Origin of the sequence: Flavobacterium sp. ZT3R18, assembly GCF_007097385.1 — a bacterium.
Classification (GTDB): Bacteria; Bacteroidota; Bacteroidia; order Flavobacteriales; family Flavobacteriaceae; genus Flavobacterium.
This window is the reverse complement of the sequence record NZ_VJZS01000017.1, coordinates 1-57,671: the sequence shown is the minus strand read 5'-3', so window position 1 is coordinate 57,671 and position 57,671 is coordinate 1. Positions and strand designations below refer to the sequence as shown.

Annotated in this window: 40 protein-coding genes, 1 tRNA gene and 2 pseudogenes (1 of these 43 running past the window's edge); 37 read left to right on the top strand and 6 right to left on the bottom strand. The window is 34.7% G+C overall.

The window, feature by feature from the left end; all coding sequences use genetic code 11:
- The 16 genes and pseudogenes from FNW52_RS15895 to FNW52_RS15820 all read left to right on the top strand — a co-directional run.
- Positions 1-2,116, top strand: the final stretch of a protein-coding gene (locus tag FNW52_RS15895) for a hypothetical protein (protein ID WP_143378431.1). The gene continues 2,573 nt to the left of window position 1, outside the view; 2,116 of the gene's 4,689 nt are visible here — the last part of the coding sequence; the start codon falls outside the window, past its left edge; its stop codon occupies positions 2,114-2,116.
- A gap of 1 nt (position 2,117) precedes the next feature.
- Positions 2,118-4,196: a fibronectin type III domain-containing protein gene (locus tag FNW52_RS15890; RefSeq protein WP_143378429.1), complete on the top strand. Its 2,079-nt coding sequence runs from the start codon at positions 2,118-2,120 to the stop codon at positions 4,194-4,196.
- 4 nt (positions 4,197-4,200) lie between these two features.
- Positions 4,201-10,065 (top strand): T9SS type A sorting domain-containing protein, encoded by a 5,865-nt coding sequence (locus tag FNW52_RS15885; protein ID WP_143378428.1) that lies wholly within the window; start codon positions 4,201-4,203, stop codon positions 10,063-10,065.
- 105 nt (positions 10,066-10,170) lie between these two features.
- The gene (locus FNW52_RS15880) at positions 10,171-12,618 is read left to right on the top strand and encodes a hypothetical protein (RefSeq protein WP_143378426.1); all 2,448 of its coding nucleotides are present in this window, start codon (positions 10,171-10,173) and stop codon (positions 12,616-12,618) included.
- Positions 12,619-12,714: 96 nt separating this feature from the next.
- A complete protein-coding gene (locus tag FNW52_RS15875) occupies positions 12,715-18,375 on the top strand; it encodes a fibronectin type III domain-containing protein (protein WP_143378424.1) in 5,661 nt (1,886 codons plus the stop codon).
- Complete coding sequence (locus tag FNW52_RS15870) at positions 18,350-19,291, top strand: hypothetical protein (protein WP_143378418.1); 942 nt, start codon at positions 18,350-18,352, stop codon at positions 19,289-19,291. Before FNW52_RS15875 ends, FNW52_RS15870 begins: the two co-directional genes overlap by 26 nt.
- Positions 19,288-20,280: a hypothetical protein gene (locus FNW52_RS15865; RefSeq protein WP_143378416.1), complete on the top strand. Its 993-nt coding sequence runs from the start codon at positions 19,288-19,290 to the stop codon at positions 20,278-20,280. Before FNW52_RS15870 ends, FNW52_RS15865 begins: the two co-directional genes overlap by 4 nt.
- 148 nt (positions 20,281-20,428) lie before the next feature.
- Positions 20,429-21,436, top strand: a complete 1,008-nt coding sequence (locus tag FNW52_RS15860) for a hypothetical protein (protein WP_143378414.1) — start codon at positions 20,429-20,431, stop codon at positions 21,434-21,436.
- Between the two features lie 108 nt (positions 21,437-21,544).
- Positions 21,545-22,045 (top strand): hypothetical protein, encoded by a 501-nt coding sequence (locus FNW52_RS15855; protein WP_143378413.1) that lies wholly within the window; start codon positions 21,545-21,547, stop codon positions 22,043-22,045.
- Positions 22,046-22,157: 112 nt separating this feature from the next.
- Positions 22,158-22,532 (top strand): hypothetical protein, encoded by a 375-nt coding sequence (locus FNW52_RS15850; RefSeq protein ID WP_185966008.1) that lies wholly within the window; start codon positions 22,158-22,160, stop codon positions 22,530-22,532.
- Positions 22,529-23,038, top strand: coding sequence for a hypothetical protein (locus FNW52_RS15845; protein ID WP_143378410.1), 510 nt, complete (start codon positions 22,529-22,531; stop codon positions 23,036-23,038). Before FNW52_RS15850 ends, FNW52_RS15845 begins: the two co-directional genes overlap by 4 nt.
- A 512-nt stretch (positions 23,039-23,550) precedes the next feature.
- Positions 23,551-26,415 carry a fibronectin type III domain-containing protein gene (locus FNW52_RS15840; protein WP_143378409.1) on the top strand — a complete coding sequence of 955 codons (2,865 nt, stop codon included), beginning with the start codon at positions 23,551-23,553 and terminating at the stop codon, positions 26,413-26,415.
- Between the two features lie 2 nt (positions 26,416-26,417).
- Positions 26,418-26,876, top strand: coding sequence for a hypothetical protein (locus FNW52_RS15835; protein ID WP_143378408.1), 459 nt, complete (start codon positions 26,418-26,420; stop codon positions 26,874-26,876).
- A gap of 1 nt (position 26,877) precedes the next feature.
- Positions 26,878-28,065 (top strand): hypothetical protein, encoded by a 1,188-nt coding sequence (locus FNW52_RS15830; RefSeq protein ID WP_143378406.1) that lies wholly within the window; start codon positions 26,878-26,880, stop codon positions 28,063-28,065.
- 175 nt (positions 28,066-28,240) lie between these two features.
- A pseudogene (locus FNW52_RS15825) lies at positions 28,241-28,844 on the top strand (transposase).
- A gap of 283 nt (positions 28,845-29,127) precedes the next feature.
- On the top strand, positions 29,128-30,039 hold the full coding sequence (locus FNW52_RS15820) for a hypothetical protein (RefSeq protein WP_143378405.1): 912 nt from the start codon (positions 29,128-29,130) through the stop codon (positions 30,037-30,039).
- Between the two features lie 213 nt (positions 30,040-30,252).
- On the opposite strand, the gene FNW52_RS15815 is transcribed toward FNW52_RS15820, so the two are convergent.
- Positions 30,253-31,401, bottom strand: a complete 1,149-nt coding sequence (locus tag FNW52_RS15815) for a lipase (protein ID WP_143378403.1) — start codon at positions 31,399-31,401, stop codon at positions 30,253-30,255.
- Between the two features lie 314 nt (positions 31,402-31,715).
- Between FNW52_RS15815 and FNW52_RS15810 the strand changes: the two genes are divergently transcribed.
- The 8 genes from FNW52_RS15810 to FNW52_RS15775 all read left to right on the top strand — a co-directional run bounded on the left by FNW52_RS15810 (position 31,716) and on the right by FNW52_RS15775 (position 40,498).
- Entirely contained in the window at positions 31,716-32,498 is a 783-nt protein-coding gene (locus FNW52_RS15810) for a carbohydrate-binding family 9-like protein (protein ID WP_221933402.1), read from the top strand.
- 249 nt (positions 32,499-32,747) lie between these two features.
- Positions 32,748-34,298 carry a glycoside hydrolase family 10 protein gene (locus FNW52_RS15805; protein ID WP_143378401.1) on the top strand — a complete coding sequence of 517 codons (1,551 nt, stop codon included), beginning with the start codon at positions 32,748-32,750 and terminating at the stop codon, positions 34,296-34,298.
- Between the two features lie 407 nt (positions 34,299-34,705).
- Positions 34,706-35,968, top strand: a complete 1,263-nt coding sequence (locus FNW52_RS15800) for an MFS transporter (RefSeq protein WP_143378400.1) — start codon at positions 34,706-34,708, stop codon at positions 35,966-35,968.
- Positions 35,969-36,075: 107 nt separating this feature from the next.
- A complete protein-coding gene (locus FNW52_RS15795) occupies positions 36,076-37,266 on the top strand; it encodes a YhcG family protein (RefSeq protein ID WP_143378399.1) in 1,191 nt (396 codons plus the stop codon).
- 4 nt (positions 37,267-37,270) lie between these two features.
- A complete protein-coding gene (locus tag FNW52_RS15790; RefSeq protein ID WP_143378397.1) occupies positions 37,271-38,950 on the top strand; it encodes a glycoside hydrolase family 3 protein in 1,680 nt (559 codons plus the stop codon).
- A gap of 123 nt (positions 38,951-39,073) precedes the next feature.
- Positions 39,074-39,712 (top strand): peroxiredoxin, encoded by a 639-nt coding sequence (locus FNW52_RS15785; protein ID WP_143378396.1) that lies wholly within the window; start codon positions 39,074-39,076, stop codon positions 39,710-39,712.
- Positions 39,713-39,810: 98 nt separating this feature from the next.
- On the top strand, positions 39,811-40,119 hold the full coding sequence (locus tag FNW52_RS15780) for a co-chaperone YbbN (RefSeq protein ID WP_143378395.1): 309 nt from the start codon (positions 39,811-39,813) through the stop codon (positions 40,117-40,119).
- 121 nt (positions 40,120-40,240) lie between these two features.
- Positions 40,241-40,498, top strand: a complete 258-nt coding sequence (locus FNW52_RS15775; protein ID WP_143378394.1) for a hypothetical protein — start codon at positions 40,241-40,243, stop codon at positions 40,496-40,498.
- Between the two features lie 193 nt (positions 40,499-40,691).
- Here the strand turns inward: FNW52_RS15775 and FNW52_RS15770 are convergent, their stop codons facing one another.
- Positions 40,692-41,345: a TetR/AcrR family transcriptional regulator gene (locus FNW52_RS15770; RefSeq protein ID WP_255515617.1), complete on the bottom strand. Its 654-nt coding sequence runs from the start codon at positions 41,343-41,345 to the stop codon at positions 40,692-40,694.
- A gap of 147 nt (positions 41,346-41,492) precedes the next feature.
- On the opposite strand from FNW52_RS15770, the gene FNW52_RS15765 reads away from it, so the two are divergent.
- The 13 genes from FNW52_RS15765 (at position 41,493) to FNW52_RS15705 (ending at position 56,178) form a co-directional block, all read left to right on the top strand.
- On the top strand, positions 41,493-43,028 hold the full coding sequence (locus FNW52_RS15765; protein WP_143378392.1) for a SulP family inorganic anion transporter: 1,536 nt from the start codon (positions 41,493-41,495) through the stop codon (positions 43,026-43,028).
- Between the two features lie 315 nt (positions 43,029-43,343).
- Positions 43,344-43,997, top strand: a complete 654-nt coding sequence (locus FNW52_RS15760; RefSeq protein WP_143378391.1) for a carbonic anhydrase family protein — start codon at positions 43,344-43,346, stop codon at positions 43,995-43,997.
- 66 nt (positions 43,998-44,063) lie between these two features.
- Positions 44,064-44,831 (top strand): DUF2490 domain-containing protein, encoded by a 768-nt coding sequence (locus FNW52_RS15755; protein ID WP_143378389.1) that lies wholly within the window; start codon positions 44,064-44,066, stop codon positions 44,829-44,831.
- 156 nt (positions 44,832-44,987) lie between these two features.
- Positions 44,988-45,899: a TerC family protein gene (locus FNW52_RS15750; protein WP_143378388.1), complete on the top strand. Its 912-nt coding sequence runs from the start codon at positions 44,988-44,990 to the stop codon at positions 45,897-45,899.
- Positions 45,900-45,961: 62 nt separating this feature from the next.
- Entirely contained in the window at positions 45,962-46,795 is an 834-nt protein-coding gene (locus FNW52_RS15745) for a universal stress protein (protein WP_143378387.1), read from the top strand.
- 425 nt (positions 46,796-47,220) lie between these two features.
- Complete coding sequence (gene tpx / locus FNW52_RS15740; protein WP_143378386.1) at positions 47,221-47,718, top strand: thiol peroxidase; 498 nt, start codon at positions 47,221-47,223, stop codon at positions 47,716-47,718.
- Between the two features lie 8 nt (positions 47,719-47,726).
- Positions 47,727-48,101: a diacylglycerol kinase family protein gene (locus tag FNW52_RS15735; RefSeq protein WP_143378385.1), complete on the top strand. Its 375-nt coding sequence runs from the start codon at positions 47,727-47,729 to the stop codon at positions 48,099-48,101.
- 18 nt (positions 48,102-48,119) lie between these two features.
- Positions 48,120-50,558, top strand: coding sequence for a DNA translocase FtsK (locus tag FNW52_RS15730; protein ID WP_143378384.1), 2,439 nt, complete (start codon positions 48,120-48,122; stop codon positions 50,556-50,558).
- A 405-nt stretch (positions 50,559-50,963) separates the two neighbouring features.
- Positions 50,964-51,557, top strand: coding sequence for an outer membrane lipoprotein carrier protein LolA (locus FNW52_RS15725; protein ID WP_370511573.1), 594 nt, complete (start codon positions 50,964-50,966; stop codon positions 51,555-51,557).
- A gap of 6 nt (positions 51,558-51,563) precedes the next feature.
- The gene (locus FNW52_RS15720) at positions 51,564-53,015 is read left to right on the top strand and encodes an LptF/LptG family permease (protein ID WP_143378382.1); all 1,452 of its coding nucleotides are present in this window, start codon (positions 51,564-51,566) and stop codon (positions 53,013-53,015) included.
- A gap of 1 nt (position 53,016) precedes the next feature.
- On the top strand, positions 53,017-54,150 hold the full coding sequence (ribB, locus tag FNW52_RS15715; RefSeq protein WP_143378381.1) for a 3,4-dihydroxy-2-butanone-4-phosphate synthase: 1,134 nt from the start codon (positions 53,017-53,019) through the stop codon (positions 54,148-54,150).
- Positions 54,151-54,608: 458 nt separating this feature from the next.
- A tRNA-Ser gene (locus FNW52_RS15710) sits at positions 54,609-54,696 on the top strand.
- A gap of 261 nt (positions 54,697-54,957) precedes the next feature.
- Positions 54,958-56,178, top strand: coding sequence for a site-specific integrase (locus FNW52_RS15705; RefSeq protein WP_143378380.1), 1,221 nt, complete (start codon positions 54,958-54,960; stop codon positions 56,176-56,178).
- Between the two features lie 156 nt (positions 56,179-56,334).
- On the opposite strand, the gene FNW52_RS15700 is transcribed toward FNW52_RS15705, so the two are convergent.
- From FNW52_RS15700 to FNW52_RS20845, 4 genes and pseudogenes are all read right to left on the bottom strand, one after another.
- Positions 56,335-56,625, bottom strand: a complete 291-nt coding sequence (locus FNW52_RS15700; protein WP_143378379.1) for a helix-turn-helix domain-containing protein — start codon at positions 56,623-56,625, stop codon at positions 56,335-56,337.
- 69 nt (positions 56,626-56,694) lie between these two features.
- Entirely contained in the window at positions 56,695-57,126 is a 432-nt protein-coding gene (locus tag FNW52_RS15695; protein WP_143378378.1) for a hypothetical protein, read from the bottom strand.
- 7 nt (positions 57,127-57,133) lie between these two features.
- A complete protein-coding gene (locus FNW52_RS15690) occupies positions 57,134-57,451 on the bottom strand; it encodes a hypothetical protein (protein WP_143378377.1) in 318 nt (105 codons plus the stop codon).
- A gap of 14 nt (positions 57,452-57,465) precedes the next feature.
- A pseudogene (locus FNW52_RS20845) lies at positions 57,466-57,671 on the bottom strand (hypothetical protein); the annotation flags it as partial.

Below are 57,671 nucleotides of genomic sequence, written 5' to 3'. Positions count from 1 at the left end.
TTCAAAAAACAGAGCGGGTTGGGCAGTACTTCATTTTGCTCCGAATAAATGGTATGTCCATATGGGAACTCCTACTGATAGACTAGGCTTAAAGATGGGTATAGGATCTATAGTAGTAGAAGCGGGCGGTTATTTTATGATGGGTGACGATATTCCTGCCAGTCCCCCTCCGCCAGCAATTGTTGCTCAAATACTAAAATTAGATGTAGGTTCATTAGATTATATGCGATCTGAAAATGCCAGTACTTTAGGATCAGGAAAAGGTTTTGCTTTTGGCTCGGACTTTAGCATAAAAACAGGAAACATGAACTTTTTAGTATTCTATGCCAATTTTGAAGCAGGATTAGGATTTGATGTCATGGTCAAAGATTATGGAGAAGCATTATGCAAAGGAACTGGACAAATTGGTATAAATGGCTGGTATGCCAATGGACAATCTTATGCTTATTTACAAGGCGAAATGGGAATAGATGTAAAACTCTTTATGATTCGCAAAAAAATTCCAATCATAAAAGGGGGTGGCGCGGTTATTTTGCAAGCCAAATTACCTAACCCTGTCTGGATTCGTGGGTATTTAGGAGGGTATTATGATTTACTAGGAGGAGCCGTAAAAGGTAGTTTTAGATTTAAACTTGAATTTGGATCGCAATGTGAATTCGTTAGCAGTAATCCATTAGAAGGTCTCAAAACCATTGCCGAAATCAATCCAAGCGAAGGAAGTAAAGACGTCAATGTATTTACCATACCACAAGTAGGTTTTAACATGCCTATAGAGAAAAATTTTGTCATTGATGGCGAAACAGGCACAAAAACCTATAGATTAAAACTCGAAGAATGCACCGTAAAGAATGAAGGAGTACCCGTTATTGGGACACTTAGTTGGAATAACACCAAAGATTTACTGAGCTTTAATGCAACCGAAGTATTACCACAAAACTCAAAACTAACCCTTACAGCCAAAGTGAGTTTTCAAGAAAACGTAAATGGAACCTGGGCAACCGTATATGATAAAGGTCAAATTGCTACCGAAACTGAAATTAGAAACTTTACTACAGGAACGGCACCAAACAATATCCCCGTGACAAATATTGCTTATTGTTATCCTGTTTTCGATCAAAAATACGTCTATCAAAAAGAGAGTAAACAAGCGTATGTCGTTTTAAAACAAGGACAAGCCTATTTATTTAATTTGAAACCTGGTCAATCCCAAAAAGCATTTTATAAAACAACCGATAATACTGCAAGCAGTACTATCAGTTATGACACTGCCAATAAAAGAGTAAATATTGAACTACCTGTTCTAAAAACGACAAAACCCTATTCGCTATCCTTGATGACGCTAGAGACAAAAACAGATGCTAACAACAACTTAACTCAAAACTATGAAAAACAAGAGCTTGCCGCTGATGTCAACGTAGAGATAAAAAGCAATAAACTCAATGAAACGGTTGTAGGTGGAGAAGGAACTGAAATGTTGAAATATAATTTTAGCACCAGTCAATACACCAGTTTTAAAGAAAAAATGGAAGCTAAGAAACCAAAACAAACCTTAGTGGAGATTATCTATATGGATGTACATGCTTTACAATCCTTGAATGAATCTACTGAACCATTTGATGAAATAGAAATAATTGGAAATTCAAAAACATTAGACAAACCTTTAGTAAGCGTTGAGGCAGTATTAGACGACAGCTACTATTTAAATGAAATCTATCCTCTTATTTACAAAGGGTATCCTTTAGAAAATGAAATAAAATTGGATAGAAACACAGATATATTAGGAGTACCACCAGTAAAAGGGGTTGAAGTTTTAGCTTGGTACCAAAGTTATATCATCAATAATCCTTCTAGCTTTATGCTCAAAGAGTATTTACCATTTAGATATAACCAGCCTTCTTATTACAAAAGTGATTTTAAAGACTTGCGATATAAAGTTTCCAGTAAATACGTAGACTCTCCAAATCAAGCCATGATGCAAAAATACGATTACCTTTTACATGGAGAATTCCCTTATATAAAACAAGGTACTTACAACATAAAATTAAACTATATACTTCCTGGAGGGCAAGCAGGCACGAGTTCGGGTTCAATTTTTACATTCAATAAATCAAATTAGCATGAAGTTTCAATATATAATAGCATTATTTTTTTTGGGATATAGCACTACTTATGCACAGAAGAACATCTCGACAGAAAAAGCAACACCAGAAAAAGAATCTAAAATTCAAGTCATTGTAAGGGTACAAAAAGACAAAATTCTACTGCGTTGGGCTCCCAGTGACGCCCTTGCTTGGAAAAAACTAAACAAGTATGGATACCAACTCGAACGCTATACCGTAACCCGAGACAATAAAACATTGGCTAATCCTGAAAAAGTAGTTTTAGCCAAAGTATTCCAACCAGAACCACTCGAAAATTGGGAGAAAACTATTGAAGAAAATGACAATGCCGCCATCATTGCGCAAGCGCTTTATGGCGAAAGTTTTGGAGTAACAGGTCTAAATCAATTGCAATCTATTGTCAATATATCGGAAGAAAATGAGCAACGTTTTACATTTGCCCTATTTGCTGCCGACAAGGATTTTGAAATGGCAAAAAAAGCAGGTTTGGGTTTTGAAGATAAAACGGTGCTAAAGAACGAAAAATATACTTACAGAGTATCTTCTAATGTACCCGCAGAAGAACTAACCATACAATACGGTGGCGTTTTTGTAGGGCCAAAAGAATACGAAGACTTACCCAAACCCATGGATTTTACCGCTCATTTTACAGACAAAAGCACGATGCTGAGTTGGAATTTTAAAATCCTCGCACATGCATATGGGAGTTATTATGTAGAGCGTTCCTTAGACAAGAAGCACTTCGAACGCATTACCAATAAACCCTACACGAGCATGAATCAAGAAAACGAAAATAACAATCGTATTTTTTATGTTGACTCTATTGCCAATAACCAACAATACAGTTATCGAATTCAAGGAATTTCTGCTTTTGGAGAATTAGGTCCTTACTCCGAAATGGTTTCGGGAAAAGGAAAATCAATCTTAAAATTTGTACCGCATTTGACCATCAAAGATTTTAAAGATGACAAAACCGTAACGCTAACTTGGGAATTTGATGAAGAAGGAAATTCTGAAATCACTGGATTCGAACTCAACCGTTCGGACACCGATGATGATAAATACCTCCCTGTTGTAAAAAATATTGCACCCAAAAGCAGATCCATACTATACAACAAACTAGCATCTACCAATTATTTTACCATAACTGCCGTAGGAAAACAAGGCGGTAACAGAACTTCCTTCCCAATGCTAGTACAACCCGTAGATTCTATCCCTCCATCTAAACCCCTTAATTTAAAAGGAGTAATTGATAGTCTAGGAGTGGTGAAAATATCTTGGGATCCTAATAAAGAAGAGGATCTTATGGGATACCGAATTTTTAAGGGAAACAACCCTAACGAAGAATTCAGTCAATTAACCATAAGTCCGAGCGAACCCAACAACTACCAAGACAATGTAGTCCTTAAAAGTCTGAATAGTAAAGTGTATTACAAAATAATGGCGGTAGATACCCATTATAACATGTCTTCTTTTTCGGAAGTATTGATACTTAAAAAACCAGATGTTGTCCCACCTACTTCACCTCTGTTTACCAATTATGAGATAAAAGACGGTAGGGTCACTTTAGAATGGATCAATAGCCAAAGCGAAGATGTAGCAACACACTACCTCTACCGAAGGGAAGACAACAACAATCATTTGATTGCTGTATTTGAAAAGAAAGATAACATAGAGCGTTATGAAGATAACAATAGTGCTGAGGGATCAACCTATCATTATTCTATTTTTGCTAAGGACGAAAGTAATTTAACCTCTGACCCCTCGCCCGAAATAGCCATTTTTGTTCCTAAATCCTCCGTAATGCCGGCCGTAAAAGGGTTTTATGCACAACCCAATACAACGACCAACAGTATTGATTTATCATGGGACTACACCGCAACTGGAGTTGAAAGTTTTGAAATTTACAAAGCTACCGCCGATGAACCCATGCAGCTCATGCAAATGGTTACGGCGCAAACCAAAAAACTATCCGATTCTAGTATCACAATAAACACTACCTATAAATATGCCATAAGAGCGCTCTTCGCAGACGGACGAATTTCTAAAATGGCATTTTTTACTATAAAATTTTAAGATTATGAAGAAGATATTTTTGTTAGTATTATTTCTTTTTGCCATAAAAAGTTATGGGCAAGACTATACGATTACTTTAAGTTATGAAGCATCAGCTTCAGACTGTCATGCTGCTCATTTTGATTGGGACTTTTCGGGAATCGATTCTTTTAATGCTGGAGGAAATTCTATGAATGTTTCTGGCATTCGTACTTATACAGCATCTGGTAACTCTTTTACATTATCAAGCAATAGTAGTTGTGCTGCTCTTGGAGCAAGTTCTAACGATTGTAACATTCCTGCTGAAAAAAACACACAAACTGAGACTGCTACAAATTTAATTAAAGGAATTTTTATGAATCTAGGTGGATGTAATGGAGGGGTCTCAATTGATAAATTCATTCCCAATGTATCTATTAAAAATAATAAAGCCTCCACTATTTGTTCTGGAGAGACATTAGATTTAGAAGGTTCCGCAGGATTCCCTGATGCAGCCTACCACTGGCAATATTCCAAAGACAACCAAGTAACTTGGGTAGATGTCCCATCTTCAATAGGTAGTAATCTGACAACGAATGACACTCCACAAACTGCATTTAGTATTAATGATCTATTAGGTTCTAGTAGCGAACAATTTTTTGGCGAAACAATTTATTTTAGATTGGGGTATGGTCAGGATAGGCCTTTTTCTAATGTGATACCGATAACATTTTCTCCTTGTGGTCCAGTTATTACAAGCATTTCATTTGTAGGTCCACAATGTAATGGAGATATTGTCAAATCATTAGCAATAACATTTCAAGACAAATTAAACTCCACTATAGGGGAAAAACTAGCCTCTATATCTGTTTGTGACATAAATAATAATTCAAAAATATTTATGCAAATTAGCGGCCCTATATCATATCCTGACGACACAAAAACTTATACATATACTACTACTGATTTACGACGATTAGAGACAGATCATAAATATAAAGTAAGATATCAAGCACAAATTACTGATCATAAAGACTCTTCTAAAACAATAATGAGAGGTGTCTTGGATTCTCCTTCAATATTAGACTTTCAATATAAAGAAGTAGCTCCAATAACATTTCAAACAACACAAATTAATATTTTATGCCAGGGTAATAATACAGGAAGTGTTACGGTAATAAACCCTCAAGGAGGCAATGGTGGTTACACATATAGCAAAGATGGGAAAAACTTCCAAGGCAGTCCGACTTTTTCAGGTCTTGCAGCTGGAACTTATTCAATTACTGTTAAAGATAGTAAGAATTGTACAGTACCAAAATCAATATCATTGACTTCTCCTTCTAAGCCCATATCGATAAAAGGAGAAACTTCCCCTTCATCAGGCCCTTCTGCTGCTGACGGATCTATAGTACTTAACAAAATATCTGGTGGTACACCTTCTTATAAAATATTTTTAGGTAGTACAGAAGCCCCAAACTTAAGCCAACTCATTGCAGGTTCTTATGCAATAAGAATAGCTGATGGGAATACATGCGTAAAAGACACTGTACTAGTTGTCAAACAAAAAATATCATGCATCCCAACTAAAACAGATGTAAAATGTTTTGGGGTAAAAGATGGCAGTATCTCATTAGCTATACAAGGAGGTTCTGGAAGCTATAATGTTCTTTGGAATAATGATGCCACAACCAAAGACATATCAGGTTTAGCAGGAGGAACATACAAATATACTATTACAGATACCACAAATGACCCGTCATTAACTTTTACAAATAGTGTAACAATTGCTACTCCTCCAAACTTATTATCCGTTGCATTTTATTCAAAGACTCAACCAACACCAAGTAAACCAAATGGTGGAGCTATATCAATATCTGTAACTAATGGTTATGGAAATTACACCTATAAATGGACAAAAAACACCGCACCTTACACCCCAAGCCCTAACGACAAAGATATTTATACTCTAGGAGATGGGACTTACGTTTTAACCGTGATTGACAACAGTGGATTAGGATGCGAAAAATCTAGTGATCCTGTCGTTCTCAAAACTTTAGCTGTAAAAGACATCGCAGAAAATAATATAAATTGCTATGGCGCTACAACTGGTAATATAACCGTACAAGCCGATGGAGGAACATTGGATCAAAATGAAACTATCAAAACCTACCAATACCAATGGTACGAATCAGATAATAAACAACCTGAAACTTTTACAGAACTTCCTAACGAAACAAACCCAACATTAGCTGGCCGCAAAGCAGGAAATTATAAAGTAGAAATTTTTGATAGCTATGATTCTGTGTTATCTCGTGTTTATACCCTAACCCAACCTAATGCTGCTTTAACAGCTACTGTAATTACTACAAACGAATCCTGTTTTAGCAGTAATGATGGAACGGCAATTATTACTGCTACTGGTGGTACACCTATAAATGGTAATTACACTTATTCTTGGAAAAGAAACAGTGCTCCTTTACCAACCCTTACAGCAGCAGCTTCAAACACACTTACAGCTGGAAATTATGAGGTAATCATTAAAGACCAACATCAATGTATTACAGTTACACCTACTGTTTTTACAATCACTTCTCCCACAGAAATAATCATCCCAGATCCAATAATCAAAAAAGTTTCCATTTTTGGAAAAAACTTAAAAGATGGAGCAATTACAATTGCTCCTATAACTCGTGGCCTTGTAGGAAATGAAGCGAGTACAGATTATAGCTATTCCTGGACAAAAGATAATGATGCAACTGTAATAAGTACTGATCGTAGTCCTACAGGTTTAGGCAAAGGAACGTACCATTTAACCGTAAAAGTTGCAAATACAGGTTGCACCAAAACCATTGATTGTGTCCTTCCAGAAAATAACAAACTGACTGTAGCCATTCAAGAAACAGAATCTATATTTTGCTACGGAACCCCTAGCGGAAAACTTCATGCAGAAATAATCGGAGGAATTACCCCATATAAAATTGCTTGGTACAAAAAGAATGAACAAACCTCAACTTTAGAATTTATTTCAAATCTTCAAGATATTGATAAGCTAACTGCTGGTGAATATTCTTTAAAAGTAACAGACTCTGCCAATCCAGAACCTACAGGCCCTTTTGCGGAAGCAGAACAATTGAATTATAAACTTATTAATCAAAAAACATTATTAACCGTTGCCTCAACATCCCAAACCAATGTTTTATGTCATGGTGCACAAACTGGAGCAATTAGCATCCAAATAGAAGGTGGAACCGCTCCTTATACAGCAGTTTGGTCCAATGGGAACGCGCCATTACCAGCAAGGACAAATCTAGGAAAATTGGATACTGTTCCTGATTTATTTTCGGGTACCTATAGCGTCATCATAACTGATGCCTATGGCTGTACAGCTTCACTAGCAAACCCTCTAATCATTAGTCAACCTAAAGCTCCTTTGTTAATAACAGACACAGAAGTAAAAAACCTAACTGGTTTTGAAACCCTAAACGGAAGGATCTCTGTAGCAATAACAGGAGGAACAAGTCCTTATACATACAGCTTTGGGAACCAGTCAAATGTTTCAATAGTTGGAAGTGCCTTAACATTAGACAAACTCTCGATAGGGAATTATACCCTAACGATTACAGATGCTAATAGTTGTACAACTTCTAACAACTACAACATAATACAACCGGACAAATTATTAATTACAGCTATTTCTCAAACTCCAACCTCAACCATCAAATGTAATGGTGATAAATTTGGAATACTAGAAGCGACTGTAACTGGTGGAGCTCCAATTGGTATGTTAGATGCCAATAAAAATTACACCTATAAATGGTACAATATACTAACACCAAACGTTACTGCCTCTACGACCAACCCCTCCGAAACCTTGGTAGCAGGAACGTATGCCCTTACGGTAACCGATATCGAAAATAATACATTCACTTTGCAAAGTGCGCCAATTATCGAGCCTCCACTCTTAAAAATCAGTTATACCCAAACCAATGTTTCGTGTTACAATGGTAATAATGGTACCATTGCCATTACTGTTACTGGCGGAACAGGAAATCACACCATTAGCTGGAGTAACGGAAAAGACACTGACGCTATAAATAGTCTTCGTGCAGGGATTTATACCGTTACGGTTACTGATGATAATCAATGCCAAGCTATAGAAAACATAACCATTACAGAACCCGAATTATTATATGTAAGTAAAGTAACTAAAAATCCACCCTCCGCTTTAGGGTTGCAAGATGGTAGTATCAAAATTGAAGTAACAGGCGGAACTCCAAATTATAATTATTTGTGGTACAACGACAAAAAAGATTTGATTTATTCGGATCTAAATCAGTCTTCCAATACGAGCATCAACAACATTTTTGCCGGGCAATATTTCATTACGGTAACAGATGCCAAAGGCTGTGCCGTTATCGAAAAAGATTTGGATAAAATCGATCCATTGGTGCTTTCGACAAACCAAATTAACATTATAAAATGCAATGGTGATGCTACCGCGAGTATCAAAGCTGCTGCTTCAGGAGGAACTCCTATTTATTATTACAAATGGTACAAAACGACAGATCCGCTCCATGTTGTAGGACAAGCCGCAACTTTAGTAAATGCAACTGCTGGAACTTACTATGTAGTACTTTCGGATTCTTTTGGATTGACGAAACAAAGTGCGAATAGTACCATTACCCAACCTGATATTTTAAACAATACCCTTGCATCCGAATACACTCGTTGTGGCGATGCCAATGATTGGAGCATCACTACCACACCAGTAGGAGGAACAGCACCTTACACCTATTTATGGAATACAGCTGCTCGAACTGCAAATTTACAAGACGTACCGCCTGCCAATTATTCGGTATTAGTAACGGACAACAACGGTTGTAGTATTTCAAAAAACATCACAATCACGGCTCCTACTCATTTGGCTACAGCCGAAAAAATCACAAAACCAACCTGTTTTGGAGGATCGGATGCCACTATAGTTTTAACTTCCTCTGGAGGACAAGGCCCTTACACCTATTTATGGAACACTGGGGAAAAATCGAATGTATTGAGTAACGCTTCCGCAAAAGTATATTCGGTGGGGGTAACAGATTTCAAGGGCTGCGTGATTAACAAAACCTACAGTATCCAAAATCCGCCAAAAGACGTCATCAATCTGGGTGAAGATGTAACGCTTTGTTTCGACCAATCGCTTACCATCAACGCGACTAATGCCGATGACAAAGCCAAATATTCTTGGACATCGACCAAAGGATTTACAAGCAACAAACCTATTATTACGGTTTCAGAACCCGCAGAATATACGCTCGTAGTAACCAATCGTTTGGGCTGTAACGCTACCGATATGCTCAAAATATCCAAGCAAGATACCGCAATTAGTGCCGAGTTCGCCTCCTCTACTCAGGTGTTTATGAACGAGAAATTCATTATTGTGGACATTAGTAATCCTATTGCCGACAATATCGAATGGGTTTTACCCGCAGCAGCTACTGTAGTTTCAAAAGACAAAGATTTTGCCGAGTTGAGTTTTAGCAAAGCGGGCGAATATGAACTGACATTAAATACAAAAAAAGGAAATTGTACCGCTACTCAAACCAAAAAAATTGTAGTGGTTGAAGGCGAATACACGGATCCAGACAGTACCGATTTGAAGAAGAAATTTGATCTCAGAATCTATCCCAATCCATCCAATGGTATTTTTACCGTAGATGTAACACTAGATAAAGTAATGCCAGCTCACATCAAGGTGTATAACTTGACCAACAATAAAATTATCGACTCTAAATATGAAGAAGGAAAAGACCAATACTCGTTCAACTTTAGCCTAAGCGGATTAACTGCCGGTGTGTATTTCGTTCTGGTTGAATCGCAACAAGGGAATCAGTTGAGGAAAATAATTATTAAATAGACTTCTTAGATTGTTAGCCCTTTTAGAGTACTAGATTTCACAAATAAACAACATATAAAATGGGAGAAAGACACCCTTTCTCCCCTATTTTATCGCAACATCAAAATGATTTTAAACAGCATACGATTTTTTATTTTACTGTTTTTTGCAACTACCCTTGGCTATTCACAAAGCTTCAATGTAGAGCAATTAGCAAAGACCAAACTGATTAAGGTTTCGGGTGGTGCATCGGCAAATGCAATTATGTATTCGGGGAATGCGGCTAGAGAGCCTTTTTCGTATTTTCTTAACGGAAACATCAATATCAACGTGGCAGGATTGTACAACTTACCGTTTTCCTTCTCCTACTCCACTCAAAAATTTGGGTACACCAAGCCTATTGCCATGAAAACGTTAAGTATACACCCATCCTACAAATGGATCACAACCCACATTGGAGATGTAAGCATGACTTTTTCTCCCTATACCTTAAACGGGCATTTGTTTACTGGTTTTGGTGTAGATCTTACCCCTCCGGGAAAATTCAAAGTCAGTGCTATGTATGGTCGCCTCTTGAAAAGTAGTGAGTATGACGCAACCATTCCAGCTGCAATTCCTACTTTCAAACGCTATGGCTATGGTTTTAAAACAGCATACACTTTCGAAAAAGTAAATCTAGGCATCATCTTTTTTAAAGCCTCTGATGTAGTGAGTTCATTGTCTAATCCCGTACCATTTGAGTTAGGGCTTACGCCAAAAGAAAACGTAGCAGTGAGTTTTGAAACCAGTTTCAAATTATTCCAAAGACTGCAAGTCATGACCGAATATGCCAACAGTAGCATAACCGAAGATATTAGTATTGACGGCTCGACCAAAGGAAAAGGCATTGCTTCCCTATTTCTAAAATCAAACGAAACAACTACTTCACAAAATGCCATCAAAGCACAATTGGTTTATCCTGCGGGAAAAGGAACTTTGGGATTGGGCTACGAACGCATCGATCCCAATTACAGAACTTTGGGGAGTTACTATTTTAATAATGATTTAGAGAATATCACTGTAAATGCAACCCAACAGATTTTTAAAGACAAAGTATCGCTGGCCTTAAGTTTAGGGATGCAAAAAGACAATATAGAGAAACAAAAAGTCAGTCAGTCCAAAAGATTGGTATCTTCTATTACAGCAGATTACAAAGCCAGCCAAAAATTAAATCTGAATTTTAATTACTCCAATTTTCAATCTTTTACCAACAGCCGCAACCAGTTTGATTACATCAATCAAGATCCAAATTTGGTCTATGTAGATACGTTAAACTTTAGACAAGTCAATAAAAATTTGGGATTAACGGCAAACTATCTCATCAAAAACGACAAACAGCTCAAGAAATCCATAAGTGCCAATTTCTCGATGCAGGAGTCATCCAATGAGCAACAAGGGCAAACGGTAGCTGGTGGTGCAACGACTTTTTACAACTCTGCCATTTCTTATATTCAGGGGTATCCCACAAAAGATTTAAACTTTATGGGGTCGCTCAATAATACGTACAGCCAAATAGAAACCGGCAACAACCTAATCATTGGTCCAACCCTTGGCGTGACCAAATTATTGATGGATCGAAAATTAAACACTTCGTTTTCTACCAGCTACAACAGCAGTTTTAGCAACGGCAACAAGCAAAACGACATTTTCAACTTACGCCTCACAGGTTCGTACTTGTATTTAGAAAAACACAGCTTCAATATGAGTGTTATTTCTTTATTTGGCAAAACCACAACCTCCAAAAACAATGACGTCACTGCTACTCTGACGTATGCCTATTCATTCGATAAAATAAAATGGAGAGCAACTCCAAAAGCGCCCAAAAAAGAAGAAAAACAACTGGGAGGCAACATCCTGAAAATAAACTTCAAAGATTATAAATTGGAGGGGACGCGAGAGCAAATCACCCTACAATTACAGGATTTGCAATTACACCCCTTACCCATTGCCGAAACTACGCAACTGGAACACTTACTAACACTAGTCCCTTTGACCCTAGATGATTCCAGCTTCAAGGACAAAGTGATCGATTATCTAGAACAATACCAAGCTGCGGCCGAAGTGGTTAAAAAATACAATGAATTGATCGTTCAAGCTGTTCAAAAAGTAACCCAAGAAATCAGCGGTAATGACGAAAGCTGCGAAAAAGCATACACCACAGCCATTAGCCGAGTGAATTCTCATCAACTACACGGCAAAAATGCTAATGAAATAACGGATAAAATCAGTTATAACTCCTATCTAAAATTGGTTGAAAAAAGCGATAAAGCCAAACAAAAACTACAGGTGCACCGCTTTATGCAAACCGAATTTTCGAAACTTTCAAAAGCAGATCGTAAAGGATTAGAACAAAATGAGTACTTCCTTCGCTATAACAAAAAAGAAATTGAAGATGTTTATAAAATGATAACCGACAAAAAACCAGATGCCGAAATAATCGCCCAACTGGAACAAAATATAATTCCGTTTTACCATGAAATAGCGGTTACAAACAGCATGAATGAAGAAGTTGAGTTGAAATACATTCAGAAGTGAGAATAAAGAAGTTAGAGCATAAAGTCTAGAGCGTAGAGCTTAAAAAAAATATCTATGTGTTTAAAAATAAAATTTAAGAAGTAAAATAATTACCAAATGCAAAAAAAACTATACATCCTTGTAACCCTCTTACTCCTGCAATGCTCCCCCTTTGGGGGCTGGGGGGCTTTTGCCCAAACCTACCCCGTAACTATAAGCACGCAACTCACGCAGCCCTCGCCTATTTACCTGAGTAATTATGCCAATACTGCGAGCATCAACAGTCCCATAAAGGTGCAATTGATACTCAATGACTTGTCTATTATGAACAGGCAAGTGCGATTGAAGTGCTACTTTCAGGGAGCGGTGTCTTTTGTAACCAATGATTTTGTGGTGGGGGCAGCACCTATCTATCTCGAAGGTGGATTCCCAACGCAGTTGACCAATGTAGAGCTAGGATCGTATTTTGAATTTCAAAACATAAAAGGGATTAATCCCAACCAATATGGGCAACCCTTACCCGAGGGAATTTACACTATCTCATTTGAAGTGTATGATTTTGCCTCCAACAAAAAACTGTCTAAGAAATCAAGTGTTACCACTGTTATTTTCCAGAACGAACCACCGTTCTTAAACCTACCTGCAAACCAAGCAGAGATCATGGAGCAAAACATCCAGAACATCGTCTTTAGCTGGACACCGAGAAGCATTAACGTAAGTAATGTAGAATATGAATTCTCCCTAGTCGAGATTTGGAACAGCAATACGCCTATCCAAAATGCCTTTGCCTACTCGCCTCCGCTTTATACCACCACTACCCGAAATACCACGGTACAATACAGCATTGCCGAACCCCAACTTATTCCCGGCAAGACGTACGCATGGCGCGTAAAAGCCAAAGCCCTAGTAGGTGCCGAAGAAATTGGTGTTTTTAAGAACAACGGTTATAGCGAAACCTACTCTTTTAAATACCTCACGTTCTGTAAACCACCCATGGCGATTACCGCCACCGACGTAAGCCAAGAACAAGCCAAAGTGACTTGGAGTGGCGCTGTGGATAATTTTGATTACCAAGTTAATTATAGAGAAAAAAATGCCGACTCCAAGTGGTACAAACTCGTAACCCCAAGGGAATACGCACTCATAAGCAACCTAAAACCAAAAACCACCTACGAGTACACTGTAGGCGCTGCCTGCGACCCAGGCGAATATACCCACAGCAACATTCAGGATTTTACGACTCTAGCTCAAGACGAAATTGCCTTTACAGGTTGTGGCATCAAGCCCGATCCTACAGCCCTGTCCAACAAAACGCCACTACCCGCTTTATTCCCTAATGATGTGGTAACGGCAGGCGATTTCCCTATAGTAGTATTAAAATCTACAGGAAGCAACGGTACTTTCTCAGGCGAAGGCTATGTGACTTTACCGTTTTTAGAGAAGTTTAGAAAACTTATTGATGCCGCTGCTGCTTTGGCAGGCAGTGATGAAAATGGAGACTCTAAAGCTAATATTGGCAAATACACTCGCATTCGGATTACTTTTAAAAATATAGGGGTAAATACCGATTTTAAATTGATTTCGGGGGAAATTGTGGCGAGTTATGATCCGAAGTGGGGAAGTATGATTGATGGGGATAAACTCGTTAATGATGTATTGGGAGATACGGGAACTGTCATTCCTATTGACGTACAATTTGAAATCAAAAGTGTTGTAAAAAATGCAGATGGAACACTTACCATAACAGGTACCAATGGCGTTGTCGTTACGCAGCCAAAAACGGCAAATGATGTAATAATCTCCGATAGAAATGGTAAACAATATGCTGTTTCTCCCAATGCACCTGTTGGTAATATCGAATCAACTGGAAAAATAGCACCCGGTGGTGTTCCTACCCCTCAAAACACTAATGGAATGGGATCTGGTGGCAATATCAAGCAAATCTCATCTCCAGATGTTAGTATAACCTTTGCCGCTGGAACGGGTTTCTATAGCTTAGACGAAAACCCAAACCAAGACCCTAAACTAAAAGGCAATACCAAACTCAACAATACATACGATGTCATTCCTAAAAAAGACGGAACGAACTATTATGTACATTATAAAGCCGTCTCGGATGCACCAAAAGCCGAAGATTATATTACGGCAAAAGCGACATTCAGCAACGGAAAAACAGCAGCTGACATCGTTTTTAAAACCGAAAACGGTACCGAAATTCCATCTACTTGGTCAGGCAATGTGGCAACGCTTACGCTAAAACGCACCTTAGATTTTGCCAAAGAATCAATACTAGCCACCGTAAAACCGCCTGTACAAAAAGACAGCGTAAAAGTAACCGCCAAATACGACATTGCAGGTACACTGAATATGTGGCATGTAACCAGCAAAAAAGTAAATGTAACTTTGGTGGGATTGAATGGAGGACAAACACCAACACAAAGCCAAGCCCAAGAATACCTTAATAGCATATACGGCAAAGCGGGAATACAATTTGAGGTTAGCACTATAAAAGTTGATATAGCAAAAAGTTGGGACACTAGCATTGAAACAGGTGATAGTGATTTGCTTAATACTTATACCGATGGACAACAAACCATTATTACAGATTTTCAAACCCAATTGGGATCCAGCTATAAAAATAACACTTATTATGTGTTGTTTACTGGAGTTCCTGCAAGTAAGTCTGGTGTGTTAGGCTTTATGCCTCTAAAAAGGCAGTTTGGTTTCATCTTTGCTCCCCCTTCGGGGGCTGAGCCTGTCGAAGTCCGTACACTAGCACACGAGCTTGGACATGGTGTTTTTGGGTTGCAACATCCGTTCACAGATTACAGCACCACCGTTACTACTGATTTATTAATGGATTATGGAACTGGAACTGCATTAAGCCACAATGATTGGGAAATAATTCATGCTCCGGGGTTGCAATTGTATCAGTTTACTCAGGGGAGTAGTGCGGGGGCACTTCAAGACGGAAGTGTAATTGTAGGAATTGATGTTAATGGAGATCCCATAAAATTTGACATATCTAAAAGTTGTAATCAGTTTTTTGTTGGCAAAAAACTAGCAAAATTCGACGATAATGAAATAAAGAAAATCAATAAACTTTATATCACAGCATCAGGTGAATTAATTAAAGTTACTGATGAAAAAAATAATATATATAATTTGTCTCGTCGAATTATAAAGGACAAAAACAATCCGACTTTAATAACTGGGACTTATGAAGCAAGTCAATTGATTTGTTCTACATGCATTGAATCGGACATAACAAAAGGTAATGTAGAAAAAGGCGTTAAAAGAGAAGAGAAAACGGATGCTTTAGGAAAAGTCGTGGTCACTTATTCGGGTATTTCAGTAAGTTCAAGATATGTGATTGCAAATTTCGCAACTTTAAAAGATTGCAAGGTTGGCGAAGAGATTGTTGTACTTAAAGGAAATACTTTTGAATGTAGAAAAATCACTCAAAACGAATGCAATGGTCAAAACAATTCACAGGACGATAACCAAGGGAATATCGTAATTGTTAGAGATTGTGGTACTAATACTTTTGAACAAGTACACAATTTAAATACCGCTGGAGCAGATGGCACCAAAACTTGGGGGGATAAAATGGTCAAGTATTTAGATTTAGATATTAAAAATAATTCTAAAAACAAATACGGTGATAACCTTTCAAATATCAATACGGATGATTTAAAATATATCAATCCCGGGAGTGATTACTTCAATAATGATATGTTCAAATCGGATTATATCAAAGAATTAAATCAAAAACTAGCCTATTTAGAAGTAAGTTCTGGTGTCCAAACTTATATTCGGTTTGTAGAAACCACTTGCACTTTTACAGAGCAAGAGGGAACAGAATTTGCTGAAGACATTTTTAAATACAGTAAATCTATTTCCAAGGAAAATGGCATTTATGTTTTAGTGGTCAGAAATTATAATGCCAGTCACCAATTGGAATGGAAAACTTATTTTGCCTTTGGAAATAAAATTTCAGCTTCGATAAAATTAGATGCAAGAAGTTTATTAAAAATAAATGAAACGAAACAATTTACCTCTTTTGGTCAGTCATTAATACAATTTTACCAACAAGTCCCTAAAAACCAATTACAATATATCTATGTAATTGAAAAAGTTACAACCGAAGAAATTAAAAACGCCCCAACGAAATCTTTTTTAACAAAGAATATTTTAAGAAAAATTGTTACCGTTAAAGAGCAAAAAGGGAATGCCATTCAAGCCATTTATTTGTTTAAAGACACTCAAACCAACAACATTGTTGCTTTGAATGAAAAAGAAAATATAAACAGATTAAAAGAACAATACGTTGCTGATGAAAGTTTGAATTTGGCTCAACTTTATGCAGATAAATATGCAGATTGGAGACTTTCCTATTTTGATTTTAATAAACCTGAATATGAAGATGGAATAGTTTCAATAGTACCACATATCTCTGAGTGTAAATTTACATTAAACAAGACTTGTATAGAACAATATATAGATGATGCATTTCTAGTCGCTGGTATTGCTTCAATTCCTTTTGGCAATGTAGCGGTAGTTATAGTAGATGGGCTGGCCATTGTTTATTACGCAACTAAAGGCGACTTGAACACTGCAATGATGTACTTGGGGGCTTACGGAGTTGGTCCTGTTGTAGGGGAAGTGATCTGTAAAATTGCAGAAGTTTATCCTACGATTGTTAAGTTTAAACAAAACTTAATTATTTCCATTCAATTAGAAAAAGGACTTGATGAAGTAGCTGTAAAAACTTTATTAAACAAGGAACTTAGTAAAGAAGCAAATAAGGTAGTTGTAGAATATTTAATTCCGCACGGAACTTATAAAAACGCTTTTGTAAAAGCTACAGAAAACGAGATTGTTACTGGTTACATTAAAGTTGAAAACGGCACTGAAAATCTGGTAGTCCTTGCAGAACAAAAAGGAACAAATTTATTATCTAAGAAGTTAACAAACGCTACTGATGTTGAGGTTAGGGAGGCGTTTGAGAGTTTGATTAAGACAGAACGGTTTATTGCAAAATCAGGCAGTGAACTAAAAACCTATTTATCAAAATTAACAAATAAACCAGTTGGAAAAACTTACACAGGTGATGTATTTCGTTCTTTGGGTATCAATTCTGAAAAGAATTTTGGTGCCGTACCAAATAAAATGACTTCTCATGAAGTATGGAGTTCATGGGGAAGATATGATTTAGCTGGAGAAGAGAATGCAATGTACTTGAGTAAAACAGAGGCAGGAAATAAAAGAGAACTAGTACCCCATTATGGTGGATGGTCAGAATTTAGTACCTATAAATATTCTAATGTAAAAGCTGCTAATTTATTAGATTTAACAGATGATGTTGTAAGGCGACAACTAGCTACCCAATTTGATGATTTAACCAAGGTTTTGGACGACAAGGCTGAAATGTATGAATTTACAAATGAATTGGCTTCTTGGGCAAGAAAAAAAGGATATAATGGAATGATTGTACCTGGTGCTAGAGGCACAAAAGATTATGAAAATATTATTTTATTTGAGCAAAAATATATTGATGATGTATTAGAGAATATTAAACCAGAAAGAATAATAAAAGAAACACAGCTTAGCAAACTTGCTAATGAATTACCAACTAATTTAAGAGCTAAATTTTTAGAAGATTTCACCAATGCAAGTGATGACGTATCAAAAGCTTTATTAAAAGAAAACTCAGAATTATTATCAGGTTGGAAAAATTTTAGAAAAAATCATGGCAATGAATTTATATGTAACTAACAAAGAAAAAACAATGAATAAAGTAATAAAACATATCCTATTTGCATTTCTACTGCTTATATCACAATTAGGATTTTCACAATCAGGATGTTGGTTTAGTGACTTAGCAAAAGAATTAAATAGTGGTACGGATGAGTTTAAGACAATTATAAGAAATGACCCGGACGGATCTTTTGCTTACCAACAATTACATTTGGCTGGAAAAAGCAGTTTGAGAAAAAATCCTTTGGCATTGCAGGCATATACAAAAACTATAGGTAATATTAAACTCAAAGAACTTGGTTTTACTGATGAACTGCTTGCAAAAGTAAATGGTTATAGTGATGCTAGTTTTGCTCAATTAATGCAAGATTTAGACAAGTTAGGTAATCATTTAGCAACCAATAATATCAAAATAGATAATTTTTCTTCTGTAATTGATATATTAAAAGGAGGAAATGCCAATTATCGACAAGGAGTACATTGGATTGTAGAAGATTTGGGTAAAGAACTAGCCTTTAAAGGCAAAAACCTACAGTTAGAATTACGGGTAGGTAACTCTAGAGAAACATTTTCATTTATAGACTTAGCATGCAAAAACTGTTCTTCGAAGGGCACCGATATTATGATAGAATACAAATCAGGTCCCGGAAGTATAACTAAAGAAACCATACAAAAACAGTTTATAGAGCGTGACCTTTTTAATGCCAACTCTTTAGACGAAATACAATGGAGAATGAAAAATACAAACTTAACTAAAGATCAATTAGTAAATTGGTTGACTGAGCATAAAAGTTCTATCGAAAGTATTGGTAAAGAAAAGATATCTAAATTATTAAATGATAAAGATCTTATAGAAATGACAGATAGTCAAGTTGCAAATAAGTTAATCTCCTATTTAGGAATTGAATCTAATTACATAAAAATATTCAAATGAAAACAGAGATAATAAAAAAATGTCATCGTTTTGCGGTTTGCAATAATACAATATATACAATTAATTCAGAAAAATATTTTTTGATAAATAATAAATTAATAAATAAGGGTTGTTTTTCAATTAGCGGATTTTTTGATAACAATATAGTTCTTTTTGAAGAAAATAAATTTGAATCATCTATTTATAGCAAAAAAGGAGAACTGATAAAGCATATTGAAGACTTTGCAATAATTGTTCGTGAAAGAATTTCTCCAACTGTCTTTTTTGTAGGCATTAATGATGGAAACACTATTTATTATGCAAAGTTTTGTGTTGTTGAATTTAAAGTTTTAGAAAAATTTAGTTCTATTAGAAGAGTAGGAACTGTTTTTAAAAATGATACATTTATCTCAAACGATACAGAAAAAATAGGTTGTTTAGATTTTGAAAACAAAGAAGTTTGGTATCATACATTTTCTTCTCTTTTGGGCGAGGAAGTAGCAGGAATTAGTAACGAAATAATAGAAATTTCAGGAATTATATACTTCATCTTATTTGGTAAAGAAACCAAAAAATGCTTCGGTTTAGATGCTAATACTGGTAAAGTAGTAAAAAACTATCCAGATTTAGTTGGGCAATTGGTTGTAGAGGATGAATATATTTATTTTTTGCATACCGAGATTATTTCGGTACTCAACACCAAAACCGATGAAATTACGACTTGGTTTATAGATGATTTGATGAAAGAAAAAGGTATCGACAGTTTACTTTTTCCTCGTTGGGCAGTTCGTGATGGATTAATTTATTTTTCGCAATCCAAAGGAGCCGATAGGTATTCGGACAATGTAGGGGCAAGATTTGGAGTGTTAGACCCTATAAAAAAAGAGATGCTTTGGCACCATCAACTTCCGCTAGAAAACGGTATTATTGGAGAAATAAAAGTCAATCAAAATAGAATTTATTTACATACACAAGATCAAACATTATTTGTTTTTGAAAAGGAAGAATGAAATATAAAGTTGCTATTGAGAAATTAGAATACACTAAAATAAAAAAGTTTTTACCTGACGATAGGTTTTTAACAACAGAAAATTTTGTAGATAGGTTTATTTCAAAATTTAACGACTCATCATTTTTTAATTCAATATTTAAATAATTATGAAATTAATTTCTAAAATTAATACTGCAAGAATGGTCAAACACATCTCTAATGATGAATTTTATTATGTAAATAAGGATAAACAATTAGTAAAATATCTTAATTCAAAAACTGAAAATATAATAAGTAATATAAAATGTGAAGTTATTGAAGAATGGAATTCTGGCTTATTAATAAATGAGTGCATATTTTATAATTATTCAACTTTTGAGCCTTTATTTGAGGAAAATAATATTTACAAGTGTTTAGTAATTAGTAATGATAAGTTGATAATTAAAAAAAATGATTTTATTAATGAGAAGATAAAATTCGGAGTTTATAATCATAAAAACAATTTGATCTTATGGATAGAATTAAATAAAAATATTAATCCATATTTTTTTAATTCTAATAATACCTTTATCTCGTACACAAAATTAGGTCTTGAAAATTATGACCTCAATCTTAATTTACTCTGGCGACACACCTTTTCATCATTATTAAATGAAGATGAAGTAGTCACTAGCGATGAGATAGTTGAAGTTTCGGATGTCATCTATTTTGTATTACATGGCGGAGGCAAACATGATTGTTTTGCTTTGGATGCCAACACAGGAAAAGTAGTAAAAACCTATCCCGATTTAGTTGGGCAATTGATTGTTGAGGATGAAACCATTTATTTTTTGCATACCGAGATTATTTCGATACTCAACACCAAAACCGATGAAATTACGACTTGGTTTATAGATGATTTGATGAAAGAAAAAGGTGTCGACAGTTTACTTTTTCCTCGTTGGGCAGTTTATGATGGATTAATTTATTTTTCGCAATCCAAAGGAGCAGATAGGTATTCCGACAATATAGGGGCAAGATTTGGAGTGTTAGATCCTATAAAAAAAGAGATGCTTTGGCAACATCAACTTCCGTTAGAAAACGGTATTATTGGAGAAATAAAAGTCAATCAAAATAGAATTTATTTACATACACAAGATCAAACATTATTTATTTTTAAAAGGAAGGATGAATAAATTAAAAAAAATAAAGTTATAATTGATTTACAAAAACCAGTTAGATGAACATCTGGCAATCAACTAACTATCGACTTTAATCAATTTAAATGTTTTAAATTAAAAGAAATGACACTTCAAAATATAATAAATCATTTCAAATCTTTCTTGGTTAAAAGAGTATTGAAGCCTAATATAATGGCAAAATTATCAGTAGAAGATAAACTAATTATTACGGAAATTGGTCTGCCAAATAAAATTTTAGATTTTCAATTTACTAATGATCTACAATTTAAGTCAAAATCAGAACTTATAATCGGGAAGACCTATAACAAACAAGATATTCTTCTAATTATAGAATCTGGAAATATTGTAAAAGATGAGGATAATTGCTTTCTCGCTAAATCTCTTAAAAATCTTATTCTACAGCTATATACATACGATTATTTATGGAAAGTAATTATTCCAGAAGCTAAATTTGGAAATTATCGTGAAAATTATAACCATAAAAAATATGCCCAATTTTTAGAAAATGAATTATTGAAAATAGATCCTTATTTATTAGAAAATGATAATAAATATTTTTGGGGCTCAATGATTGAGGATATAGAATTTGGAATAGTTGGTTAAATTATTAATCATTACATAAAAGGAACAAAAGGTTATATTACTATTTTTGAAGATAGAAGTTACAAAATTTCAAATAGTGGTAACTGGCAAATATCTAATCCTGGAAAGTAATATGAAAACAATTGGTTTTATTTACGAGCATAATCCTATTTTATATTCATTGAGATTTGATGAGTTTAAAAAAAAATGCACTTATGACAATGAAATGGTATTAAAACATCTAAAGAAAGGTTCAGTAATTGCAACTACAATGCATGTTATTAGTTCATTAATAAAAAATGACAACCAAATTATTGGAGGTATATTGTATTTAACAGATGGTGATTGGATTTGGACCAATTATCTATCTTATTATGTAGAAAAGGAATCAATTGAATTACCCGAGGATTTTTTAAACCACATAAAAAATGCATCAAAAGAAAAGCAAAAATTAGATGCTCTCAAAATTGAGAATGCAGTTAACTTCTTAAAAAAAAATATTATATGACCACAGAAGAATTAAAAAATATAGAAAAGTATAAAAACTATCCTGACGGTAGTTTAAGTAGAAAAACTTACGATAGATATTTTCTACATTTTGAGGAGTACCTAAAAAAATATTATCATAATCCTAACTTTAAAGAGTGGGAAAGATGGTATCAAAAATATATAGAACCAGCTTTTGATTTAAAAAGGCATCATGAAATGATTAAAAATTTCGGATATGTCTCTATTGACAAACATGATTTCATAACACAGTATGAAGTTTATAGTCAATTAAAAAGTGATGAGAGATTAGATGAAGAAACTAAAAAATACGTAGGATTTCTAGCCGGAGCAGGTTTTTTTAACCAATTTAATTTATCTGTTGAACGATGGTTCAAAATAAATAATTGGCAAAACCCAAATATTAAGAATGAAGAAAGCAAAACTTTGAATGAAATATTAAATTATCCCTATGGCATTAATTATTTTAAAACCTTATTAACTCAAATGCCTTTTTGGAGGAGGTAGATTAGTCATTACCCCGCTCCACGAAGTGTTCGTCTCTACATGCTCCGCAAATGTCTCATGCCTTTGCGTTTTTTTTAAAATTCTTGAAAAACCGTAAAATATGATAAAAGTCTCCCGACTTTTTCCGAGAATGTCATTAGAATTGTATGCGTTTCAAACCCAGCTGCGCAAAGTGTAGCTGCGCGCTCCGCAAAGTCTCATGACTTTTGCGTTTTTTTAAAAGTTCTTCAAAACCGTAAATAGGATAAAAGTCTCCCGACTTTTACCGTGAATGTCTTTAGAATTGCATATGTTTCAAATCATTATAAAAGCTCCATCAATGCACCGAATCCCCGCCCCAGATAGCAGCGACAGCCCCGATAATTAGAACACTATTTTTTACAGCCGGTACAGAGCGACCAACGGAAGCTCCTGTAACGGCTAGTAAAAAAAGGGTTCTAATGGAGGGCTATAGCGGATAGCTGGATAAGGCGCATTATTATGATATCTTTGCAAAGAACGTGACCCAAAAAATGTTAAAAAAACTCCACATTTGCCTATTGCTTATTGCCTATTGTCTTACAGGTCAAGCCCAAACCTACCCCGTAACCATAAGCACGCAACTCACGCAGCCCTCCCCTATTTACCTGAGTAATTATGCCAATACTGCGAGCATCAATAGTCCTATAAAAGTGCAATTGATACTCAATGACTTGTCTATTATGAACAGACAAGTGCGACTGAAATGCTATTTTCAGGGAGCGGTGTCTTTTGTAACCAATGATTTTGTGGTGGGTGCGGCACCTATCTATCTCGAAGGTGGATTCCCAACGCAGTTGACCAATGTAGAGCTAGGATCGTATTTTGAATTTCAAAACATAAAAGGGATTAATCCCAACCAATATGGGCAACCCTTACCCGAGGGAATTTATACTATCTCATTTGAAGTGTATGATTTTGCCACCAACAAAAAACTGTCTAAGAAATCAAGTGTTACCACAGTTATTTTCCAGAACGAACCACCGTTCCTAAACCTCCCTGCAAACCAAGCAGAGATTGTAGAGCAAAACATCCAGAACATCGTCTTTAGCTGGACACCGCGAAGCATTAATGTAAGTAATGTAGAATATGAATTCTCTCTAGTCGAGATTTGGAACAGCAATACGCCCATTCAAAATGCCTTTGCCTACTCGCCTCCGCTTTATACCACCACTACCCGAAATACCACGGTGCAGTACAGCATTGCCGAACCTCAACTTATTCCCGGCAAGACGTACGCATGGCGCGTAAAAGCCAAAGCCCTAGTAGGTGCCGAAGAAATTGGTGTTTTTAAAAACAACGGTTACAGCGAAACCTACTCTTTTAAATACCTCACGTTCTGTAAACCACCATTGGCGATTACTGCCACCGACGTAAGCCAAGAACAAGCCAAAGTGACTTGGAGTGGCGCCGTGGACAATTACGATTACCAAGTTAATTATAGAGAAAAAAATGCCGACTCCAAGTGGTACAAACTCGTAACCCCAAGGGAATACGCACTCATAAGCAACCTAAAACCAAAAACCACCTACGAGTACACTGTAGGCGCTGCCTGCGACCCAGGCGAATATACCCACAGCAACATTCAGGAGTTTACGACTCTAGCTCAAGACGAAATTGCCTTTACAGGTTGTGGCATCAAGCCCGATCCTACGGCCCTGTCCAACAAAATGCCACTACCCGCTTTATTCCCTAATGATGTGGTAACGGCAGGCGATTTCCCTATTGTAGTGCTAAAATCTACAGGAAGCAACGGTACTTTCTCGGGCGAAGGTTATGTGACTTTGCCGTTTTTGGAGAAGTTTAGAAAGCTCATTGATGCCGCAGCCGCTTTGGCAGGCAGTGATGAAAATGGTGACTCTAAAGCTAATATTGGCAAATACACTCGCATTCGGATTACTTTTAAAAATATAGGGGTAAATACCGATTTTAAATTGATTTCGGGGGAAATTGTGGCTAGTTATGACCCGAAGTGGGGAAGTATGATTGATGGGGATAAGTTGGTGGAGAATATTTCAAATATTATAGATGATTTTGTAGAACTTAACATTTTTAGTCCAAACAATGACATTCCTGAAACGAGTACTTCTAATGACACAAATACAGTAACTAATCCTATTGCAGTTAACGTTACTAATCCAACTGTAATAAATCCAACTACTACTAATAATCAAAATGGTACAGTAAACAATACTTCTACAACATCTAACCCAAGTAATACTAATTCTACTGTTTCTAATACAAATACTAATAATACACCTAACATTTCGCCCCCTATTCCTGAAAAAGTAATTTTTAATTCTATTACTTTAACAGCAAATGAACATGATACAAAAAGAATTGCAAAAGAAGGGCAAACCTTGTATTATGTTAATGGCTCTTCTAAAAAAACTCCTATAACAGATTTAGTACTCACTATAACCCCTCCAAATCTAGCTAAAGTTAAAATAGAAAATAATGTACATTGGTTTAATAATAATACTACCATAGATAAATCTGAAGGAAGACTAAAAATAAAACCAAAAGATTTAAATAAAGATGCAACCATTAAATCGGTAGCAGGGTTTCCAAATGAAACCGAAAGAATAGTTGATGTTAAATTTGTGGATAGAGAATTTTCTAAGCAATCTTTAAGTCTGTCAGCTGGTACATTTAAAAAGCTGGAAAAATTACTAGAATGGAAAAATGCAATGGATAAAACTTCAAATTTTTTAGAAAAAATACCTTGGATAAAAAAAGTAAAGAAAAATGAAAGAAGTTCAGGAGCTATATCTTTTTATGTTGACTTTACACTTGGAGAAGCTGAATTAGAGAACAAAGAAGACAGGTTCTCGAGATTTTACTACAGAGAAACAAGTATAAAATCTGGGGTAGATATTGGATTACAAGGAACGGCTACAATTTGGAAATGGAATCCTAATCCATTATCGTATTTCCCTAGTGCTCCAAAATGGGCAACAGATTTGGTTAAATGCGAAATAAGATTTGAAGCTAGTGCAAGTGCTGGTGGAGAAATTAAGTATAGCGGGGTTTCTAAAAAATATGTTGAAACCAATAAAATTGTAAAATCTGAGGCTATTGATCCTGCAATAATTAAGCTTAATGCTAATATAACAGTAGGCGGAGAATTGAAATTAGGCGAAAAAGACACACTTTTATCCGGAGGAATAGAATTATTAGGGGAAGCCAACGCAGAAATTTACAGAATTGGATATTATGATGAGGGTTTTAAAGATGTTTTTTTCAAAGAAGGAGTCACTGTGGAATTTTCTGCTAATCCTTTTCTTTATGTATCAGGATTCAAATTTGATAAAACATTTACATATAAAATAGTAGTTGTTGAACCTAACATCGATTAATTATGAAGTATTTTAATTATTTTATTATAGCATTTGTATGTATTAATATACCTTTAGCAGTTTATTCAGATTTTGAGGTCTTTAAAAATACATATTCAATTATGTATTGTGATAATTGTTTCAAAAAGGACACATTGGTTGTATACGAAACTAAAGCTTCATCTATTTCTACAGGGAAAAAATTGTCTAGTGATATAAATTCTGTCGATTATGGGGTTTTAAAATCAAATAAAAAGAAAAAGAATGTTTCGTATAGGAATGATTTTCACCCTGAATATTTTGTTAAAGAAGACACAATTAAAGAAGCTATTGTATATTATTCTAAGCTTAATGATTATAAGCTTTTTGCTCATAAACCTACTAGCATTTGGGATGTAAATTTAAAATACATAATTATCCCTTTGCTATATATATATTCAATAATTGTAATTATCTATTATATCATCAAAAAAATAAAATGAAATGAAAAAAATATTAGCATTATTAATATTAATCCCTACTATCAGTTTTGCACAAGAAACTGATGGTAATGGAATTGTTCTTGAATATAATCAAAAACAGAATAGTATTTATGAATCTTTTTCGCCAATTAAAATTAAAATAGTAAACAGCCAAACAGAAATTGATTATTCAAAAATTGAAGGCATAGTACAATCTTTTTTGTCAGCGAATAATCGTCAATGGGTTAAAAGTGATTTTTACAATAAGAATAAAACAAGTGTTAAAGATGATGAACATTTTAATAAAATCAAAAGTTGCAATAAAGATTCAACATATGTAGAATTAGAAAGTGTTTATAGATATTCATATAACGGTAATTCAATGGCACTCGTTAAATTTTCAATTACATTTGAAGGAGTACCTTTTCAAATAATCTATTCGTTATCTATAATTTTTAGAGACAATAGATGGTATATCTATGACTTAATCAATCAGACTAATACTACATATATTTTTTCTAGTTTAAATAACAACATTATTCTTGAATTACTTTCTAAAGAAAAATCAAAAAATAATATTGTGGAAAAATTAAAGAATAATTCAATGATACAAAGTACACTTAATATAGATTTATTGTTTCGAAATATTGAAAATTTAAAAGAAAATGAGAAGAATCAATTATTAGACGAAAGGATTTGGAATTTTAATGCTGGAAAAAATATAAATAAAAAATATCAAAATAAAAAAATTGAAAGTATTATTTTACAATCATTTACATTAGACAAAGCTGTTTTTACAACTTACAATAAAAAAGATATTTTATATCAAGGAGTAAAAGTTCAAGATACTGAAAATAAAAAATTTTTATCAAGCATTATTCCTCAAACAAAAGACACTTTATATTTAATACATTCATTATCAATTAAATTAAATTCAAATAATTATATAGTTGTAAAATACAAATTCAAAAATAGTATTGAATCAACAATAATAGGAGAGAATCCAAATAAAGAAATTATTGAAATTTCTAATTTTGTTAAAACTATTAAAAGCAAGGTGTTTTTCGATATTATAGCAAATAAAGAAATTTCTGAACTAAAGGATATAATTAAAGATTCAAAAGGCCAAGTAAACGGATTAAACATAAGTAATCTAGCATATTTTTTTTTAAAAAACAAAGCATTATTATCTAAATATATAGATGATTAAAACCAGCACCAGCTGCGCAAAGTGTGGCTGCCCCCGCTAGTCCGAGCATTAGGTAACGCTGGGCTAGTGCGAGCTTCAAGCTCGTACCCACAAACGAGAGCAGACAAAACAAACTACAATCCTAAAAAAGTTGTAGTTTTTGTTTTAGGAATATCTATATTTACGAAAAAGACATATGAGCAGAAAATATAAATTTCACGAAAAAGAAGGAGCTTATTTTGTAAGTTTCGCAACAGTCAATTGGATAGATGTATCTACTAGAGAGCTGCATTTTGCAATAATGACCGAATCGCTAGACCATTGCAGAAAAAACAAGGGTATGGAGATTTATGGTTACTGCATTATGCCAAGTTAAGCCTGCCCTGAGCGTAGTCGATGGGTGCATTTGATTTTTAGGTCTGCATTAGGAGACCCGTCAGGATTAATGAGGGATTTAAAAGGGTTTACTTCTAGAAAGATAATGAAAACAATTCAAGACAATCCGCAAGACCCGAGCCTGAAAGTGCGAACAGGCGAAGCAAAGCAGACGCGAATGGATGCTATGGATGTTTGAAAGAGCCGGAAAGAAAAACAGCAATGTTAAGGAAAAACAGTTTTGGCAGCAAAACAACCAACCAATAGAAATTTGGAGTTTGAAAGTATTTGAACAAAAACTAAACTATATTCATAACAACCCAGTAGAATCAGGTTTTGTAACCGACCCCATAGACTGGAAATACAGCAGCGCAAGGAATTATGGCAATAACGATCAAACCATTTTAGAGATAGACTTGAATTGATTTAGATTGTGGGCACGAGCGGGACGCTCGCGCTAGCCATACGCTCAAGCCAGCGGAGGTTTTATATATGAATTTGCAAAACTATTATTATTAAATTCCTTGCAAACAAAAATTATTAACATTCAGGTATATTTACTTACTAATACTCTATTTTTAAAAGTTAGTTTTATGGTTTTAAATTCATGTTTATTTTAAAACAAGCTTTGCATTTTACTTCCAATACCTTTAGCTTCAGTTTATATATAGGTTTGAATTTCTATTTATCAATCTAAAAAACTATAAAATGAAAAAATTACAATTAAGTTCGTTAGTCTTTGTTAGTATGTTACTGTTACTGAATTCTTGTCAGAAACCAGATCAAGAAATTGTACCAACAAAGGAATCCGAAGTCGGGGTAAGTAATAAGACTGCAAAGCAAAGTCTTTTGCCTTGCCCCCAACAAGTATTTGCATTGGTTTTGGGCGGCAATGGAGGATCTCCAATACCTGCAGGATATCTATCGTATATCTGTAAGGTAGATTTATGTACAAATCCAGTTGGTTTTAGCTTTATTTCTCAATTAAAGATAAATAATGTAGCGGTAACCGATGTAACAGGCATTTGCGATAACCCTGGAATTGTAGATTTTGGTTATGCTGTAACAGGAATTAACTCCAATTTTCCAAAAAAATTATTGCGTTTCCAGATATCAACAGGAATAAGCAATATTGTAAATGCGACAACAGACGCCCTACAAGATATAGAGTATTATCCACCCACAAATTTATATGTTGCTATTAAGGAAGGAACATCACAATTAATGAAAGTAGCTGTTCCATCGGGTATTTGTACAGCGTTTTCGCCAGTGGGACCTACTAGCCAGTATAACGGGCTTACCGTTGTTGGAAATAAGTTACAAGCAATTTCTGGAAACACAACATTAATTTGCAATCCAACATCTGGTGATATATTTGAGTATCCTGCCACAGGAGGAAATTACACCGGAAAGTATTCGTATAAAAATCTAGCGGCAAATAGTCCTTGGACAATGAAAGAATTGGGATTTTATTTTGACGATTGTTGCCAAAAGCGTTGGGTAGTAGGTAGTAGTAATGGGTTTTTATCTCATAATCTAAATATAACGCCTTGCATATTGCCAAATCCTAATTTTTTAATAAACACAAAACCTATTTACGACTTTATGTCGAAGAAATAAGAACTTCTGCGAATCATGGGTTGGATATGCAACTTTCGATTTTCTATGAAGACCTAACAAGTTTACAAAAAACTGTTACTTCCATTCGGAAAAAATAACATTTTATTTCAACCCGCTCCACGAAGGGATCTCTCTACGCGCTCCTCATTCTACAATGCTCTGCGCTAAGCGATCCTTAGCGCGAACATTCGATTTTCATTGAATTTTATCCAGCTATTCCTTTATGTATAGCTGTATTTGATTGCTAACCGTTTCGGGTAAATTGAACGCATTAGCCTTATTGTAAACTGTGGTGTGTTGGTATGCGGCCTGACAGAAAAAAAGTTTATTTTCCTTTGATATCCCCTTAACGGGCATATCTACCGGTGGCTCGTTTGGTCCTTTGGGTTTGCCATCAAAAGCATATTCGTTTGCAGTTCCTCCAAAAATTCTTGTATAATTGGCTTCAATTAATTTTATAATTTCTTTTTTATAATTTAATAAACCTAACGGAACCCCTATCAAAGTTAATCTTCCGTACGCGGTACTGCTATAAAGTTTAGGTATTTGCTCTAACATTATTGTTTCCCATCCATGAGGAACAATGTCGTAATTATTGATAACCGAATGGTAATTATTGGCTAATTTTTCTTCGGCATAGCTAGCTAATTCCGCATTTCCAGGGGTAGGACCCGCACTGGGATAACAGGAAACGGTGCCATTTGAAAACCCATTGCTTTCTTTCATCTCTACCAGCTTCAAAGCCACTAGCGGAGACAATGCGCCTCCCAAACTATGCCCGCAAGTGGCTATTTCGATATTTTCATTCGAAGAAATGGTATTAAAAAAATCGAGCACGTTTTTCTTATTGTCTTTCATTTTCAATAATAGATTCAAACCATCAGAACTACCTTGCGAAATTCTAGCATTTAGAACGCCCTTCCAATTTACCATTCTTCCTACTTTGGCATCTTCATCTCGCCATCCAAAATTTGAAACACTATTGGTACCTGCCACTGCTACTACGTAAACCGTTTTTGAGGGATTTTCTGGATCTTGTCCCTTAGCAACATACATGGTATTGTCCGAAAGCCATTTATTAAAATGATCCGATTTTTTGTTTTTGACAAGAGAATTTTGCAAACAAGGTCCCCAAACCAGTTCCCAATTGCCAATGAAAGAAGTTAAGATCGGATCTTGCAATGCGGTTTGAATTCGATTAACAGCGTTTTGCTGCAAGTCTTGTTCGGTATCTGCATAAATCATTTGGTTACAATTAGACAGTGCCGATAATACTGCAATGACTTGTTGTTTTTTTGTGATAGCCGCAACTTGTGGAACATCCATTTCTATTACATTCTCCAGTTCTATTGTATTCTCCATTTTTTTGGGGGTTAAATTTGATAAATTTTTAGTAAATCCTATTCTTCACCATATAGTAAAGCAATTCTTGAGCAATAGTATAACAACGGATTTAAAACCATTAAAAAGATGGCATAAGGCAGAACTCCGTTGTCATGAATCAGTTAAAATGTTTAATGAGATTTGAAGCAAGAAAACCCAGCAACACAAAGTTTTCTAATGAGTAGATAAAAGCTAACCCTAAAGCTTCCCCAACCCTATCCCTCTTATTTTATACTAGCTTGAACGATAAAAAGTAGTTTTGAATTTTTACAATTATTATTGTAGATTTGAATATGAAGCAGTTAATAATCGTATTAATCCTTTTAATTGCAATTCGTGGACTTTCCCAAGAAGCGAGCAACGATTTAAAATCGAGATCAATAGACATTATATACAAACAAGAACAACTGAAATCAGAAAACGAAATGAAGACTGTTACTATACAAAAACTAGAAAAAAACACTATTTCGGCTGATCAAGTTGCTGCATTACTTGACAATAATAAGGTGTCTTTTCAAACTATAGCTTCACTCAACTGGAATGAATATCCGTACCATCCAGAAGTATCATTTAGAATGGCGCATGATGGGACTTCTATTTTTTTAAATTATCATATAAAAGAAAAAAGCATTCGAGCTCGTTACAGCAAAGACAATAGTATGGTTTGGACTGATTCGTGCGTAGAATTTTTCATCCTTCCTTTGGGTGAAAATGAATATTACAATATAGAATCGAATTGTATTGGTACTTTGTTTTTCGGGATTGGGAAAGACGGCAGTTATAGAGAACCTGCTCTAACTGAATTTTCGAATCAAATTCAACGTTGGTCGAGTCTAGGCAATCAACCTTTTGAGGAACGCATTGGAGATGTCGAATGGGAACTTTCTCTTATTATTCCCACCAGTGCATTTTTTAAGGGAGACATCAAAGAACTATCTGGACAGGTTATGAAAGGCAACTTTTTTAAATGTGGAGATGATCTCGTTACTCCACATTTTCTATCTTGGAATCCGATAAACACAAAAAATCCTAACTTTCATTTACCAGAATTTTTTGGAACACTTATATTCGAGTAAAAGCCGGTTAGTTATTTAATTAACAGCTAAAAAAAAATCAAACCATATAAGTAATGTAAGTTCATTTAAGGCTAAGTCTCGAAAATCAACTTGTTTTTACGCAGATAACTTAGATTGCCAAAAATAAAATATTTCCTTTTTTTTTTACTAAAATCTTTATTAAGTATTCTAGGCCTAATTTTATTGGCAATTAATTTAATAAACTTAGCTAAAAAAACTACTTTTGATTTCTTTATAAAAAGATTGAAAATGAATTCAAAGAAGTCCTTTGCACTCCATCTTATATTTTTTCTCTTCGTTACTGCCATTGGGCTTGCCCAAAAAAGAGAACTACACCCCAAAAACGAATTTCGTGCAGTTTGGATTGCCACTGTGGTTAATATTGACTGGCCAAAAAACAACATGGATTCGGTTGAAAAACAAAAAGCCGACTTTATAGAAACTTTAGACACCTACAAAAAATTAAATTACAACGCCGTAATTGTTCAAATACGCTCTGTGGGTGATGCTCTTTACCCTTCGCCATTAGCACCTTGGTCTCGATATTTGACCAGTGTAGAGGGACAATCTCCTAGACCGTATTATGACACATTACAATGGATGATTGCCGAAACTCATGCTCGTGGTTTTGAATTTCATGCTTGGCTGAATCCCTATCGTGCCACTTTCGATTTGAAAACGGAGCTTTTGAGTCGCAGTCACGATTTTTATAAACATCCCGAATGGATGATCGAATATGGTGGGAAATATTATTACAATCCCGCTTTGCCTGAAGTGCAACAACACTTAACGGCTGTTGTAGAAGAGGTAGTCAAAAACTACGATATTGATGCCATACACTTTGATGATTATTTTTATCCCTACAAAATAAAAGGTATCGAATTTAACGATAGTGTATCCTATAAAAAACTAGGTAACGGACTTTCCTTGGGAGATTGGAGGCGCTTAAATGTGGCTAATTTTGTAAAAAATATTTCGTTTACCATCAAAAATCTAAAACCTTGGGTACAATTTGGCATCAGTCCGTTTGGGGTTTGGCGCAACAAATCAGTAGATCCAAAAGGGTCTGACACTCAATCTGGACAAACCAATTATGATGATTTATATGCAGATCCTATGGACTGGATGAACAACAACTGGATCGATTATATCGTACCCCAACTGTATTGGAGTATTGATCACAAAACTAATTCATATTCTATGTTAATGAAATGGTGGTCCGAAAACACACCAAACAACACAGCGCTTTACATGGGTAACAGTTCCTATAAAATTAGAGCAGATGCAGATAAAAAATGGAATAACATTTATGAAATTCCCAATCAAATTGACCTTACTCGCCAATTTGAAAATGTACAGGGAAATGGCTTTTTTAGTGCCAAGTGTTTTATGAATAAAAACCAAGATGTGGTTAAACTACTCAAAGAATATGAATATAAATACCCAGCACTTCCTTTGCCAGTTCCCCATTTCAAAAAAGAAATTTCGGATAGTCTACTAATCAATTCTATCACAAAAGATACCGTAAACTATTATATTACTTTCCAGAAACCAATAAATATGAAAGTGCGTTATATTGTGGTGTATGGTGCAAAAGATGTATCGAAAATAAACATCAATGATGCCAGCCAAATCCTAGAAAAAATAGCGGTTCAGGAAGACTGTACCGATTTTAATATTCAAGTACCCTGCTATAAATTGATAGGAAACACAGCCTTTGCCTTTACTTTCGTCGATTATTATGCCAATGAAAGCCCTGAAACCATAATCGATTTAAAAGTAGAAACGCAAACGAAATAAAGGTTTAGAAGGTTTAGAAGGTTTAGAAGGTTTAGAAGGTTTAGAAGGTTTAGAAGGTTTAGGATGATTAAGAGTTAAACAATATTGAGACCGCTCCGATAACCCTATTTTGTATAAAAATGAATTTCAATAGTTAAAAACTTTATGATTATAAAGGTTTATTTTTATTGAAATTATTATAAACTCAATGTTTTTAGGTTATCGGAACAGACTAAATAGCTAAACAAAAAACTTTAAAAATCAAATAAATATTACTTAAATCGTCATCACGATTAAAACAAAACAACCCTTAAACAATATAAACTCTTAAATAATACAAATTAATAAACCATTGGCTTATAAACATTTAAACTTTCTAACCCTTCTAAACCTTCTAACCCTTCTAAACTTTTAAACATTTCAAAAAAATGAAAGAAAATAAACCTTGGTATTGGATTCCTTTTTTAAATTTTGCTTCGGGTTTTCCGTATGCTATTATTATTTCGGTTTCGGTAATTATGTATAAAAATTTGGGTATTGCCAATGAAGATATTGGAGTCTACACCAGTTTATTATATCTACCTTGGGTCATCAAACCGCTTTGGAGTCCGTTTATCGATATGTATGCCACCAAAAGAAAATGGTTTCTAGCCATGCAATTGGTCATTGCGATTGCGTTTTTGATTGTGGGCTTAACCATCCCGATGAATCATTTTTTCATGTTGAGTTTGGGGCTCTTTTGGGTAGCGGCATTTGCATCAGCGTCTAATGATGTGGCGAGCGATGGCTTTTATATGTTGGCTTTGGCCAAAGAACAACAGTCTTTTTTCCTGGGAATTCGAAGTACTTTCTATAGGCTTTCGATGCTTACTGCCAATGGATTAATCGTGATTCTGGGAGGATTCCTCGAACAAAAATATGGAGACAAAACCAAAGCTTGGTCGTACACGATGATTGTTGTGGCATTGATTATGGCTTTTCTAACGATTTACAACTTTTTTACCGCTCCAAAAGTCGAAGAAATCACTACTACCAAAACAGAACCTAAAGTAAGTTTTGGAGAAGTGTTTGCTACTTTTTTCCAAAAGAAGCAAATCGGAATCATACTGGCATTTATTTTACTTTTCAGACTCGGTGAATCACAATTATTAAAAATGCTAACCCCTTTTTTAATCGATGATAAAACAAAAGGCGGTCTGGGATTAACCACCGAAGATGTAGGAATCATATATGGAACGTTTGGAGTTGCAGCACTTGTTGTTGGTGGAATTCTAGGCGGAATAGCCATTTCAAAAGGGGGATTAAAGAAATGGATGTTGCCCATGTTTCTGGCGATGCACTTGCCTATTTTGGGATTTGTAATGTTAGCGCATTTTCATCCTACTTCAGTTTATTATATTTATGCCACTGTTATTGCAGAGCAGTTTGGATACGGTTTTGGTTTTGCAGCCTTTATGATGTACTTGATTTATGTTGCCGATGGCGAATCAAAAACTGCCCATTACTCCATTGCCACTGGCTTTATGGCTCTGGGTATGATGCTTCCCGGTATGGCGAGCGGTTTTATACAGGAATATTTAGGCTACGGCAATTTCTTTATTTGGGTATTTTGCGCCACTATTCCAGGATTGATTTTATCTCAATTATTAAAATATCCAGCTGATTTTGGTAAGAAAGTGGAGGATAAATAAAACATTTTTTTTAAACATATAAGAAATATAAGTTCATTTAAGCAGTTTTTTTATTCCTTAAATTCAACTATACCTATAAGAAGAAAGCAGTTAATCGATTTTGAATTATGACAAAATTAAGTAATCAAATAAACGAAAATCCACTTTTTAGTAAAGTAGCCGAATTACTGGAACTTGCCCGCAAACAAGTTGTCTCAACTGTAAATCTGACTATGGTTCATACCTATTTTGAAATAGGAAAAATGATTATTGAGGAAGAACAGCAAGGAGAAATTAGGGCAACTTATGGAAAAGGTATTTTAAAAGACTTATCCATTCGACTTAAAGAGCATTTTGGGAAAGGATTTTCAGAGCAAAATTTAAGACAAATGCGTAAATTTTATGCCATTTATTCCATTTCTAACAAGTCATATTCTCCTTTATTAGAATCGAATAAACAGAAGGTTACAAAACGACAGAAGCCTTCTGTCGTTTTACAAAACACTGATAATCAATTCAACTCAATTCAACAGAAGCCTTTTATCGAATTACAAAATACTGATAACCAATCAGATTCAATTTGGCAGAAGCCTTCTACTAAATTCAAATTAAGCTGGTCACACTATCTTGTTTTAATGCGAATAGAAAACAGCAATGAACGAAGCTTCTATGAAATCGAAGCCTTCGAACAAAACTGGTCTGAGCCTCAACTCAAACGACAATATCATTCTAGTTTATACGAGCGTTTGGCTTTAAGTCGGGACAAAAATGAAGTAATGAAACTTGCTACTGAAGGTCATAAAATAGATAAACCCCAAGATTTATTAAAAAACCCATTAACATTGGATTTTTTAGGATTACAAGAAAAACATTCTTACACTGAATCCGACTTAGAACACGGCATCATTTCAAAATTACAAGATTTTCTACTAGAATTAGGAAAAGGTTTCTTGTTCGAAGCAAGGCAAAAAAGATTTACATTTGACAATGACCATTATTTTGTTGACTTGGTTTTTTACAATCGATTACTGCAATGCTATGTAATAATCGATTTAAAAACAGACAAATTAGTACACCAAGATATAGGACAAATGCAAATGTATGTCAATTATTACGACCGATTTGAAAAACTAGAACACGAAAAACCCACCATAGGAATTCTTTTGTGTAAAAAGAAAAATGATGCGCTGGTAGAACTTACTTTACCAAAAGACTCAAACATTTACGCTTCTGAATATAGTTTGTATCTCCCCGAAAAAGAGCTTTTGCAACAAAAACTAATCGAATGGGTACATGAATTTGAAGAAGAAAATTTATAAATCAATGACACTACAACAAAAAATAGGACAATTCTTTTTTCCAGCCGTTTTCATTAACGACACCGAGGAAAACATCCAAGAAACAGAACGATTAATCAAGGAATACAATATAGGAGGATTGACCTTTTTTCATAGTAGAGCCAGTGCGGCAACCAACTATGAAAAGCCAATAAAAAAGGTGTCATCCAATTTAAAAAAAGGCTTTCCTGACGACCCAAGGCAAAAAATAAATCTTCCGGAAGAATCCAAGAAAAAAGTGGAGATAAACGAAGATAGCTACCAACGCTTGAAAGACCTTATTGTTCGCTATCAAAAATGCAGTACCACTCCGCTATTAATGAGCATTGATGCCGAATGGGGTTTAGCCATGCGTGTCGAGAAAACACCGCAATATCCCTATGCCATTACACTTGGTGCTTTGCCAGACAGCGAAATTGGTTTGGTTTACGAAGTAGGAAAACAAATCGCATTGGACTTAAAATCGGCGGGAATTCATTATAATCTGGCACCATTGGCCGATATAAATAACAACCCCAACAATCCCGTGATTGGCTACCGTTCTTTTGGTTCCAATAAAGAAAAAGTGGCTCGTTTTGCATTAGAATACCTTCGTGGGATGTCGGATGTCGGGATTCTGGGTTGTCTAAAACACTTTCCCGGACACGGAAACACCAATGTCGATTCGCATTTGGGATTGCCTGTTTTAACCGAGAATTTAGAACAGTTACTAGAAAACGAATTGGTTCCATTCATCAAAGGAATCGAAAATCAAGTCGATTCCATTATGATCGGGCATCTAGCCGTTCCCGCTTTGAACGACGGAAAAGACACCTCGGCGACTTTGTCAAAAAACATAATCGAATCCCTTTTGCGCGAGCGATTGGGCTATGATGGCTTGGTCATTTCGGATGCTTTGAATATGCATAGCGTTTCCAAATTATACGATATTAAAGGTCAACTGGAATGGGAAGCCTTCAATGCCGGAAACGATGTATTGTGTTTTGCCGAAAACGTACCCGAAGGTATCCAAGAAATCCTAAAAAACGCGACTCCGGAACGCATCGAAGCGAGTTACAATCGCGTTATAAAATGCAAACAAAAAGCGGGACTTTTTGATTCGAACCCAACCATTGCAGGAGATTTTGATTTTAAAATCACTTCCGAATTAAATCGAAAAATTGCCGATTATTGCATTACTGACATCAAGGACAACAACAGTTCTATAATTGTTTTTGATGCTAAAAATAGAGAACGTCTAGCTAAATTAAGCGTTTACAAAACGATTGAGAATCCGTTTTTTAAAACATTAGCTCCAATCTTACCTTCTCCTGAATATGCTATTGAAAACGCAAATGATTTAATAGATACTACACTAAAAGAAGACCTTGCTCCATTTGATACCGTACTCATTTCTTTATTTGTGCCCAAAGCAAAGCCGCTGAATAAATTTGATTTGGAAGATTCGGTCTTGGACTTTTTGGGACAATTGTTTCAAACCAAAAAATGCATTTTGTATGTTTTTGGGAATCCGTATGCGTTGCAAGTCATTCCAAACCTAGAAAAAGCAATCGGAATTGTCGAAATGTATCAGGATTTTGTAGAGTTTCAGGAAAGTGCTGCTAAACAATTATTAGAAGACAAAAAAGGAAAAGGTAGCTTACCTGTTTCAATTCCAACAATTTAGAGTATTACCATAAGCACATACTATCGCTAAATAAATATTAATAATCAAAATTTATCAAAAGCATCTTTTTATAACCCTTATATTTGCACCATTAAAAAAATTAAATAACTAAAATTAATAAATATGTCATTAGTAGGTAAAAAATTCCCAAGTATTGCAGTAGACGCTATCTCCGAAATGGGAGACAATTTGAAAATCAATATTTTTGAGGAAGCTACAAAAAACAACAAAAAAGTACTTTTGTTTTGGTACCCAAAAGATTTCACTTTTGTATGTCCAACTGAATTACACGCTTTTCAAGCTGCTTTGCCGGAATTCGAAAAAAGAAATACTATCGTAATTGGTGCGTCTTGTGATACTAACGAAGTTCACTTTGCATGGTTAAACATTCCAAAAAACAATGGTGGAATAGAAGGTGTTACTTACCCAATTCTTGCTGACACTAACAGAAACTTATCTAACATTTTAGGAATTCTTGATATTGATTCAACTGAGTATAGCGAAGAAACAGATTCAGTAATCGTTGAAGGTTCTAATGTTACTTTCAGAGCGACTTACTTAATTGACGAGACTGGAAAAATCTTCCACGAAAGTGTAAACGATATGCCACTAGGACGTAACGTAAACGAATATTTACGTATGGTTGATGCTTATACGCACATTCAAGAAAAAGGTGAAGTTTGTCCTGCAAACTGGGAAGCTGGTAAAGAAGCAATGAATGCAGATAGAAAAAGTACTGCTGAATACCTAAGTCTTAACTAATTTTAAAAAGACTCTAAGCTACTAAGTCGCTAAGATTCTGAGTTTTTAAACTTAGTAACTTAGAGACTTAGAATCTTAGCAACTTAAAATAAAAATCTATGTTAATCGAATTAAACGAAGATACGTTAGGGGCTTTAATAGCGCAAAACGAAAAAGTAGTAGTTCAATTTTCGGCCTCTTGGTGTGGAAATTGCAGAATTATGAAACCAAAATTCAAAAAATTGGCTTCAGAAAATGACGGAATTTCTTTTGTTCTGGTTGACGCCGAAAATTATCCAGAATCCAGAAAACTGGCCAATGTAAGCAACTTGCCTACTTTTGCCACTTTCGTAAACGGAAAATTGGTCAACGAAACCCAAACCAACAAACAAGAAGTTTTAGTTGAATTGGTACAAGAAATAGTGTAAAGTTTAAAGTTGAGCAACAGTACTAAAAAGTTTAATGTTTGTATTAAAAATTAACTCTACGTTCTGCACATTGCTACGGAAAACTTTAAACCTTAAACTTTAAACTTTAAACAAAACAGAAATGAAGTTACCCGTAATAAAACACTTGACCCAGTTCATTGAAGAAAATGATCAAGATTACATCATAGAAACCATCGAAGTTCTGGAAGCCATGACCGAAATTACCTCATTGAAAGATGAAGAATTAGATGTCATTGGTGAATTAATTTCGAATATGTACGGCGCCCTAGAAGTTCATAAATTGATCAAAGAAGGAACTGACAAAAAAGAAGCCTTGAATACTTTCATGAAAAGAGTTTTGGGATCTATCGATAAGTAAAATCATTTCTTAAGCATACAAAAACGCATTCTGTAATGGAATGCGTTTTTTTTTGTCTATTTTTTCAAACCGATGAAAAAGCGTTATTTTATATTGCTTTTTTTAAAATAAAAATTATTCCGCCCAAAGACAAATGCTATATTCCATTTTTAGTACAATACAAAGAATTCAATAACTTAATGAAACACAACGACTATACTTTATTAATACTCGAAAAAACCAAATCTTCTAAAAATGCAATAATTTCGGTTTCATTTTTACTTTCTCCAAAATCGGTAAGTAACGGAAGATGAACCATAAAATAATTCTGAAAATGTGCCATTTCAATAATGGTTGTAGCTAATGATTTAGGATATTTATATGCTGGATTATATTCTAAAATAACACTTCCTATCATTGCACAAAGCTCTTTGTAGGGCTTAAAAAAATGATGCTTATTATCTTCTCCAACGTGTTTTGTCAAATAAACTTTAGATCCCTCCGAAATTACAATCTGATGCAACAAACTTTCATTTATATAAATTGTCATATCATCATCCTCTACAGTTGATGCTAATAACTTGATTATTTTCTTTAATCTAATTGTTGGATCTATAATATTGTTGGTTTCAAAACTTATCTGAAATTTAAGCCAATTCCAATACCACGCCACAATATATATCAGTAATCGATGTTTGTTTTCAAAATAACGATAGATGCTTGCTTCAGTTGAATTTATTCCCTCAGCCAGTTTCTTAAAAGTAAATGACTCAAAGCCACTCTTGTAGATTAATTCAATACTATGCTGAATTATTTTTTTACCTAATTCAGAACTTTCCGGATTACGAAGATATAATTCTTCATTCATTTTTATCTGAATATGCAACTTCATTTTGTATTGGTTTGATTTTATTTACAAAACTACAAAAAATATTTAACAATTATTTACGATAGTATTACTATTATATAAAGTAATAACTCTATCTTTGTAGAAATTCACGTCAAATAAAAAAATATGTTTAAAGAAATCAAAAACGACTTGCCTGCAAGTATTATAGTATTCTTTGTTGCTTTACCATTATGTTTAGGTATTGCTTTGGCATCTGGTGCACCATTATTTTCTGGAATTATAGCAGGTATTATCGGCGGCATAATTGTAGGTACTGCTAGTGGTTCTCCATTAGGTGTTAGTGGTCCAGCTGCAGGGTTGGCCGTTATTGTTTTAACTTCAATCGCTTCATTGGGTTCTTGGGAAGTATTTTTAATGGCAGTTGTACTGTCTGGGGTTATTCAGTTGGCTTTAGGATATGCAAAAGCAGGTTTTATTGCCTACTTTTTTCCTACATCTGTAATCAAAGGAATGCTGACGGGTATTGGTCTTTTAATTATTTTAAAACAAATTCCTCACGCTTTGGGTTGGGACAAAGACGCTATGGGTAATGATGCCTTTTTGCAAGCCGATGGGCAGAATACTTTTTCAGAAATTTCGCAAGCCCTAAACTTTATAACGCCTGGAGCTGTGCTTATTGGTGTACTATCATTGGCCATTCTGATTTTTTGGGATAAGATTTTAATGAAAAAACACAAAATATTTCAAATTATTCAAGGACCAATTGTTGTAGTTGGTTTGGGAATTTTGATGAATTATTTTTATCAAAACGGAATTTTAAATTTCACCTTATCTACAAAACAAGTGGTTTCATTGCCTGTTCCCGATTCTATTGGTGGTTTCCTTAGTCAATTTACATTTCCTGATTTTGCAGCATTAACAAATTTTAAAGTTTATGAAGTAGCTATTATTATTGCTATTGTAGGAAGTTTAGAAACCCTACTTTGTGTAGAAGCAACCGATAAACTTGACCCAGACAGACGAATTACGCCTACCAACCGTGAGTTGAAAGCACAAGGGATTGGAAATATTGTTTCTGGGCTTATTGGCGGTTTGCCAATAACACAAGTTATTGTTCGTAGTTCGGCAAACATCTCTTTTGGAGGAAAAACAAAAATGTCTGCCATTTTGCACGGAGTTTTCTTATTGATTAGTGCCGTTACTATTGCAAGTTTAATGAACATGATTCCTTTGGCAAGTTTAGCGGCAATACTATTAATGGTGGGTTATAAATTAGCCAAACCTGCACTTTTTAAGGATATGTATAAATTGGGATGGGAGCAATTTATTCCTTTTACAATGACCGTAGTCGCTATTTTAGCAACAGATTTGTTAAAAGGGATTACCGTAGGGATTTTATTTGGCATCTTCTACACCTTACGTCATAGTTACAGAAACTCGCATCACCTGAAAGATAAAGTGAAAAATGAAGAAGGACAAGAAGTACATCACATCGTTTTGGCTGAAGAAGTTTCTTTCTTTAACAAAGCTAGTATCATTGAAACCTTAGATTTAATTCCGGGGAATTCAAAAGTCATTATTGATTTTTCTAAATCAAAATCAGTGGCTTATGATGTATTGGAAATTATAAGAGATTTTGAGACCCATGCCAAAACATTAAACATATCGGTAGAGAGAATTAAATTTATGGAAACAAAGTAATTTTTTTGGCTTAAGAGATTGTCCTAAGTATTTTGATTTTATAATCGAAACTTTATATCAAAAAAAATGGTTCTACCATGAATTGTGTGGGTAAGAAAAAATAAAGAAAAATTTTTACCATTAAGAGATTAAGAAAAATTAAGTTTTCTAGGACTTAATGAACCTTAATAACTTAATGGTGCAAAGAAAAATTAAATTTTTAATTTTTAAAACCCACACGATTGAGTGTAGAACCAAAAAAATTAAGTAAATCACCGTTTGAAACAATATGAATTATCTCGATTCCCTATTACTAACAATATAAAATAAATAAAAATGAAAACATTAAACAAAGAATTGCAAGATGCCATTACCCCTACTATGGCGATTGAGATATTAAAAGAAGGAAACAAAAGATTTTTGAATAATCTTAAAGTAAACCGTAACCTTTTACAGCAAGCCAACGAAACATCAGATGGGCAGCACCCATTTGCCGCTATTTTGAGTTGTATTGACTCTCGGACTTCGGCTGAGTTGATTTTTGATCAAGGATTAGGAGACGTTTTTAGTGTTCGTATTGCAGGTAATATTATCAACGAAGATATTTTAGGCAGCATGGAGTTTGCAACAAAGGTTGCCGGCTCTAAAATAATCGTAGTCTTGGGTCATACAAAATGTGGTGCCGTAAAAGGCGCTTGTGACCATGTGGAAATGGGGAACTTAACCGCTTTGTTATCTAAAATCCAACCCGCTGTTTATGATGAAAAATCGGAGACCGAAAATCGTAGTTCAAGCAATGGCGAGTTCGTAGAAAAAGTAGCTACCATAAATGTAAAAAGAACGGTGCATGGCATAATGGAACGCAGCCCAATTCTAAAAGAAATGATAGAAAAAGGTGAGATTGGAATTGTAGGCGGAACGCATGATATTACAACTGGATTAGTGACTTTCTATGATGATACTATGATTGTAAATGGGACTAAAAAATAAAAAATAGAAACATTATTCACCAAACGTGCAGTCGTAAATCGGCTGCACGTTTTATATTTTACTCTTATGAAGTTTTTCAAACAATTAATACTCTTTTCTATACTTATTACCATAAGCAACAGTTTTTATGCCCAAGAACAGAGATTGTCGGACTATAATAATATTGGCTGGCTGGCCTTTATTGCAACTGTAAAAATAAGTCCGAAAATTGCCTTGCATACCGAATATCAACTCCGCAGAGTAGATGCGTTAGAAAGTCCACAGCAAAATTTATTGCGTGCAGGGGTGAATTATACATTGAGAAAAGATGTGAATTTAAATGCAGGTTACGCTTTTGCTGAAACGGAACCTTATGGTGATTATCCAAATGCAAACGCTTTCTCCGAACATCGTATTTATGAGCAAATAGTTTTAAAAAATCCAATAGGAAAAGTGGACGTATCCCATCGCTTTACATTAGAACAACGGTTTATCGAAAAGTTTTTGGTTCAAAATGGAGGAACCGTCACAGACTGGGTTTTCCAAAACAGGATGCGATATAGACTCAGAACAGAGATTCCTGTATTTAAAAACAGTACCGATAATCACAGCTGGAGCATTATTTTAATGGACGAGATCTTTGTTGGTTTCGGAAAAAATGTTGGAGTAAATGTTTTTGACCAAAACCGATTTGCGGCATTAGTAGGTTATAAAGTCAATAAAAATGTAAAAATTGAAGCGGGTTATTTGAGTCAGATTTTACAGCAAGCGAAAATGGTAAATAACAAATCTGTGTTTCAATACAATAGTGGGTTTCTGCTTACTACATATTTGTCTTTTGATACAATCAAATAATTTTTTCGTTTTATTTGATTGGTTTTAAATTAAACATGAGGTTAAGCACTTAGTTACTAGACTTGATGAGTCTTGTTTTAAAAAACAGAATGCCCTGATGTGTAAAAAATAGATTAACTTTAATGTACTTAATGCTAAATTAAACAAGATACGAATATGCAAACGGATTTGAGTTTTTGGATTGGGTTTAATGTATTTGTACTATTGATGCTTGCATTGGATTTAGGGGTTTTTAACCGCAAAGCCCATGAAATAAGTATTAAAGAAGCCGTGATCTGGACGGGAGTTTGGGTAACACTTGCCATGTGCTTTAATGTGCTTATTTATTATTGGCAAGGTGAGGTAAAAGCATTGGAGTTTTTTACGGGTTATGTGATTGAAAAAGCATTGAGTGTCGATAATATTTTTGTTTTCGTTTTAATTTTTTCTTATTTCAAAACTCCGGCGATTCATCAGCATAAAATTTTGTTTTGGGGAATCATCGGGGCATTGATAATGCGGGCAGCTTTTATTTTTGCGGGAGTGGCCTTACTCGAAAAATTCCACTGGACGATTTATGTTTTCGGGGCGATACTGATTTATACAGGATATAAGATGCTTACGCAAAAGGAGATCATAATTGAACCGGAAAAAAATCCCCTAATAAAGTTATTCAGAAGAGTAATGCCTGTTACTAATGAACTGCATGGCGGAAAATTTTTTGTAAAACAAGACGGGAAACGGTTTGCAACGCCTTTATTTTTAGTGTTGGTGTTGATTGAAACCACCGATTTGATTTTTGCGGCAGATAGCATTCCTGCAATACTGGCCATCACCCAAGACCATTTTATTGTTTATACTTCAAATGTGTTTGCCATACTTGGCTTGCGCTCTTTGTATTTTGCACTGGCGGGAATGATGGATAAATTCCGGTATTTGTCGAAGGGGCTTGCTTTGATATTAATATTTGTCGGGCTGAAGATGTTGCTGGTAGATTTCTACAAATTGCCAATACAAATTGCATTGCTGGTAATTGTTGTTATTTTAATCTTGAGCATTACAGCATCATTGATGTCAAGCAAGAGATGATAATAGATTTAATCTGTCAATTGAATAGTGTTTTGCCATAATAACAATCAACATAAAAGATAATGGATAAAATTCTTGTTACCACCGATTTCTCTTCTAACTCAAAAGCAGCTTTGCGGTTTGCCATTCAATTGGCATCACAACATAAATTTGAGTTGACTTTTTTTCATTCCTATTACATTGCAAATCTCACGTCGTTGAGCAATCCCGCCTTTGCTGATTATGAAAGGAAAGAATCGAATAAAATTCAAAAAAAACTGAATCAATTTGTAGAATCGGTTTATAGGGACATGGATGTTGTTTCTATAAATAAGAAGTGTGTAATAAATAGTGCTGTTCTTACGGACAGCAATATCAGGGAATATGCTCAGGAAAATAGATTCAATTTTATCTGCATCAGCACCAGAGGCTCAGGAAAACTAAAAAAAATATTCGGGACAAACACTTCCAGTCTAATCGCCCATTCAATAGTTCCTGTTATAGCCGTACCCCACAATTATAGTCGAAGTGAAATAAAAAGCGTCATTTACGCCTCGGACCTTGTGAATCTTGAAAACGAACTTGAAAAAGTAATTGACTTCACAAAGCCATTAAAGGCAAAAGTTGAAATACTCCATTTCAATTATCCCGCCGAAATAACAACAAACAAAAACACCATAGATCAATTGGTAAAAAAAAATTCAAGGCACAATATTAAACTGCATATCGAAAATGTCAATCTCGCAGATAGTTTGATTTCAAATATAGAAGCTGTAATTAAGCGATCAAAACCTTCCATGATGATTATGTTCACGCAACAGAACAGAAGTTTTTTCGACAAAATATTTTTCTCCAGTAACTCCGCCAATTATTCCTTTAATGCCAAAGTCCCATTACTTGTTTTTAATAAAATATAAGTTCAAAAAATAGAGAGGTAAAAAATGGCAAAAATACCCATAGGCAACTTCCAGTAACTTGTCGGTTTTAATACTTACCATCAACTTTGGGTAGAAGAGCGGGGTAAGCTTTTATTACTTGAATGCACCAACCAAAAATTATGAAATTAAAGAAAGATCATTTGGGCGAGCCACCATTAGAAAAAGCGGCTGCTTTAGTTTGTCAATAGTCGCCACTTTCCCTAATGCTGTCGGGCTATGCGCGCTACAAGGTAGCCAGCTCCTATCCCTCTCGCGGAAAAAACTGGCATCCAGTTGCAGATTTCAGAGAAAACAATCACGCAAACAAAGAAAACTGATAACAGATAACGCATAACCCATAACTATTTTTTTTTAGTTTCAAATATTAATCCTTACTTTTGAACCTCATTAAAAAAGCAAAAAAAATGGCTGCAATAACATTAGGCGGAAACCCAATAAACACATCAGGTGAATTACCAAAAGTAGGTTCAAAACTAGCTGATTTCAAATTAGTTCAAAATGATTTATCAGTTGCTGATTTAAGCACTTTTGCTGGTAAAAAATTAGTCTTAAATATTTTCCCTAGTATTGATACAGGAACTTGTGCAACATCGGTTAGAAAATTCAACGAAACTGCAAGTAACTTGGCTAATACAACTGTATTGTGTATTTCTAGAGATTTACCTTTTGCCCAAAAACGTTTTTGTGGAGCTGAAGGTCTTAAAAATGTAGTAAACCTATCTGATTTTCAAGAAGGCTCTTTTGGCAAAAGCAATGGTTTAGATATCGTTGATGGTCCATTAGCTGGATTGCACTCAAGAGTTATCATTGTAGTTGACGAAAACGGTACTGTTAATCACACAGAACAAGTGGGCGAAATTGCAAACGAACCTAATTATGAAGCAGCATTAGCCGCACTTTAATAGCCTATATGGAATTTCAAAAAGACAATACCTTATTGACGGGCCGACTGAAAAGCATGAAATTCGCTTTTCAGGGTGCCGTTAAATTAATTACTACTGAGCACAGTATTATGGTTCAATTCTCCATTGGAATCATAATGACTATTGCAGGTTTTTATTTTCACATCACCACTACCGAATGGCTTTTTCAAACCATGGCTATCGGATTAATCATGAGTGTTGAAGGATTGAATACGGCTGTAGAAAAAATAGCCGATTTTATTCATCCCAATTATCATGAAAGAATTGGTTTCATCAAAGATATCGCCGCTGGTGCCGTATTTTTTGCAGCCTTGACAGCAATCGCTATCGGCCTTATTATTTATATCCCAAAATTTTTATAGGTTCAACTAAATTCAAGAATGGCAAAAACAACAAAAAAAGAACCTTCGGATAAAAAAAACGTATCAGAACCTAAAGGAATAAAATCTTGGGAATTTTCTAAACAACACAAAATTGTTTTAGGATCCCTTTTGGTCTTATTTTCAATAGCTTTATTGGTAGCATTTGTTTCCTTTTTTATCTATGGACAAATGGATCAGAGTGCTGTATCCGAATTGACTAACCGCGATGAAGTAGTTCAAAACTGGTTAGGGAAATTTGGAGCCTACTTAGCCGATTTAATGATATACAAAGGTTTTGGAGTTGCCGCCTTTATATTCGTACGTTTATTTTTCCTTACTGGAATGTATCTAGTACTGAATCTTTCCGTTAAAAAACTAAAAGGAATTTGGTTTTGGGATTTATTCGTAGTCATAATTCTATCCGTATTGTTTGGTTTTTTCGCCACTTCATTACCCGAATTAGGCGGAACAATAGGCTATGAACTGAATTTATTTTCTCAAGATTACATCGGAAAAACAGGAACATTTTTGACACTGGTTTTTGGTTTAATCATTTATATCATTTTTAAACTTCAAGTATCGCCAGAAAAAGTACAATCCTTTTTTGAGAACACTAAAAAAGAAATCAAAGAAGATTTGACTCCAAGTCCTGTTCTGTCCTCAAACGACAGTTTCTATAATTTAGAAGAATTTGCTGTAGAGGAACCTGAAGAAGAATTAAATAACATTCATTTAAAATCGGCTGGTTCACAGTTCGAAATAAACAAAGAAGCATTGAAACCAACAATTTCTAACGCTTCTGAAATTAATTTGGAGCCAACGATCAAACCGCTTGCCATGGAGATTCTACCAACCGCAGCACCCATTAAAGAAGAAGCATTCGTAATCGAAAAAGCGATTGAAGAAGACATTATTGAAGACAACTTGGCTTCTCGATTAGTTTCTGATTTTGGTTTGTTTGATCCTACTTTGGATTTATCAAATTACAAATACCCAACCATCGATTTATTAAAAGAATATTCGACTGGCGGTATTACCATCAATCAGGAAGAATTAGAAGAAAACAAAAATAGAATTGTAGATACCCTTCGCAATTACAAGATAGAAATTGCCCAGATTAAAGCGACTGTTGGTCCATCGGTAACCTTATATGAAATTGTACCCGAAGCGGGAATTCGTATTTCAAAAATTAAGAGTTTAGAAGATGATATTGCCTTGTCACTTTCAGCTTTAGGAATTCGTATCATTGCCCCTATTCCCGGAAAAGGAACTATTGGTATTGAGGTTCCGAACAAGAATCCAACCATGGTTTCTATGAAAAGTGTGATAGGTTCAGCTAAATTTCAAGAAGCTGAAATGGAATTACCTATTGCGCTTGGAAAAACAATTTCAAACGAAACCTTCGTGGTCGATTTGGCCAAAATGCCCCACCTATTGATGGCGGGAGCTACCGGACAAGGAAAATCAGTTGGTTTGAATGCGGTATTGACTTCGCTTTTATACAAAAAACATCCAGCGGAAGTAAAATTTGTATTGGTCGATCCTAAAAAAGTAGAGCTTACCCTTTTCAACAAAATCGAGAGACATTACCTCGCCAAATTGCCCGATACCGAAGATGCCATTATCACGGATAATGCCAAGGTGGTAGCTACGTTAAACTCTCTTTGTGTAGAAATGGACAATCGTTATTCTTTATTGAAAGACGCAATGGTTCGTAACATCAAGGAATACAACGATAAGTTTAAAGCCAGAAAATTAAATCCAGAAAACGGACATCGTTTTTTACCCTATATCGTATTGGTGGTCGATGAATTTGCCGATTTGATTATGACAGCGGGAAAAGAGGTAGAAGTACCCATTGCCCGTTTGGCGCAATTGGCCCGTGCCATTGGTATTCACTTGATTATTGCTACCCAAAGACCATCGGTAAACGTAATTACTGGTTTAATCAAAGCCAACTTCCCTGCGAGAATCGCTTTTAGAGTTACCTCAAAAATAGATTCAAGAACTATTTTGGACACCGCAGGAGCGGATCAATTAATAGGACGTGGAGATATGTTGTACACCAACGGAAATGACGTTGTCCGTGTGCAATGTGCTTTTATAGACACGCCAGAGGTAGAGAAAATAACTGAGTTCATTGGCGCACAAAAAGCCTATGCTACCGCTTATTTACTTCCGGAATTTGTTGGAGAAGATGGTGGAATCAGTCTAGAAATGGATATATCAGAAAGAGATACCTTATTTAGAGAAGCTGCAGAAGTAATTGTGAATGCGCAACAAGGTTCGGCATCATTATTACAACGAAAATTAAAACTGGGTTACAACAGAGCCGGTCGATTAATTGACCAACTCGAAGCTGCAGGAATTGTAGGCCCATTTGAAGGAAGCAAAGCGAGAAGTGTAAACATACAGGATATGACGGGACTGGATCAGTTTTTTAGTAATGAATCGTGAGGTTAGAAAATAGAATAGAGAAAATAGATTGTAGAACACAGTCCTAATAAAATTTAGGATTTTGATTTTTTAGCTTTTTTTTTAGATTCTTTTGATTTATGGTTCTTTATTTTTGCACCAAACATCTTGCTTACACGAGACTGCGTGAGGGATAGAAGCTAGCTACCTTGTAGCGCGTCCCGATAATTATCGGGAAGCCCGGCTCTATTTGGGAAAGGGGCCAATAAACGGTCTGAATGTAAGCCCCTGTCCCAAATAGAGACACGCCAAAATGATTCGAATTCTCAATGGCATATAACAAAACAGTAATTAGAATACAACAAAACAAACATCATAATGACACTACACAAAATAGCAATAAAACCGTTCTTAGGCATTTTACTTGCCTTTTTTATTGGATTTTCTATGCAAGCCCAAGATAAAAAAGCAAAACAATTGCTGGATCAGGTAACTGCCAAAGTAAAGAGTTACAATAACATTGTAATTGATTTTAAATATTCTTTGAACAATGCCAAAGAAAATATCAATCAAGACAGCAAAGGAACGGTTATCATGAAAGGGAACCAATATACCCTGAATTTCATGGGAATTACCAAGATTTTTGACGGTAAAAAAACCTATACTATTGTTCCAGAAGACGAAGAAATCACGATTTCTACCCTTAATGAAAAAGACGATTCGTCCATTACGCCTTCAAAAATGTTGACCTTTTTTAATACAGGTTATAAATTTTCGATGGATATTGTTCAAAATGTAGCTGGTAAGAAAATACAATACATTAAACTCATTCCAACAAACGCCAAAGATCAAAGAAAGGAAATATTGGTTGGAATTGATTCTAAAACCAAAAACATCTACAATGTGATTGAAATTGGTAAAAAAGGGACTAAAACGACATTAACGGTTAATTCTTTTAAAACAAATCAGCCATTACCAAAAAATCAATTTACCTTTGCCCAAAGTAAATACCCAAAGTACTACATCAATAAATTAGACTAATTATTAGTGAAAATTCTAGATAAATACTTATTAAAAACATTCTTAGGTACACTTGCTACGGTATTTGTAATTCTATTTTTTGTATTCATACTGCAAACCGTTTGGTTATTTATAGCTGAATTGGCAGGGAAAGACTTAGACTTTGTAATGGTCATTAAATTTTTGGCTTTTTCGATGCCAAGAATTATACCTTTGGTACTCCCGCTTTCTATTTTATTGGCTTCGATAATGTCTTTTGGAAATTTATCCGAACATTATGAGTTTGCGGCTATGAAATCTTCGGGTATTTCGTTGCAAAGAGCCATGAGAACCTTAACGATTTCTATCGCACTATTAAGCATTGTAGCGTTCATATTTGCCAATAACGTTATCCCTTACGCCGAATTTAAATTTATAAATTTTAGAAAAAACATTGCCCAAGCCAAGCCTGCGCTCGCTATTACCGAAGGACAATTTAGCGATGTAGGTTTGTACACTATTAAGGTGAATAAAAAGTCGGGAGAAAACGGAAATCATCTTACAGGGATTACCATTCATGAGAAATCTAAAAATGGGGACGGCAGCAAAACAGTCATTAGAGCCAAAGACGGAGAATTGATTAGTAGTAATAAAACAAGCATCCTTCAGTTGGTATTGAACGACGGTAATTATTACCAAGACATTGTACCCAAAAAGTATGAAGATCGCGATAAATTACCATTTGCCAAAAGCTCTTTTAAGAAATACAGGATCAATATTGATTTATCGGCATTGAATAAGGTTGACACCAAAGATGAAACCGTATCCAATACAAATACCATGCTTAATGTAAATGACTTAAGCTACACTTTGGATTCTTTGACCAAAAACAGGAATACTGATATAGTCTCTTTTTCAGAGAACAGTTCATCAAGACTCGGCACCTTGGTTGATAATAAAGTCAAAACGAACCCAAAGAAAAAATCCTTTTCAAAAGACTTACTGTCTTTATATACCAACAAACAAAAAGCCGAAATATTAAAAATTACCTGTAGTAATATCGAAAGCAATATGTATGCTATTGACGCTACAAAAACAGAACTTGATAGTAAAAAGAAAAACATCAACGGTCATCTATTGGCACTATATGATAAGTTTGTGATTGTGTATGCCTGCTTTTTAATGTTTTTTATTGGTGCTCCATTGGGTGCCATTATTCGAAAAGGGGGATTAGGACTTCCTATTGTATTTGCCGTTTTGATCTTTATATCCTTTCACTTTATAAATACGTTTGGAAAAAGAATTTCGCAAGAAGACGGAATGCCTCCTTTTTTCGGGTCCTGGATGTCGTCTATGATACTCACTCCATTGGCCATATTATTGACTTATCGTGCAACAAACGATATTGGTTTAATCAATATGGATGTAATTTTATCTCCTATTCAAAAAGTATTTCAAAAAATTTTTCAAAAAATAATTCCATCTCAAAATAAAGAATAAGATGCCTAACTCAAAAATACAACTCAATACCATAGAAGAAGCCATTGAAGATATTCGTCAAGGCAAAGTAATCATTGTCGTTGATGATGAAGATCGCGAAAACGAAGGAGATTTTCTGGCTGCCGCCGAAAAAGTGACTCCAGAAATGATCAACTTTATGGCTACTCATGGTCGTGGATTAATTTGCGCTCCCTTGACCGAAAGTCGTTGTAAAGAGCTTGGATTACACGTTATGGTAAGCAATAATACCGACCCAATGGAGACTGCTTTTACAGTTTCGGTAGATTTGAGAGGTAATGGTGTAACAACCGGGATTTCGGCTGCAGATAGAGCCCAAACTATCCTTTCGTTGGTAGATTCTAATACCAAGCCGCATGATTTGGCACGTCCTGGACATATTTTCCCATTAATCGCCAAACAAGGTGGTGTTTTGAGAAGAACAGGACATACCGAAGCTGCAATTGATTTTGCAAGATTGGCTGGATTCAAATCGGCTGGTGTGATTGTCGAAATCATGAACGAAGACGGAACCATGGCGCGCTTGCCACAATTGGTAAAAGTGGCCAAGAAATTCGACTTAAAATTGGTTTCTATCGAAGCACTTGTTGCTTATAGAATGCAACACGACAGCTTGATTGTAAAGAAAGAGGATTTTGATATTGAAACCCGTTTTGGCACTTTTAGACTAAGAGCGTATCTACAAACTACCAATAAACAAATTCATATCGCCTTGACTAAAGGAACCTGGAATTTAGGCGAAGTGGTATTGACCCGAATCAACTCGACATCGGTTAATAACGACATTTTGGGTACATTGACCAACGATGCCCACAAAAAGCTGGATGATATGTTTCAAATGATCAACGAAGAAGGCAAAGGTGCCGTATTGTTTATCAATCAAGAATTACAATCGGTTGATTTACTAAACCGTATTGTTGAATTAAAAGAGCTACAGACCAAAGGTGAATTTAAAGCTCCACAAATTAAGATGGACAATAAAGATTTTGGAATTGGTGCCCAAATTTTGCACGACCTTGATATCTCTAAAATTCGTCTATTATCAAATGCAGAACAAACCAAACGTGTTGGAATGATAGGATACGGTTTAGAAATAAAAGAATACGTAAAGTATTAAATTAGTAAAAAGTGACTCGTGATTAGCCCGGTCAAACGCATTAAAAAACAATATGATTGTCCGTATTGATACCTAAAGGATGTTTTTTTGACACAGATTCCACAAATTTCCACAAATTGAATGCTCTGTTATATTGAAAATCTGTGCTAATCTGTGGAATTTGTGTCAGTTTTTTTTAGGACGGGACATATAGTCCTAAAAAAAGCTAATTAGTAATCACTTTTCACCAGTCACTTTTACCAAAGGCTAATGGCTTTTCACTAATTGCTCCATTACAACCGTCAATTACCCAATCATTGCAAACTTTTTTTCGTAACTATTCCTTCTCTAAAGCGAAGCAAATGAAACGATTAAAAATTTTCTTAAAAAATAGATGAAATTTTCCTAAAATAGTTTTTTTTAAAACGAAAAAGCTCCCTATATTTGCACTCGCAATCAGGTAATGAGAGCGACATACTGGAGAAATGGCAGAGCGGTCGAATGCGGCAGTCTTGAAAACTGTTGACTGTAACAGGTCCGGGGGTTCGAATCCCTCTTTCTCCGCCAGTTGAAGTTTCAAAAGAAACTTCTAAAGTCAAAAGCCTTTAAATAGTAGTATTTAAAGGCTTTTTCGTTTTTTATAATGTGTCAAAAAACACATATACTATCAAAGAACGGTGACCCTATTAGTGACCCTATTATTTTTTCTGCTTTTTAAGAGAAAATAGGGTCACTAAATCGGAAGAATTCCCTGGGAATTCCCCGCCAACACTAGACACTTTCAAAGTTTTTAAATCAATTTGAATATTAATTTAAAAACAGGAAGTTATGTTAAAAGTAATTTTTTATCTCAAAGCTGGAAAAGCCAACAAAAAGGGAGAATCTCCAATTTTTGCCCGTATCTCGTACAATCAGAAATCTATCACCATGGCAACGGGGAAATCCATCTTAAAAGAAAGGTGGCAGTTTACCAAAAACCTAAGAAATGTGCTTAAACTTGAAAAGGAAAAAGTAATAAAAAATGGATTGGATGTATTTCAACTGAACATTGAAAAAAAATTTAATGAACTAGTCAGAATAGATTCAGATATTTCATTGATCCTGCTAAAAAATGAATTTAATGGCAAAACTAAATTAAAAACTAAAGATGTAAGCATATTAGAAATTTTAGAAAAACATAACAAATACTTTCAAAGAAAGGTTGATGCAGATGAACGCTCAAAGGCTTCACTCCAAAAATATGAACGTTCCAAAGAATTACTTATGACTTTTATAAAAAAACAATATGGTATCAACGACCTTCCATCAAGTGAGATTAGCAGTGCCTTTATTTATAATCTCGAATCATTCCTTAAGTATGAAAGCGATTTTAAAGGCAGGATTGGCATTAAAAACAACTCGATGGTAAAGTACATGAGAATGTATAAAACATCCTGTAATCACAGTATCAAAATGGGAGTAATAGATAAGAACCCGTTTGATCTTTACGATGGTAAGCTGAATATTAAAGATGCTGTATTTCTCACCCAACTGGAATTAAATCTTATTGAAAATAAGAAATTTTCTGTTGAACGACTAGAGAGAGTGAAAGATATATTTCTCTTTAGTTGTTACACCGGTTATGCTCCTGTAGATGCCTCGAACCTTACCTCAAATAATATATTCCAAGATAACAATGAGAATTTCTGGATAATGACTAACAGGGCAAAAACAGACATAAGAGCAAACGTTCCTATACTCCCTCCCACTCTTAAGATAATCAACAAATATAAAAATCTACAGATTGGATTGATCCCTCAGATATCCAATCAAAAAATGAACGCCTATCTTAAGGAAATTGGAGATTTGTGTGGAATAGAAAAAAACCTTACTTGGTATGTGGCCAGACATACATTTGCTACTACAATAACTTTAGGCAACGGAGTCAGAATAGAACATGTTTCGTCAATGATGGGCCATACAAATATTAAGCAAACACAACATTACGCTAAAGTCTTAGATGTAAATGTAATGGAAGACATGTCAAAATTAAAGCAAAAATATAGTTGATCTATAGCTGCTCATATCAAATTTCAAATTCAACTTAAAGAATCGTATTATAAGCACAAAAGGATTCCGATTTGGAATCCTTTTGTGTTTATAAATTGGTACTATCTTATAAAGTGGTTTTAATAAAAATTTCAATCTAGTATCTATTTTTAAAGTTCATTGCCCATTTTCTTTTAGTATCTTTTCTATTTTGGATACCTCATACATATATATATCGCCAAGTTTTGTGTAAGGCAGTATACCTGTTTGACGATATTTTATGATAGTATTATTCGATAAGCCGAAAATTCTCTTTAAATCCTCATTCCTATAATATCGCAGCGCCTGTTTTACATCCTGACCTCTGATTTTAGAATCTATTTTTTCTAATCGGGTATGTAAGGGGTCGAGTAATTGTTTAATTGCCGAGATATACGAGAATTTATTTTCTTTACCTTCTTTAGACATGATTTTGTGATTTTTAATACAAATTAAGACTGGAGAGTAATTCATTTTGGAATCTCATAAACAAAAACACTACCTGCCTGCTAATTTTTCTCTTCGCTTTTGAAATAGCCAAATAATTTTATCTAGAAATTTCAGCTGTTTTTCTCCATAGGTAAATCCCTTGGATTCAGAAAATTGCTTGCTTATTGTATCTATACTAACTTGCAATCCCGCATCTCCAGTATAAGTAAAGTTTCCTTCAATAAACTGCTGCATTTTACTTCTATTATACTTTTCACATTTATCATCAAAAAATAAAATTTTCTCATCCATGAGAATATAGAAGAGTTGTGCTAAATCGTTTTTATTGTAGTGTGAGCTACATTTCTCCTTTAATAAATAATTTTGAGACCTATCTTTATATCTATAACCCTTTTCTTTTAATAGCATCTCAATACATTCCATTTTCTCATGCAACATTGTTACGGCATCAGGAAGCTCCTCCAATGTAAACTTTTTCATAACGCTACTATTTTGAAAATTTAACTTCTAAATCAGATAGATAATAGGGGAAATAAATTACACTCCTCTGATTTCTATTACGTTTTGGCAAATAACTAATATAGCCGTACTCGTTTAGTTCACGCATGCATTTATGGTATGTTACAGGCCCCGTAATCTTGGCTATTTTCATAATTTCATACCTGTATGCTTGAATAGGATTAACAAAACCACTATCCGCTCTAAATTGTAGCAACGCAGCGTATATCCCAATATGAGTAATACTGATACGATAATCTTTCTCAACCGCCTTAAAGAAATCGGATAAAGGTTTTAGTGTTTCCATTATTTCTAAGTGTATCAACTTATGCGCATACCATTACGTTTTGATTGGCTTTCTTTCTGATGCTCATTGTTTTTTTGCATCTGTTTTACGGTTTCCATTGTTTTATTACCCAATGCCGTTGCAAGCGTTACCTTTCTTGAATTTTCATCATAAATGTTTACCAATTTAAACTGGGGATTAGCTTCAATATAAAAGCGATGTTCATTTCCATTTTTAATTA

Coding starts and splice junctions, on each gene's coding strand:
- FNW52_RS15785 (WP_143378396.1), top strand. CDS start 39,074: ATGTCATTAGTAGGTAAAAAATTCCCAAGTATTGCAGTAGACGCTATC.
- FNW52_RS15805 (WP_143378401.1), top strand. CDS start 32,748: ATGAATTCAAAGAAGTCCTTTGCACTCCATCTTATATTTTTTCTCTTC.
- FNW52_RS15890 (WP_143378429.1), top strand. CDS start 2,118: ATGAAGTTTCAATATATAATAGCATTATTTTTTTTGGGATATAGCACT.
- FNW52_RS15795 (WP_143378399.1), top strand. CDS start 36,076: ATGACAAAATTAAGTAATCAAATAAACGAAAATCCACTTTTTAGTAAA.
- FNW52_RS15870 (WP_143378418.1), top strand. CDS start 18,350: ATGGCAATGAATTTATATGTAACTAACAAAGAAAAAACAATGAATAAA.
- FNW52_RS15745 (WP_143378387.1), top strand. CDS start 45,962: ATGGATAAAATTCTTGTTACCACCGATTTCTCTTCTAACTCAAAAGCA.
- FNW52_RS15755 (WP_143378389.1), top strand. CDS start 44,064: ATGAAGTTTTTCAAACAATTAATACTCTTTTCTATACTTATTACCATA.
- FNW52_RS15885 (WP_143378428.1), top strand. CDS start 4,201: ATGAAGAAGATATTTTTGTTAGTATTATTTCTTTTTGCCATAAAAAGT.
- FNW52_RS15775 (WP_143378394.1), top strand. CDS start 40,241: ATGAAGTTACCCGTAATAAAACACTTGACCCAGTTCATTGAAGAAAAT.
- FNW52_RS15760 (WP_143378391.1), top strand. CDS start 43,344: ATGAAAACATTAAACAAAGAATTGCAAGATGCCATTACCCCTACTATG.
- FNW52_RS15770 (WP_255515617.1), bottom strand. CDS start 41,345: ATGAATGAAGAATTATATCTTCGTAATCCGGAAAGTTCTGAATTAGGT.
- FNW52_RS15780 (WP_143378395.1), top strand. CDS start 39,811: ATGTTAATCGAATTAAACGAAGATACGTTAGGGGCTTTAATAGCGCAA.
- FNW52_RS15880 (WP_143378426.1), top strand. CDS start 10,171: ATGATTTTAAACAGCATACGATTTTTTATTTTACTGTTTTTTGCAACT.
- FNW52_RS15855 (WP_143378413.1), top strand. CDS start 21,545: ATGACACTTCAAAATATAATAAATCATTTCAAATCTTTCTTGGTTAAA.
- FNW52_RS15820 (WP_143378405.1), top strand. CDS start 29,128: ATGAAAAAATTACAATTAAGTTCGTTAGTCTTTGTTAGTATGTTACTG.
- FNW52_RS15815 (WP_143378403.1), bottom strand. CDS start 31,401: ATGGAGAATACAATAGAACTGGAGAATGTAATAGAAATGGATGTTCCA.
- FNW52_RS15750 (WP_143378388.1), top strand. CDS start 44,988: ATGCAAACGGATTTGAGTTTTTGGATTGGGTTTAATGTATTTGTACTA.
- FNW52_RS15865 (WP_143378416.1), top strand. CDS start 19,288: ATGAAAACAGAGATAATAAAAAAATGTCATCGTTTTGCGGTTTGCAAT.
- tpx (WP_143378386.1), top strand. CDS start 47,221: ATGGCTGCAATAACATTAGGCGGAAACCCAATAAACACATCAGGTGAA.
- FNW52_RS15690 (WP_143378377.1), bottom strand. CDS start 57,451: ATGGAAACACTAAAACCTTTATCCGATTTCTTTAAGGCGGTTGAGAAA.
- FNW52_RS15845 (WP_143378410.1), top strand. CDS start 22,529: ATGACCACAGAAGAATTAAAAAATATAGAAAAGTATAAAAACTATCCT.
- ribB (WP_143378381.1), top strand. CDS start 53,017: ATGCCTAACTCAAAAATACAACTCAATACCATAGAAGAAGCCATTGAA.
- FNW52_RS15735 (WP_143378385.1), top strand. CDS start 47,727: ATGGAATTTCAAAAAGACAATACCTTATTGACGGGCCGACTGAAAAGC.
- FNW52_RS15830 (WP_143378406.1), top strand. CDS start 26,878: ATGAAAAAAATATTAGCATTATTAATATTAATCCCTACTATCAGTTTT.
- FNW52_RS15875 (WP_143378424.1), top strand. CDS start 12,715: ATGCAAAAAAAACTATACATCCTTGTAACCCTCTTACTCCTGCAATGC.
- FNW52_RS15800 (WP_143378400.1), top strand. CDS start 34,706: ATGAAAGAAAATAAACCTTGGTATTGGATTCCTTTTTTAAATTTTGCT.
- FNW52_RS15730 (WP_143378384.1), top strand. CDS start 48,120: ATGGCAAAAACAACAAAAAAAGAACCTTCGGATAAAAAAAACGTATCA.
- FNW52_RS15700 (WP_143378379.1), bottom strand. CDS start 56,625: ATGTCTAAAGAAGGTAAAGAAAATAAATTCTCGTATATCTCGGCAATT.
- FNW52_RS15850 (WP_185966008.1), top strand. CDS start 22,158: ATGAAAACAATTGGTTTTATTTACGAGCATAATCCTATTTTATATTCA.
- FNW52_RS15860 (WP_143378414.1), top strand. CDS start 20,429: ATGAAATTAATTTCTAAAATTAATACTGCAAGAATGGTCAAACACATC.
- FNW52_RS15725 (WP_370511573.1), top strand. CDS start 50,964: ATGCAAGCCCAAGATAAAAAAGCAAAACAATTGCTGGATCAGGTAACT.
- FNW52_RS15695 (WP_143378378.1), bottom strand. CDS start 57,126: ATGAAAAAGTTTACATTGGAGGAGCTTCCTGATGCCGTAACAATGTTG.
- FNW52_RS15705 (WP_143378380.1), top strand. CDS start 54,958: ATGTTAAAAGTAATTTTTTATCTCAAAGCTGGAAAAGCCAACAAAAAG.
- FNW52_RS15790 (WP_143378397.1), top strand. CDS start 37,271: ATGACACTACAACAAAAAATAGGACAATTCTTTTTTCCAGCCGTTTTC.
- FNW52_RS15810 (WP_221933402.1), top strand. CDS start 31,716: ATGAAGCAGTTAATAATCGTATTAATCCTTTTAATTGCAATTCGTGGA.
- FNW52_RS15835 (WP_143378408.1), top strand. CDS start 26,418: ATGAAGTATTTTAATTATTTTATTATAGCATTTGTATGTATTAATATA.
- FNW52_RS15840 (WP_143378409.1), top strand. CDS start 23,551: ATGTTAAAAAAACTCCACATTTGCCTATTGCTTATTGCCTATTGTCTT.
- FNW52_RS15765 (WP_143378392.1), top strand. CDS start 41,493: ATGTTTAAAGAAATCAAAAACGACTTGCCTGCAAGTATTATAGTATTC.